At 67.4% G+C, this 56,243-nt stretch carries 51 protein-coding genes (1 of these 51 running past the window's edge); 20 read left to right on the forward strand and 31 right to left on the reverse strand.

What is annotated here, in order from left to right; all coding sequences use genetic code 11:
* A partial coding sequence (locus tag AB4Y72_RS05980) for a 3-hydroxyacyl-CoA dehydrogenase NAD-binding domain-containing protein (protein ID WP_441425504.1) occupies window positions 1–138 on the reverse strand: 138 nt, incomplete at its 3' end.
* Window positions 139–149: 11 nt separating this feature from the next.
* The gene (locus AB4Y72_RS05985) at window positions 150–1,361 is read right to left on the reverse strand and encodes an MFS transporter (protein WP_441425238.1); all 1,212 of its coding nucleotides are present in this window, start codon (window positions 1,359–1,361) and stop codon (window positions 150–152) included.
* Between the two features lie 96 nt (window positions 1,362–1,457).
* Here AB4Y72_RS05985 and AB4Y72_RS05990 point away from each other — a divergent pair, with 96 nt between their 5' ends.
* From AB4Y72_RS05990 to AB4Y72_RS06015, 6 genes are all read left to right on the forward strand, one after another.
* On the forward strand, window positions 1,458–2,036 hold the full coding sequence (locus AB4Y72_RS05990; RefSeq protein ID WP_441425239.1) for a TetR/AcrR family transcriptional regulator: 579 nt from the start codon (window positions 1,458–1,460) through the stop codon (window positions 2,034–2,036).
* A 40-nt stretch (window positions 2,037–2,076) separates the two neighbouring features.
* Entirely contained in the window at window positions 2,077–3,132 is a 1,056-nt protein-coding gene (locus tag AB4Y72_RS05995; RefSeq protein WP_441425240.1) for a zinc-dependent alcohol dehydrogenase family protein, read from the forward strand.
* 81 nt (window positions 3,133–3,213) lie between these two features.
* Window positions 3,214–3,570, forward strand: a complete 357-nt coding sequence (locus AB4Y72_RS06000; RefSeq protein ID WP_441425241.1) for a hypothetical protein — start codon at window positions 3,214–3,216, stop codon at window positions 3,568–3,570.
* 93 nt (window positions 3,571–3,663) lie between these two features.
* Window positions 3,664–6,453: a PEP/pyruvate-binding domain-containing protein gene (locus AB4Y72_RS06005; RefSeq protein ID WP_441425242.1), complete on the forward strand. Its 2,790-nt coding sequence runs from the start codon at window positions 3,664–3,666 to the stop codon at window positions 6,451–6,453.
* 21 nt (window positions 6,454–6,474) lie between these two features.
* Window positions 6,475–7,428: an alpha/beta fold hydrolase gene (locus AB4Y72_RS06010; RefSeq protein ID WP_441425243.1), complete on the forward strand. Its 954-nt coding sequence runs from the start codon at window positions 6,475–6,477 to the stop codon at window positions 7,426–7,428.
* Window positions 7,429–7,576: 148 nt separating this feature from the next.
* On the forward strand, window positions 7,577–7,780 hold the full coding sequence (locus tag AB4Y72_RS06015) for a cold-shock protein (RefSeq protein ID WP_009357211.1): 204 nt from the start codon (window positions 7,577–7,579) through the stop codon (window positions 7,778–7,780).
* 166 nt (window positions 7,781–7,946) lie between these two features.
* Here AB4Y72_RS06015 and AB4Y72_RS06020 read toward each other — a convergent pair whose 3' ends face one another.
* Window positions 7,947–9,923, reverse strand: coding sequence for an amino acid transporter (locus AB4Y72_RS06020; RefSeq protein ID WP_441425244.1), 1,977 nt, complete (start codon window positions 9,921–9,923; stop codon window positions 7,947–7,949).
* A 142-nt stretch (window positions 9,924–10,065) separates the two neighbouring features.
* Between AB4Y72_RS06020 and AB4Y72_RS06025 the strand changes: the two genes are divergently transcribed.
* The 3 genes from AB4Y72_RS06025 to AB4Y72_RS06035 all read left to right on the forward strand — a co-directional run bounded on the left by AB4Y72_RS06025 (window position 10,066) and on the right by AB4Y72_RS06035 (window position 15,339).
* Complete coding sequence (locus tag AB4Y72_RS06025) at window positions 10,066–12,780, forward strand: DUF4118 domain-containing protein (protein WP_441425245.1); 2,715 nt, start codon at window positions 10,066–10,068, stop codon at window positions 12,778–12,780.
* Entirely contained in the window at window positions 12,777–13,451 is a 675-nt protein-coding gene (locus AB4Y72_RS06030; RefSeq protein ID WP_441425246.1) for a response regulator, read from the forward strand. Before AB4Y72_RS06025 ends, AB4Y72_RS06030 begins: the two co-directional genes overlap by 4 nt.
* 82 nt (window positions 13,452–13,533) lie before the next feature.
* Window positions 13,534–15,339: a sensor domain-containing diguanylate cyclase gene (locus AB4Y72_RS06035; RefSeq protein ID WP_441425247.1), complete on the forward strand. Its 1,806-nt coding sequence runs from the start codon at window positions 13,534–13,536 to the stop codon at window positions 15,337–15,339.
* Here AB4Y72_RS06035 and AB4Y72_RS06040 read toward each other — a convergent pair.
* Window positions 15,336–16,469, reverse strand: a complete 1,134-nt coding sequence (locus AB4Y72_RS06040; RefSeq protein ID WP_441425505.1) for an acyl-CoA dehydrogenase family protein — start codon at window positions 16,467–16,469, stop codon at window positions 15,336–15,338. The two genes, AB4Y72_RS06035 and AB4Y72_RS06040, sit on opposite strands and share 4 nt — an antisense overlap.
* Window positions 16,470–16,806: 337 nt before the next feature.
* Between AB4Y72_RS06040 and AB4Y72_RS06045 the strand changes: the two genes are divergently transcribed.
* The 3 genes from AB4Y72_RS06045 (at window position 16,807) to AB4Y72_RS06055 (ending at window position 22,361) form a co-directional block, all read left to right on the forward strand.
* Window positions 16,807–18,546 (forward strand): AMP-binding protein, encoded by a 1,740-nt coding sequence (locus tag AB4Y72_RS06045; RefSeq protein ID WP_441425248.1) that lies wholly within the window; start codon window positions 16,807–16,809, stop codon window positions 18,544–18,546.
* A gap of 2 nt (window positions 18,547–18,548) precedes the next feature.
* On the forward strand, window positions 18,549–19,052 hold the full coding sequence (locus AB4Y72_RS06050; protein WP_441425506.1) for a MarR family winged helix-turn-helix transcriptional regulator: 504 nt from the start codon (window positions 18,549–18,551) through the stop codon (window positions 19,050–19,052).
* A gap of 135 nt (window positions 19,053–19,187) precedes the next feature.
* Window positions 19,188–22,361, forward strand: coding sequence for a bifunctional cytochrome P450/NADPH--P450 reductase (locus tag AB4Y72_RS06055; RefSeq protein WP_441425249.1), 3,174 nt, complete (start codon window positions 19,188–19,190; stop codon window positions 22,359–22,361).
* On the opposite strand, the gene AB4Y72_RS06060 is transcribed toward AB4Y72_RS06055, so the two are convergent.
* The 5 genes from AB4Y72_RS06060 to AB4Y72_RS06080 form a co-directional block, all read right to left on the reverse strand.
* On the reverse strand, window positions 22,362–22,925 hold the full coding sequence (locus AB4Y72_RS06060) for a hypothetical protein (RefSeq protein ID WP_441425250.1): 564 nt from the start codon (window positions 22,923–22,925) through the stop codon (window positions 22,362–22,364). It abuts the gene before it with no gap.
* 127 nt (window positions 22,926–23,052) lie between these two features.
* Entirely contained in the window at window positions 23,053–23,832 is a 780-nt protein-coding gene (locus AB4Y72_RS06065) for an enoyl-CoA hydratase (RefSeq protein ID WP_441425251.1), read from the reverse strand.
* Window positions 23,833–23,888: 56 nt separating this feature from the next.
* Window positions 23,889–24,863 (reverse strand): 3-hydroxyisobutyrate dehydrogenase, encoded by a 975-nt coding sequence (gene mmsB, locus AB4Y72_RS06070; RefSeq protein WP_441425252.1) that lies wholly within the window; start codon window positions 24,861–24,863, stop codon window positions 23,889–23,891.
* Window positions 24,856–25,983, reverse strand: a complete 1,128-nt coding sequence (locus AB4Y72_RS06075) for an enoyl-CoA hydratase/isomerase family protein (RefSeq protein ID WP_441425253.1) — start codon at window positions 25,981–25,983, stop codon at window positions 24,856–24,858. Before AB4Y72_RS06075 ends, mmsB begins: the two co-directional genes overlap by 8 nt.
* Window positions 25,983–27,482: a CoA-acylating methylmalonate-semialdehyde dehydrogenase gene (locus AB4Y72_RS06080; RefSeq protein ID WP_441425254.1), complete on the reverse strand. Its 1,500-nt coding sequence runs from the start codon at window positions 27,480–27,482 to the stop codon at window positions 25,983–25,985. Before AB4Y72_RS06080 ends, AB4Y72_RS06075 begins: the two co-directional genes overlap by 1 nt.
* A gap of 132 nt (window positions 27,483–27,614) precedes the next feature.
* Here AB4Y72_RS06080 and AB4Y72_RS06085 point away from each other — a divergent pair, with 132 nt between their 5' ends.
* Window positions 27,615–28,421, forward strand: a complete 807-nt coding sequence (locus AB4Y72_RS06085) for an exodeoxyribonuclease III (RefSeq protein ID WP_441425255.1) — start codon at window positions 27,615–27,617, stop codon at window positions 28,419–28,421.
* A 31-nt stretch (window positions 28,422–28,452) separates the two neighbouring features.
* Window positions 28,453–29,376: a hypothetical protein gene (locus tag AB4Y72_RS06090; RefSeq protein ID WP_441425256.1), complete on the forward strand. Its 924-nt coding sequence runs from the start codon at window positions 28,453–28,455 to the stop codon at window positions 29,374–29,376.
* Window positions 29,377–29,388: 12 nt separating this feature from the next.
* On the opposite strand, the gene AB4Y72_RS06095 is transcribed toward AB4Y72_RS06090, so the two are convergent.
* The 13 genes from AB4Y72_RS06095 to AB4Y72_RS06155 form a co-directional block, all read right to left on the reverse strand.
* Window positions 29,389–30,456, reverse strand: coding sequence for a LacI family DNA-binding transcriptional regulator (locus tag AB4Y72_RS06095; protein WP_441425257.1), 1,068 nt, complete (start codon window positions 30,454–30,456; stop codon window positions 29,389–29,391).
* 100 nt (window positions 30,457–30,556) lie between these two features.
* A complete protein-coding gene (locus AB4Y72_RS06100) occupies window positions 30,557–30,811 on the reverse strand; it encodes a hypothetical protein (protein ID WP_441425258.1) in 255 nt (84 codons plus the stop codon).
* A 23-nt stretch (window positions 30,812–30,834) separates the two neighbouring features.
* Window positions 30,835–31,734, reverse strand: coding sequence for a carbohydrate ABC transporter permease (locus AB4Y72_RS06105; protein WP_441425259.1), 900 nt, complete (start codon window positions 31,732–31,734; stop codon window positions 30,835–30,837).
* A complete protein-coding gene (locus AB4Y72_RS06110) occupies window positions 31,731–32,768 on the reverse strand; it encodes a carbohydrate ABC transporter permease (RefSeq protein ID WP_441425260.1) in 1,038 nt (345 codons plus the stop codon). Before AB4Y72_RS06110 ends, AB4Y72_RS06105 begins: the two co-directional genes overlap by 4 nt.
* A gap of 7 nt (window positions 32,769–32,775) precedes the next feature.
* The gene (locus AB4Y72_RS06115; protein ID WP_441425261.1) at window positions 32,776–34,059 is read right to left on the reverse strand and encodes an ABC transporter substrate-binding protein; all 1,284 of its coding nucleotides are present in this window, start codon (window positions 34,057–34,059) and stop codon (window positions 32,776–32,778) included.
* 127 nt (window positions 34,060–34,186) lie between these two features.
* Window positions 34,187–34,798, reverse strand: a complete 612-nt coding sequence (locus AB4Y72_RS06120) for a hypothetical protein (RefSeq protein ID WP_441425262.1) — start codon at window positions 34,796–34,798, stop codon at window positions 34,187–34,189.
* On the reverse strand, window positions 34,795–35,358 hold the full coding sequence (locus tag AB4Y72_RS06125) for a DUF6286 domain-containing protein (RefSeq protein WP_441425507.1): 564 nt from the start codon (window positions 35,356–35,358) through the stop codon (window positions 34,795–34,797). The genes AB4Y72_RS06120 and AB4Y72_RS06125 overlap by 4 nt, the downstream gene beginning before the upstream one ends.
* A gap of 92 nt (window positions 35,359–35,450) precedes the next feature.
* The gene (locus tag AB4Y72_RS06130; protein WP_441425263.1) at window positions 35,451–35,834 is read right to left on the reverse strand and encodes a hypothetical protein; all 384 of its coding nucleotides are present in this window, start codon (window positions 35,832–35,834) and stop codon (window positions 35,451–35,453) included.
* Window positions 35,831–36,022 carry a hypothetical protein gene (locus AB4Y72_RS06135; RefSeq protein WP_441425264.1) on the reverse strand — a complete coding sequence of 64 codons (192 nt, stop codon included), beginning with the start codon at window positions 36,020–36,022 and terminating at the stop codon, window positions 35,831–35,833. The genes AB4Y72_RS06130 and AB4Y72_RS06135 overlap by 4 nt, the downstream gene beginning before the upstream one ends.
* Window positions 36,019–36,486, reverse strand: coding sequence for an Asp23/Gls24 family envelope stress response protein (locus AB4Y72_RS06140; RefSeq protein ID WP_441425265.1), 468 nt, complete (start codon window positions 36,484–36,486; stop codon window positions 36,019–36,021). Before AB4Y72_RS06140 ends, AB4Y72_RS06135 begins: the two co-directional genes overlap by 4 nt.
* Window positions 36,487–36,742: 256 nt before the next feature.
* Window positions 36,743–37,186: a hypothetical protein gene (locus tag AB4Y72_RS06145; protein ID WP_441425508.1), complete on the reverse strand. Its 444-nt coding sequence runs from the start codon at window positions 37,184–37,186 to the stop codon at window positions 36,743–36,745.
* Window positions 37,187–37,408: 222 nt separating this feature from the next.
* Entirely contained in the window at window positions 37,409–37,561 is a 153-nt protein-coding gene (locus AB4Y72_RS06150) for a hypothetical protein (RefSeq protein WP_223983509.1), read from the reverse strand.
* 58 nt (window positions 37,562–37,619) lie between these two features.
* A complete protein-coding gene (locus AB4Y72_RS06155; RefSeq protein WP_441425266.1) occupies window positions 37,620–38,453 on the reverse strand; it encodes a sulfurtransferase in 834 nt (277 codons plus the stop codon).
* A 247-nt stretch (window positions 38,454–38,700) separates the two neighbouring features.
* On the opposite strand from AB4Y72_RS06155, the gene AB4Y72_RS06160 reads away from it, so the two are divergent.
* The 4 genes from AB4Y72_RS06160 (at window position 38,701) to AB4Y72_RS06175 (ending at window position 42,700) form a co-directional block, all read left to right on the forward strand.
* Window positions 38,701–39,477: an electron transfer flavoprotein subunit beta/FixA family protein gene (locus tag AB4Y72_RS06160; RefSeq protein WP_441425267.1), complete on the forward strand. Its 777-nt coding sequence runs from the start codon at window positions 38,701–38,703 to the stop codon at window positions 39,475–39,477.
* 11 nt (window positions 39,478–39,488) lie between these two features.
* Entirely contained in the window at window positions 39,489–40,475 is a 987-nt protein-coding gene (locus tag AB4Y72_RS06165) for an electron transfer flavoprotein subunit alpha/FixB family protein (RefSeq protein WP_441425268.1), read from the forward strand.
* 710 nt (window positions 40,476–41,185) lie between these two features.
* Entirely contained in the window at window positions 41,186–42,043 is an 858-nt protein-coding gene (locus AB4Y72_RS06170; RefSeq protein ID WP_441425509.1) for a cytochrome b/b6 domain-containing protein, read from the forward strand.
* 153 nt (window positions 42,044–42,196) lie between these two features.
* Window positions 42,197–42,700, forward strand: a complete 504-nt coding sequence (locus AB4Y72_RS06175; RefSeq protein WP_441425269.1) for a GNAT family N-acetyltransferase — start codon at window positions 42,197–42,199, stop codon at window positions 42,698–42,700.
* Between the two features lie 132 nt (window positions 42,701–42,832).
* Here AB4Y72_RS06175 and AB4Y72_RS06180 read toward each other — a convergent pair whose 3' ends face one another.
* From AB4Y72_RS06180 to AB4Y72_RS06190, 3 genes are all read right to left on the reverse strand, one after another.
* A complete protein-coding gene (locus AB4Y72_RS06180) occupies window positions 42,833–43,105 on the reverse strand; it encodes a hypothetical protein (protein WP_441425270.1) in 273 nt (90 codons plus the stop codon).
* Between the two features lie 244 nt (window positions 43,106–43,349).
* Complete coding sequence (locus AB4Y72_RS06185; protein WP_441425271.1) at window positions 43,350–45,848, reverse strand: alkaline phosphatase family protein; 2,499 nt, start codon at window positions 45,846–45,848, stop codon at window positions 43,350–43,352.
* A gap of 165 nt (window positions 45,849–46,013) precedes the next feature.
* Window positions 46,014–46,181: a hypothetical protein gene (locus AB4Y72_RS06190; RefSeq protein ID WP_441425272.1), complete on the reverse strand. Its 168-nt coding sequence runs from the start codon at window positions 46,179–46,181 to the stop codon at window positions 46,014–46,016.
* A 259-nt stretch (window positions 46,182–46,440) separates the two neighbouring features.
* On the opposite strand from AB4Y72_RS06190, the gene AB4Y72_RS06195 reads away from it, so the two are divergent.
* Window positions 46,441–48,666 carry a hypothetical protein gene (locus tag AB4Y72_RS06195; RefSeq protein WP_441425273.1) on the forward strand — a complete coding sequence of 742 codons (2,226 nt, stop codon included), beginning with the start codon at window positions 46,441–46,443 and terminating at the stop codon, window positions 48,664–48,666.
* Window positions 48,667–49,009: 343 nt separating this feature from the next.
* Here AB4Y72_RS06195 and AB4Y72_RS06200 read toward each other — a convergent pair whose 3' ends face one another.
* The 5 genes from AB4Y72_RS06200 to AB4Y72_RS06220 form a co-directional block, all read right to left on the reverse strand.
* A complete protein-coding gene (locus tag AB4Y72_RS06200; protein WP_441425274.1) occupies window positions 49,010–50,236 on the reverse strand; it encodes an MFS transporter in 1,227 nt (408 codons plus the stop codon).
* On the reverse strand, window positions 50,214–51,110 hold the full coding sequence (locus tag AB4Y72_RS06205) for a dihydrodipicolinate synthase family protein (RefSeq protein ID WP_441425275.1): 897 nt from the start codon (window positions 51,108–51,110) through the stop codon (window positions 50,214–50,216). The genes AB4Y72_RS06200 and AB4Y72_RS06205 overlap by 23 nt, the downstream gene beginning before the upstream one ends.
* Before the next feature lie 269 nt (window positions 51,111–51,379).
* Window positions 51,380–51,985: a helix-turn-helix domain-containing protein gene (locus AB4Y72_RS06210; RefSeq protein WP_441425276.1), complete on the reverse strand. Its 606-nt coding sequence runs from the start codon at window positions 51,983–51,985 to the stop codon at window positions 51,380–51,382.
* A gap of 106 nt (window positions 51,986–52,091) precedes the next feature.
* The gene (locus AB4Y72_RS06215) at window positions 52,092–53,198 is read right to left on the reverse strand and encodes an NAD(P)H-dependent flavin oxidoreductase (protein ID WP_441425277.1); all 1,107 of its coding nucleotides are present in this window, start codon (window positions 53,196–53,198) and stop codon (window positions 52,092–52,094) included.
* 169 nt (window positions 53,199–53,367) lie between these two features.
* Entirely contained in the window at window positions 53,368–54,537 is a 1,170-nt protein-coding gene (locus tag AB4Y72_RS06220) for a YbfB/YjiJ family MFS transporter (RefSeq protein ID WP_441425278.1), read from the reverse strand.
* 125 nt (window positions 54,538–54,662) lie between these two features.
* Here AB4Y72_RS06220 and AB4Y72_RS06225 point away from each other — a divergent pair, with 125 nt between their 5' ends.
* Window positions 54,663–55,514, forward strand: a complete 852-nt coding sequence (locus AB4Y72_RS06225; RefSeq protein ID WP_441425279.1) for a LysR family transcriptional regulator — start codon at window positions 54,663–54,665, stop codon at window positions 55,512–55,514.
* Between the two features lie 119 nt (window positions 55,515–55,633).
* Here AB4Y72_RS06225 and AB4Y72_RS06230 read toward each other — a convergent pair whose 3' ends face one another.
* On the reverse strand, window positions 55,634–56,243 hold the 3' portion of the coding sequence (locus AB4Y72_RS06230; RefSeq protein ID WP_441425280.1) for a GntR family transcriptional regulator. It continues 50 nt past the right edge of the window; the window shows 610 of its 660 coding nt (coding positions 51–660); its start codon lies beyond the right edge, outside the window; its stop codon occupies window positions 55,634–55,636.

Here is a 56,243-nt window from a genome sequence, read left to right on the forward strand (position 1 = left end):
CACCCCGAGGTTCGTGTCGTAGACGCGCACCTCGGCGCCTTGGAGCGAGAACATCAAGGCGATGCGCCGGCCCAGGGTGCCGCCGCCGATGACAGTGATGGGCCGGTCCGCGATGTTGGCGGGGAGCGTGTAGGTCATGTCGATTCCTTTCAGGAGGCTGCTGCCGGTGCAACGGCCAGGTTAGAGCGGTTTGTGCGGGTGCCCTTGGCGATCAATACAAGGGCAGGGACGGCAGCGAGCACAAGGGCCACCCCGTAGATCAGTGTGGTGTTCTTCATTCCGGCGACCGGGACCAGCAGGCCCGCCGCCACGGCCGGAACGCTGAAGCCGAGGTAGCAAATGACGTAGATGCTGGAGAGCATGCCGATGCGCTCGTGCGGATCGCACAGGGGAAGGGTCATGCGCATCGCGCCGAAGTAGCCGCTGCCGAATCCGACGCCGGCCACGGCCGTGCCGGCGAAGTACAGCGGCGCGGAGCCCAGCTGGACCGCCAGCACGGTGACCAGAATCCCCGAAATCAACGCAATGACGCCGGTGAGCAGCGTGTTCCGGTCCGACCAGCGCCGGACCACGAGGATGGCCAGCGCACCGGGCACGAAAAGAGCGACAAGCGCCAGGCCGCCCACCATGACCGAGCTGTTCCTGGTCATGGCATGCGCGAGGACCGGGCCTAGCGAGAGGTAGAAGCCCGCCAGCGCCCACGTCGCCGCCGCGACCGGCATGGTGGCGGCCATGGTCCTGCGGGCCGAGCGGGGAATCCTCGCCTCCGGGACCAGGGAGCGCACCGCCCCCGGCGCCTTGCGGCCCGCGCTGGGCAGCCACAGCAGGGAGGCCCCCAGGCCAAGGAGGAGCGCCGCCACCAGGAAGTACACGGCCTTGGTGGGCTCGGGCAGGAAACGCACCAGCGACGCTGAACCGAGCGCCCCCGCGGAAAGTCCCACCGGGGAGGCCGCGCTGTTCACCAGAGATCCCCGGCCGCCCCGGCTGGCCCCTTCGAAGGCCAGCAGCGCCGCCCCGGCGGCACCCATGGCAGCTCCCGTGGCAATCCCCTGCAGGGCCCTGGCCGCAATGAGGACCTCGGGCCCGGGAGCGAACGCGAACGTCATCATGGCCACGACCTGCAGCCCCACCGCCCCGAGGAGGACCGGACGGGTGCCCACGTGGTCCGCGAGGGAGCCAACAACCAGGAGCGTCAGCAGCACCGCCACCGCATAGACGGCAAAGACGACTGTCACGGCAGCCGAGCCGAGGCCCCATTCCCGGGCGTAAAACTCGTACAACGGCGACGGGGCCGAAGAGGCCCCGATGAAGACCGTCAGGAGGGCCGCGTGCAGCCAGAATGCGGTGCGGGTGTTCTTCAATGCTCTTCCCAACCTACCTAAAAGCACAATCTGTGCATTAAGAGGCTAGCACTCTAAGAAGCTACTAAAGCGAAGAATCTGCATTAACATGGTGTGATGATGGCTACAGCGACACCCCGGCCCGGCGGCCGCAGCGCCCGGGTCCAGCAGGCAGTACACCAGGCTGTCCGCTCCCTGCTGGAGGAGAACGGCGGGGACCGGACGGCCCTGTCGGTGCCTTTGGTGGCCGAACGCGCCGGCGTGAACTCGTCCACGATCTACCGGCGCTGGGGCGATCTGCAGCGCTTGCTCGCCGCCGTCGCCTCCAACCGGATGCTGCCCGAGCAGGTGGAGGACACCGGATCGCTGAGAGGGGACATGGAGGCCTGGTTCGAGCCCTACGTCGAGGAGTTTTCCTCGCCGCTCGGCCGCCAGGTGCTGCGGGACATGCTCGCCGACGGCGCGGTCACCCGGGATTACTTCGCCCTCATGCAGGGCCACGTCGAGGAGATCCGGGACCTCGCCCGGGCGCGCGGAGAAGCCGCTCCGACGGCGCAGGAGATCATCGACGTCGTGGTGGCGCCGGTCATCTACCGGATCCTGTTCAACCACGAATGCGCCCCGGAACTGCGCGTCCGGGACAGGATCGGCCGGCTGCTCGGCCCCGAGGGAGCCTCGGCGGCGCGGGACGACTAAACTCGATCCAAGCCCACCCACCACCATGCGAGGAGCCCCCATGCGCGCCACCATCATCCACGGTCCCGGCGACATCCGAGTCGAAGACCGCGACTATCCCACGGTCCAGCTGCCCACCGACGTCGTCGTGAAGGTCACCGCCTCCTGCGTCTGCGGCTCGGACCTGTGGCCCTACCGCGGGGTCAAGCCCACCCACAAGCCGTCCGCAATCGGACACGAGTTCATCGGGACGGTCGAAAGCGTCGGTGCGGACGTCACTGAGCTCGCCGTGGGCGACTTCGTGATCGCACCGTTCGTGGTCAGCTGCGGCGCGTGCCCCCAGTGCCTCGACGGCGTCACGGTCGCCTGCGACCACCTGGCCGGCTGGGGCGGCAAGGACGACGCCGGCTTGAGCATCGACGGCGGCCAGGGCCAGGCCGTCCGCGTTCCGCTCGCCGAGTCCACGCTGGTCAAGGTTCCGGGCGTCACGGATCCGGACGACGCCCTCCGCGCCAGCCTGCTCACGCTCTCCGACGTCATGGCCACCGGCCACCACGCCGCCCTCGCCGCCAAGGTCGGGCCCGGCAGGACAGTCGTCGTGGTCGGCGACGGCGCCGTCGGGCTTTGCGGCGTGCTCGCCGCCAAGCGCCTCGGCGCGGAGCGGATCATCGCCATGTCACGGCACGCCGACCGCCAGGCCATCGCCCGCGAATTCGGAGCCACGGACATCGTCGCCGAACGCGGGGACGACGGCGTCGCCAAGGTCCGCGAACTGCTCGGCGGTGTCCTGGCCGACTCCGTGCTGGAATGCGTGGGGACCAAGGAATCCATGGACCAGGCGCTGCACAGCGTCCGCCCGGGCGGCGCCCTCGGCTTTGTCGGCGTCCCCACCGGCGGCGCGGAGGCCCCCCTGCGCTTCCTGTTCGACACCAACATCACGATCGGCGGCGGCATGGCCCCGGCCCGGACATACATCCCGGAACTGCTGGCCGACGTGCTCGCCGGCACCATCAACCCTGGCCGCGTGTTCGACTCGGTCATGCCCCTCGAGGAGGCCCCGGAGGCCTACCGCGCCATGGACGAACGGCGCGCCATCAAGGTCCTGCTGACCCCGTAGCCGGACTCCCGACGGCGGCGGCGCCGGGTCCCGCCCGGCTGCTTGCGCCTGCCCTTGCACGTGTAACAGCGAGGGTCTAGCGTGAAGCGCATCAGCATCCGCCGCCGTCGAGGAGCCATCATGGCCAGGTTTGTGCAGATCATAGAATTCCAGTCCTCCCGCATCGAAGAGATCGAGCAACTCGGCCGCCCGTCGAGAACCGAGGGGACCACAGCGCCGACGTTCGGCCGGATCATGGCCACCGCCGACCGCGACCGTCCCGGAACGTATCTCACGATCGTGGAGTTCGATTCCTACGAGTCGGCCATGGAGAACTCCAACCGGCCCGAGACCTCCGAATTCGCCGCGAAGATGGCCGCCCTGTGCGACGGTCCGCCGGTCTTCCGCAACCTGGATGTGATGTGGGAGGACAGCGGCGAGGCCGACGCCGGCGAGTAGCTCTGCAGCCCGCGGGGCGGAGGGGCCACACCGGCGGCACCGGGCCGGCAACCGGCCATAGTTGAATACGCGGACGGACGTGGGAGCAGGGAAATGGGTTCTGCAGAAGGCAGGGCACCGGAAAGTCTCGTCGTGAATCTCAGTGAACTGGGTTCCGCTCCCCTGCCGCTCGTGGGCGGCAAAGCCGTGAACCTCGGCAGGCTTACGGCGGCCGGGTTTCCCGTGCCGCGGGGTTTCTGTCTCACCACGGGCGCCTACCGGAAAGCCGCCCCCGCCGAACTGGAGGCACTGGCGGCCGGACTGGACTCCCTCCAGTCCGGACCCGCCCCCGCTGCCGGAACGGCCCACCCCGCGCTGGGCCGCCCCGAACCTGAGCATCCCGAACCTGACCTACGCGAACTGGCGAGGCAGGCGCGGGAAATGATCGTGACGGCACCGATACCCGCCGATGTGGACGCCGCCGTCCGCGCCGCGTATGCCGCCCTCGGACCCGACGCCGCCGTGGCGGTCAGGTCCTCCGCCACGGCCGAGGACCTGCCGTTCGCCAGCTTCGCCGGACAGCAGGACTCCTTCCTCAACATCCACGGCGGCGATGCCGTGGTCGAGTCGGTCAGGCGCTGCTGGGCCTCGCTCTGGACCGAACGGGCGGTGGCCTACCGCTCCGCCAACGGGATCCGGCACCGCGACGTGGGACTCGCCGTCGTCGTCCAGGACGTCGTCGCCGCCGCCACCTCCGGTGTGCTGTTCACCGCGAATCCCGTCACCGGCACCCGGACCGAAACGGTCATCGATGCGAGCGCCGGGCCGGGCCAGGCGGTGGTCTCCGGCAGCGTGAACCCGGACCACGTCGTCGTGGACACGGCCACGGGACGCACCCTGCTCCGCTCGCCGGAACGGCCTGCGGCGGGCCGGCCGCCGGCTCTGGACGAGGGCCGGATCCGCGAACTCACGGCGCTGGGCGATTCGATCCAGCGGCTGTTCGGCGCCCCCCAGGACGTGGAGTGGGTCATCGACGGCCCCGGCAAGATCTGGGTGGTGCAGTCGCGGCCCGTCACCACGTTGTATCCGCTCCCAGAGCCTGCCGCCGCCGAACCCCTGGGTGCGGAGGCCGGCGCCGCCGCCGAAACCCGCGTCTACCTGTGCGGCACCCTGCTTCAGGGCCTGACCCGGCCGCTGACCCCGATGGGGCTCTACGTGCTGGGCTCGATGCGGAACCGCAAGGGAATGTGGCAGTACGTCAACCCGGGGCTGCGCATGTATGTCGACATGACCCCCATGGTGCGCAATAAGTACGGCCGCCGCTACCTGCTGCGGATACTCCCGCTGGCTGACGGCAGGTCCGGAGCGGTCTTCCCGGCGCTGCTGGAGGATCCGCGGTTTGGCCTGCGCGAACGCCGGCCGCGGCGACGCCATCCCGGCGCGGCCGAACCCACCGCCCCGGGCAACGCGGTGCCAGGCCGCACAGTAGCGCGCAGTCCGGACGGGATGGCCAACCTGGCCCTGATCGTCCGGCTGATTCCGCCCATGCTGCGCGCCGCGGTCCGGCCGAACGCAGAACTGCGCCGCGCCTTCGATTACGGAAAGCTCCTCGAAACTGACCTGGTGCTGCCCGAGCCTGCCACCGCTTTTGGCCGGCTCGACCACGCCGAGCGCATCCTGGCGAAGACCGTGGACGGGCTGATCCTTGCGACGATGCCCGGTCCGTCCGTTGGCTACCTCCTGCTGGCCGTCGCCCGCAGGCTGCTGCGCGGCATCGCGGAACCGCGGGAACTCGAGGCGGTGCTGCGGGGACTGCCCAACAACGTCACCACTGAGATGGACCTTGAACTCTGGCACTTGGCCGTCTCCATCGGAGCGAACGACGCGTCCCGCGAGGCGTTCCTGGCCCACACCCCGGGAGAACTGGCCGCCATGTACGCGGCCGGCACACTGCCCGCGGTGGCGCAGACCGGACTGCACGGGTTCCTGGACCGCTACGGCCACCGCGCCGTTGCGGAGATAGACCTCGGGATGCCGAGGTGGTCGGAGAAGCCGGACCACATCCTCGGCATGATCTCGAACTACCTCCACGTGGAGGACCCCGAGCAGGCCCCGGACCGGCAGTTCGCCCGCGCGGAGGAACACGCGGAGGCCCGGATCCGCGACCTCGCGGAACGGGCCCATGCCCGGAGCCGGCTCCGGGCGCGGGCGGTGGAGTTCTGCCTGCGCCGGACCCGGCAGCTATCCGGACTGCGCGAACTGCCGAAGTTCTACATCGTCCTCACTCTCGCGGAAATGCGCCGCCAACTCAACGAGATCGGCACCGAAATGGCCCGCTCCGGTTCGATCGCCGCCCCGGACGATGTGTATTTCCTGGAATTCGACGAGGTCCGCGTGGGATTGCGGGGCGCCGATCTCCAAGGCATCGTCGCAACCCGCCGCAGGCTCTACGACGTCGAACTGCGCCGGCGCCGGATTCCCCGGTTACTGCTCTCCGACGGCACGGATGTGGAGGCCGCGGTGATGGCGAAGTCCCCTGCCACCGGCGCCCTCGCGGGGACACCGGCGTCCGCCGGCAGCGCCACCGGCACGGTCCGGGTCATCCTGGATCCGGTGGGCGCCCATCTCGAGCCGGGAGAAATCCTCGTGGCCCCGTCCACCGACCCGGGCTGGACACCGTTGTTCATGACGGCCGGCGCCCTGGTGATGGAGATGGGCGGGGTGATCTCGCACGGGGCCGTGGTGGCCCGCGAATACGGTATCCCGGCCGTGGTGGGCGTCCCGAATGCGACTACCCGCCTGCGCACCGGCCAGCGAGTGACCGTGGACGGATCGGCCGGCACGGTGCGGCAGGCGGACGCCCCGGATTCGGCCGCAAAGGTCTCCGGCGGCCTGGCCGGCTGACCGGGGGGCTATGTTAGGTGCATGGTCTCTGCCGGCAGCGACGCACAGGGCACCCCGGTTCCCGAGCCCGAGGGTTTCGGTTCCGGGCTGGTGGATGTCGCTGCCCGCCGGGATGCCGGGTTGCCGGACTTCGACTGGTCCGTCCTGCCGGACGGTGTGGTGCGCGGGGAGTTCGAGGCGCCCAGCGGCACCCTGGCGACCATCGCCAGCGGGGATCCCGGGAACACGCGCGTTCTGCTCATTCCCGGCGCTACCGGTTCCAAGGAAGACTTCATCCTCATGCTGCCCGAGCTCGCCGCGGCCGGCTACTTCGTCCTCAGCTGCGACATTGCCGGGCAGTATGAATCCGCCCAGGCCGGCCCGGAAAACCTCTTTCCGCCGCGGGCCCGGTACGACTATGAGCTCTTTCGTGACGATCTCATCGCCATGCTCGACGCCGGGGACGGCGCGGCGCACGTGGTGGGCTACTCCTTCGCCGCAACCGTCGCCCAGTTGGCGTTCAAGCAACGGCCCGAGAAGTTCCGGAGCCTGACCCTGATCAGCTGTCCGCCGGAAGCCGGACAGTGTTTCCGTGGAGTGCGGTTCATCGGCTGGTTCAGCGGCTGCGTCACCAGCCGGGTGGGGACGGCCTTGATGATCTGGGGCATCCGCAGCAATGTCGCGCGGGTGGCGCCCAAGCGGCTGCGCTTCGTAAAAAGCCGCTTCGCGTATACGCGCCGCGCCTCGGTGGTCGACATCATCGGCCTCATGCAGCACACGCCCGATCTGCGGCAGCTGCTGGCGGCCGCGGGGCTGCCGAAGCTGGTCGCCGTCGGGGAACACGATCTCTGGCCGCTGGCGCTGCACCGCCGGTTCGCGCAGTCGATCGGGGCCAAAATTGCGGTCTACCGGGGCGGCCACAGCCCGAGCGAGACCTCGCCGTACCAGATCAGCCGGGACCTGATTGCCCTCTTCGAGAGCTCCGCCCCAGCATGACTGAAGTACCTTCCCAATGCGAAGACCCCCGTCAGACTCTTGCACAGGGGGCCGTGGCCCCGTACGTTGGGGGACAGCGGACGAATGTCTCCGCAGCCGTTGGCCTCATGGCCGCCGGAGATCAGCAGCATTTCAGAAGGATAAAGGCATGGCTACAGGCACAGTTAAATGGTTCAACGCCGAAAAGGGTTTTGGCTTCATTGCCCCGGATGACGGGTCGGCCGACGTTTTCGCCCACTACTCGGCAATCGCCACCAGCGGCTACCGCTCGCTGGACGAGAACCAGAAGGTTGAATTCGACGTCACGCAGGGCCCGAAGGGCCCGCAGGCTGAGAACATCCGCCCGCTCTAAGTACTCAGGATAAAGTCCCGGCCGCCCGGCCGGGACATGTTCCCCGAAAACCACAACGCCCCTTACGGAGGTTTCCTCCGTAAGGGGCGTTTGTGCTGCCTGCGTCCGGCCGGGACCGCCGGGCGGTGCCAGCCAGCGTGTCCGCCGGGCGGTGCCAGCCGGTGTGTCAGCCGACGTGGACCCAGGGCCGCCGCGTGACGTCGGCCTCGGCCTGGCGCAGCACTTCTCGGGTGACCGGGGCGATTTCGCCCTCGCCGAAGGCGAGGAACCGCAGGAGATTGCTGACCGGGTTGCCCTCGGTCCAGCGGAAGTAAATGTGCGGCATCAGCCCGGTCACGTCGCGGATGTGCAGCAGCACGGAGGCGATGGTGTTCGGCACCACGGGTCCGTGGACTTCCAGGATCTGGTAGCCGTGCCGGACCACGCCGCGGACCTCCAGTTCCGTCTCGAAGTCCGAGGAGTCGTCCACCACCACTTCCAGGAACAAGGCCTGGTAGTCCACCGGCAGGTGGCTGACTTCGATCGCCGACGTCAGTTTGTCCCGGTACGCCTCCGTGGTCAGCCGCAGCGGCTCGTGCGCGATGATGGCGATCGGTCCGGTTTCGTTGGCGGCAAGGAATTCCAGGGCCGGGGTGTCCATGCGCACATGCGTGGCGTGCAGTTCAAAGGACCGTCGGATGCGCGAGAGCAGGGAGATGACAATGATCCCGACGATGAAGAGCGCCGCAATCCGGAGGCCTTCGGGCCGCTCAAAGATGTTGGCCACCGTGGTGTAGATGAAGACGACGGCGATGATCCCGAACCCGATGCTGCGCTTGCGTTGCCCCTTGCTGTGCGCCGAAAATGTCACCGCAACCGCCGCGGACGTCATCAGGACGAGGACCCCGGTGGCGTACGCACCGCCCTGGGCGTCGACGTCGGCGTTGAAAAGCCAGGTGATCAGGAACCCCACCAGCGTGAACACCAGCACCAGCGGCCGGACCGCGCGGGCCCATTCCGGAGCCATCCCGTAGCGCGGCAGATACCGCGGCACGAGGTTCAGAAGCCCGGCCATCGCGGAGGCGCCGGCAAACCACAGGATGGCAATGGTGCTGAGGTCATACACGGTGCCGAAGCCCGCGCCCAGGTATTCGTGCGCCAAAAATGCCAGGGCACGCCCGTTCGCCTGGCCGCCCGGCTGGAATTCCTGTTCCGGGATCAGCACCACGGTGGTGAAGCTCGTGGTGACAAGGAACGCACTCATGATGACGGCGGCCGTAGTCAGCAGGCGGCGTGCGCCCTTGATCCGGCCCGCGGGGTTGTCCTCGGTGTCCGAGGCGTGACCGCGGATTTGCGGCATGACCGCGACGCCGGTTTCGAAGCCGGATAGACCCAGGGCCAGCTTCGGGAAGACCAGCAGCGCGATGCCGGCCACCATCAGCGGGTTGCCGTGGGCCGTGGTGAGCGCCAGCCACCAGTCGTCGACGGCGACCGGGTGGCGGAGGACCTCGACGATCGTGGTGACAACGACAATGACGTTCAGCGAGAGGTAGAGCCCCACAAGCACGACGGCGACGCCGATGGCCTCCTTGAACCCGCGCAGGAACACCGCGGAGAGCATGGCCAGCAGGACGAGCGTGATCACGACGTTCTGGCCGTGCATCCAGGCGGGCGCGAAGGGGTTCTCGATGGCGTGGGCGGTCGCGTCGGCGGCGGAGAGCGTCATGGTGATCATGAAGTCGGTGGCCGCGAATCCCAGCAGGACCAGAACGAGGAGTTTCCCGCCCCAGCGCGGCAAGAGCCGCTCCAGCATGGCGATGGACCCTTCACCACGCGGGCTTTCGCCGGCTACCCGGCGGTACACGGGCAGGGCGCCCAGCAGGGTCACGGCCACCAGGACAAGGGTGGCCAGCGGCGAAATCACCCCGGCCGCGAGCGCGGCAATAGCGGGCTGGTAGCCCAGCGTGGAGAAGTAATCGACGCCGGTCAGGCACATGACCTGCCACCAGGTGTGTTTTTTCAGGTGCGAATCGCCCACCGCCCCGGGACCCTGATGGGCTCCCTTGGCATCCTGGAGGCCGAACAGCAGCCAGTTCCTGAAATGATCGCCGGCGCCGGGCGCCGGCGCCGTGGGGTCTGCCGGGGGGCGGCTGAGCGTGGTCATAAGGTCCTTTCGACGCGACGCACGGCGCCGCTTCCGTCCGCGACAGTACCAGCCCCCGCGCCCGCGGCTATCCCCCGGCGAACAATCCTGATGTTTCCTTAACGCCGCTCGCTAACGAGGCGCAAAGTGACAGAATGACGGCATGGCACGTGGAACGTTGCGTATCTTCCTGGGGGCCGCGCCCGGAGTGGGCAAGACCTACGAAATGTTGGAGGAAGCCCACCGCCTCCGGGAACGCGGCCAGGACATCACGGTCGCCTTCGCGCTGGATCACGGCCGGGCCGACACGAGGGCCCTGATGGCGGGCCTCGAGATCATTCCGCCCCGGCGCCTGAGTTACCGGGGCGCGGAGTTCGAAGAGATGGACCTGGACGCCGTCCTGGCCCGCTCCCCCGAGACGGCGGTGGTGGATGAGTACGCCCACACCAATGTTCCGGGCAGCCGCAACCAGAAGCGCTGGCAGGACGTGGACGAGCTCCTCAACGCCGGAATCAATGTCCTCTCCACGGTCAACATCCAACATCTGGCGTCCCTCGGCGACGTCGTCAGCGCCATCACCGACGTCCGCCAGACGGAAACCGTGCCAGCTGATGTTGTGCCGGATGGCGTTGTGCGCCGCGCCGACCAGATCGACCTCGTCGATATCCCTCCGGAACTGCTCCGCCAGCGGCTCGGCGACGGGAAGATCTACGCCGCGGACAAGATCGATGCCGCCCTGTCCAACTACTTCCGGCTGGGCAACCTCAGTGCGCTGCGCGAGCTCGCCCTGCTGTGGCTGGCCGACCGGGTGGACGAGGGGCTGGCCAAGTACCGGGCCGAACAGGGCATTGAAGCCAGCTGGCCGGCTCGCGAGCGCATCGTCGTGGGCCTGACCGGGAGTCCCGAAGGGGAGGCGCTCATCCGGCGCGGGGCACGCATCCTGACCCGGGTCAGCGGCGGGGACCTCCTGGCCGTCCATGTGCGCGCCGCCGACGGTGTCGCGTCCGAGTCGCCGCAGGCGCTCGAACGGCAACGGCGGCTGGTCCAGGACCTGGGCGGCAGCTACCATATCGTGGCCGGGGAGGACCCAGCGGCCGCCCTGCTGGACTTCGCCCGCAGCGTCAACGCCACCCAGATCGTGGTCGGCATCTCCCGCCGCAAGACGCTCGCGGGCATGCTGGGCGGTCTCCTCGGCGGCGGCGTCGGCACCCGGGTGGTGCGCGGCTCGGGGGATATCGATGTCCACATGGTTTCGCATCCGCTCGGCGGCCAGGGGACGGGCGTCCCTCGCCACCGCGATCTCGGCCGGGTCCGGGTTGCCGGGGGCCTGCTCCTCGCGGTGCTCCTGCCTGCGCTGCTGCAACTGCTCCTCGTGTTCCTGAATCCGCAGCAGAACGTTGCCACGGCCATGCTCGTCCAGCTCAGTGGCTCCGTGGCGGTGGCGCTGGTGGGCGGCCTGTGGCCCGCGGTCCTGGCGGCCCTGTGGAGCAGCCTGCTGGTGAACTACTTCTCCACGCCCCCGACCGGCAACCTGACCATCCGCGATCCGGAGAACCTCCTGGCCCTCTTCGTCTTCCTGGGCGTGTCGGCTGCCGTTGCCGTGGCGGTGGACCTGTCCGCCCGCCGTTCGAAGGAGGCCGCCCGGGCCCGGGCCGAGGCCACCACGCTCAGTGACCTCTCCCGCGGAGCGGCGGGTTCGGAGGACACCGTCCAGTCGCTGCTCGAGCAGGCCAGGACCGTCTTCCAGGTCCGCGGGGCGGCTCTCCTCAGCGAGTCCAACGACGGCGGCGGCGGAGCCTGGCGGCTTCTGGCATCCGCCGGCGACGTCACCGCCGGCACGGGTGACGAGAACGTCGAGGAGATCGACGCCACCACCCGGCTGGTCCTCTACGGACGGATCCTGCCTGCCAGCGACCGGCGGCTCCTCGCAGCCTTCGGCGTGCACCTGGCCGCCCAGCTGGAGCGCCAGCAGCTCGTGGCCAGCCGGGGCGAAATGATGCGCCTGGCCGAGAGCAACACCATGCGCACGTCCATCCTCCGCGCGGTCTCCCACGATCTCCGGACGCCGCTGGCGGGAATCAAGCTGGCCGTCGGCGGCCTCCGACGGGACGGCGTCCGGTATACCCCGCAGGAAGAGCAGGAGCTGCTGGCCACGATCGAAGAATGCTCGGACCGGCTCGACCTTCTGGTCGGCAACCTCCTGGACATGTCCCGCATCACCTCCGACTCGGTCAGCCCGCAGTTGCGCCCGCTGCGCTGGTACGAGGTCATCCCCGGCGCGCTGCAGGGCGTTCCGCCGGGCCGGGTGCGGGTGGAGCTTCCAGCCAACATGCCCGAGATCGACGCCGATCAGGGCATGCTGGAGCGCGTGGTCGCAAACATCGTCGAAAACGCCGTCAAATACGCCCCGGATTCGGACATCGTGGTGGTGGGCGCCGCCGGCGGACTCAGCCCTGCGATCCTCCGCGGGCGTCCCGCTGGCGAGCTGCGCATCATCGACCACGGCCGGGGTGTTCCGGCCGAACGCGTCCTGGACATGTTCCGCCCGTTCCAGCGCCTCAACGACGCCGCCCAGGGCGCCGGCGTCGGGCTGGGCCTGGCAGTGGCGAAGGGATTCACCGAGGCGATGGGCGGACGGCTGACGGCGGAGGCGACGCCGGGCGGGGGCCTCACGATGGTGATCACCCTGCCGCTATCCACCGGCGCGTCCTTTGACTCCCCGGCGGACCGGGCCCCGCTGGAGCCGCAGTCGGCGCTGGAGCCGCAGTCGGCGCTGGCCGGGAGCCGCCCCCGGCCCCCGCTGGCGGGGATTGAGCAGGACACCGGGCAGGACACCGGGCACGGCACCGGGCACGCCTCGGGGCCGGAGGCGCTGTGACTGCGGTCCTGGTGGTCGACGACGATCCCCACCTGCTGCGGGCGCTGCGGATCACCCTGCAGGCCCACGGTTACGAGGTCTCGACAGCGGCGGACGGACGGACGGCGCTCCTCAAGGCCATGCAGGAGCCGCCGTCGGTGGTGATCCTGGACCTCGGCCTGCCGGACCTGGACGGCACGGCGGTGATCCGGGAGCTGCGCGGCTGGAGCAGCGTGCCGGTCCTGGTGCTCTCCGCCCGCCACGGCTCTGAGGACAAGGTCCAGGCCCTCGACGCCGGCGCGGACGACTACATCACCAAACCATTCGGGCTGGACGAGCTCCTGGCCCGGCTCCGCGCCGTGCTGCGCCGGAGCATCGAGCCCGCACGCGATTCGGTGGTCAGTGCGGAGAACTTCACCGTGGACCTGGGCAACCACAGGGTCAGCCATGAAGGGCAAGACATCCGGCTGACCCCGACGGAGTGGAAAATGCTTGAGGTGCTGGTCCGGAATCCGGAAAAACTCGTCACGCAGCAGCAGTTACTCTCCGAGGTCTGGGGTCCGGCGTACGCCAAGGAGACGAACTACCTGCGGGTCTACATGGCCCAGCTGCGCCGCAAGCTCGAGCCGGACACCGCCAACCCCCGCCATCTGCTCACCGAGGCCGGCATCGGCTACCGATTTATGCCCTGAGTGTTTCCCTGACGCCCGGCAGTATTTCCTGCCGTGTGCCCGGCGGTTTTCCATGCCTCGGCAGGCAATGGATACTTGGGCAATGACTAATCGCAGCCCGCTCGGCAGGGACGATGCCGGCCCGACGCCGCTGCTGGAGATCCCGGCGCAACTGCGGGCCGTGCTCAACGGAATCCCGGCCATGGTGGGTTATTGGGACTCGGAGCTCCGCAACCGCCTGGCCAACGATGCCTACTGCGAGTGGTTCGGGATCGAACCACAGCAGCTGAACGGCATGCATGTCCGGGACGTTCTCGGGGACGCGGCTTACGAGGCGACCCTGCCGCTCATCGAGCGGGTGCTCGCCGGAGAGGCCCAGCGGTTTGACCGGACCCTCGCGGATGCCGCGGGCGACTCGCGCTACACCGAGGTCACGTACACCCCCGATACCCGGGACGGCGCGGTGCAAGGCTACTTCGTCGTGGTCACAGATGTCACCGAGAGGGTGCTGGCCGACCGGCGCCGGCAGGGGGACATGGACCGGTACCGCGCCTTGGCGCGAAGCGTCCCCGGCGTCTTCGTGCTCCTTTTCGACGCCGAGCTGCGCTACCTGATCGCCGAAGGCCAGGAGCTGGAAACGTTCGGCTACCGCACGGAGGAGCTCGAGGGCCGGCACATCCAGGACGTGCTCAAGGGCAATCTCGCCAGCGAACTCGAACCCCGCTACCGCGCAGCCCTCGCCGGCCGCGAGGTCTCCTGGAGCCGGCAGATCGGCCACCGCACCTACCGGCTCAAGGCCGGCCCGGTGTACTCCGACGAGGGGGCCACCGCAGGCATGGTGGTGGCCGTTGACGTTACCGAGCGCCTGCAGCAGCAGCAGGTGTGGGAAGCCCTGCACGAGATTGCCACCGCCGTTGCCCGCAATGCCGCCCCCGCCGACATCTCCCAGCGGGTCGCCGCCATTGTCCGCGAGTTATTCAGCGTGGACTCCGCCGCCGTCGTCCGCTTCACGGGACCGTCGTCGGCGGAAATCGTCGCCATGGCCCCGGCGCTGCCGCCGACACTGAGCCGCCGGCATATTTTCGCCCCGACGGACGAATCCGCCACCGTGCGGGTGGCCTTGACCGGCAAGCCGGCGCTCGTTGTTTACGGACCGGAGGGCGGCCCGGCTGCGGAGCAAATGCGCGCCGGCGGGTTCCAGTCCGCGGCGGCCGCCCCGGTCCGGGTCCGGGGAAACTTGTGGGGTGTGGTGAGCCTGACGTCGAAGTCACGCACGGGGGTCACCGAATCCATGATGGAGCGGCTGGCCCAGTTCGCGGAGCTCGTCGAGATCGCGATCGGCAACACGGAGGCCAGGACCGACCTGGAGCTGCAGGCCACCACCGATGCCCTCAGCGGCCTGCCCAACCGGCGGGCGCTGGAACAGCACCTCGCCGAACAGATTGCGCTGGCCGAGGGCCGCGGGACGCACTTGAGTGCCGTTGTCCTGGACATCGACCACTTCAAGAGGGTCAACGACACCCACGGCCACTTGACCGGCGATGTGGTCCTGGCGGAAGTCGCGGCGAGGCTGCGGACCGTGGCCCGCGCCGGGGAGATCGTCGCCAGGTTCGGCGGCGAAGAATTCGTGTGGCTGCTGCCGGAGACCGACGGCGCCGCGGCCCTCCGGGCGGCGGAGCGGGCCCGGGAGGCCATCGCGTCGGAACCCTTCGGGGACGTCGGGTTCCTGACGATCTCCGCCGGCGTCTGCGAACAGCTCGACGCCGCGGCCGGCAGCCTCCTGGACTGTGCGGACCGGGCCCTGTATGAGGCCAAGAACGCCGGCCGCAACCGCACCTCCCGCTACGGCCACGCCACCCCGGCGGCCCGGGAGCAGGCGCGGCCCGGGGTGGACGGACACACGGCCTAGACGAAAGCCGACTTACCGGTCACGGCCCGGGCCACGATCAGGGAATTGATTTCGTAGCTTCCTTCGTAGGTATAGAGGATTTCAGCGTCGCCGAAGAGCTTGCCCATCTCGTAGTCGCTGCTGATCCCGTTACCGCCCATGAGCGACCGGCCCATGGCCACCGAGGCCCGCGCGAGCCGCGTTGTGGTGGACTTCGCCATCGCGGCCTGGACCATCTCGAGCTTGCCGTCTTCCTGGATCCTCGCCAGCTGCGCCATCAGGGCCAGCGAGGCGGTGGCGTTGCCCAGGATCTCGGCGAGCTGCTGCTGGATCAGCTGGAAGCGCGCCAGTTCCTTGCCGAACTGGCGGCGCTGCAGCGAGTAGGAACGCGCGACGTCGAACGCGGCCAGCTGGATGCCCGCACCTTGCCAGCCCACCCAGGCGCGCGAATCGCGCAGGAGCGCGTTGGCCTTGGAGAAATCCGTGGCACCGGGCAGCAGGTTGGCTTCCGGGATGCGGACCTCCTCCAGGACAATGTCCGCGTTCTGCATGATCCGCAGGCCGATCTTGTTGGCGATCTTTGTGGCGGCGTACCCGGGACGGTCCGTCTCCACGATGAAGCCCTTGATCTGCTGGTCCGCGACGTCCCGGGCCCAGACCAAGGCGAAGTCCGCGATGGTGCCGGCTCCGATCCAGCGCTTGGCGCCGTTGATGACCCACTCGCCGCCCTCCAGCCGCGCGGTGGTCGCCAGGCCGCCGGCGATGTCCGAGCCGTGGTCCGGTTCGGTCAGGGCGAAGGCTCCGAGCTGGGTGAAGGCCGTGAGGCCGGGCAGCCAGCGCGCCTTCTGTTCCTCGGAGCCGAGCTCATCGATCATGCCGACGATCAGCTCGTTGTGGATGCCCACGAGCGCGGAAAGGGAGACGTCCGCGCGGGCCACCTCGACGTACATGAGCCCCTTGAAAAGCTTGGAGGTGCCGTCCGTCTGCAAACCGCCCAGACCGTATTTGCCGAGTTCCGCGAGCAGGCCGAAGGGGAACTCCTCGCGGTTCCAGTAGTCGATCGACGCGGCCCGGATCCGGGACTGCAGGAAGTCCCGGACCTCCTGGTACCGGAGCCGTTCGTCCTGCGGCAGGAGGTCCACGATGTACATGAGGTCCGCGTCGGGAAACGGCGGCTCCGCCGGGGTGTCCGCGGCCGCGGCGGCCGCTGCATCTGCTGCCGTGGCAGGCTTTCCGCCTGCCGGTACCGGATCTGCTGCCGCACCCTGTCCGCTGGCACGTCCTTGTGGTTGCACGGGCACGTATCCCTTCGTCATGCGCCGCTTGCAGAGCAGCGCCGCTCTTCCAAACCCTTGGATGTCCTAGTATATTGCAGAGTGACGGGGATCACTAGGCAGGCATCGCGCCGGGCTGGGCGGACCCCAGGCAACGGCGTTGTGCCACCGACCGCCCGGAACGGCTGCGCCAGAGGACTTCGAAAGGTGCACCATGACCGTGACTGAGGAATTCCGCGCCGCGAGGGACCGTCTGCTGGCCCTTCGCGGTGACTACGAGGCCGCCCGGAGCGAATTCCAGTGGCCCCGGTTCGAGGAATTCAACTTCGCCTTGGACTGGTTCGACCAGCTCGCGGCAGACCCGGCGACGGCGGACAAGCCGGCGCTGGTGATTGTGGAGCAGGACGGGTCCGCAACGCGGCGCAGTTTCGCGGACCTCTCCCGGCGTTCCGCCCAGGTGGCCAACTGGCTGCGGGCGCAGGGCGTGCGGCGCGGGGACCGGATGATCATCATGCTCGGCAACCAGGTGGAACTCTGGGAACTCATGCTGGCCGGCATCAAGCTGGGCATCGTCATGATCCCCACCACCACCCTGATGGGGCCCGCCGACCTCCAGGACCGGGTGGAGCGCGGCGGCGCTTCCTGGGCCGCCGTCGGATATGCCAACATCGCCAAGTTCGCCGACGTCGCGGGTGACTACACGCTGATCGAAATCGGTGGGGGTCCGGCAAATCCCGCCGCAGCCCTGGAAAATGCCCGGCAGTACGCCGACGCGGCCACAGCCGGCACGGACTTCACCCCGGACGCACCCACCCTGGCGGACGAGACGCTCCTGCTGTACTTCACTTCGGGCACAACGTCCAAGGCCAAGCTGGTGGAGCACACGCACACCTCCTACCCCGTGGGGCATTTGTCCACGATGTTCTGGATCGGGATGGAACCGGGCGACGTGCACCTCAACGTCGCCTCACCGGGCTGGGCCAAGCACGCCTGGTCCAATGTGTTCACGCCCTGGATCGCCGAGGCCTGCGTGTTCATCTACAACTACGAACGCTTTGACGCCAAGGCGCTCATGGAACAGATGGACCGCGAGTCGGTGACGAGCTTCTGCGCCCCGCCCACCGTCTGGCGGATGCTGATCCAGGCAGACCTCACCCTGCTGAAAAACCCGCCCGCCAAGGTGGTGTCCGCCGGCGAGCCGCTTAATGCCGAGGTGATCGACCAGGTCCACCGCGCCTGGGGACAAACCATCCGGGACGGCTTCGGGCAGACCGAGTCGACCGTGCAGATCGCGAACACTCCGGGCCAGCCGATCAAGATCGGCGCCATGGGCAAGCCGCTGCCCGGCTACGACGTGGTGCTCGTGGATCCCGCCACGGGTGAGGAGTCCGACGACGGCGAGCTTTGCTTGCGCCTGGATCCGCGCCCCGTGGGGCTCATGAAGGCGTACTACGGTGACCCGGAGAAGACGGCGGAGGCCTTCCGCGACGGCTACTACCACACGGGGGACATGGCGAGCCGGGACGAGCGCGGCATCATCACGTACGTGGGCCGCGGTGACGATGTCTTCAAGTCCTCCGACTACCGGCTGTCCCCGTTCGAGCTTGAAAGCGTGCTGATCGAGCACCCGGCGGTGGCGGAGGCCGCCGTCGTCCCCTCCCCGGACCCGCTGAAACTGTCGGTGCCGAAGGCGTTCGTGGTCCTGGCCGCCGGGCACCAGCCCGGCCCGGAACTCGCCGAGGACATCCTGCGCTACTGCCGCGAGCACCTGGCCCCGTTCAAGCGGATCCGCCGGCTGGAGTTCGCTGAGCTCCCGAAGACCATCTCCGGCAAGATCCGCCGCGTGGAGCTGCGCCACAGCGAGGAACTGCGCCACGGCGGCGGCCCCGTTCCGGCCGGTTTCGGCATCGAGTATTCTGACGCCGATTTCCCCGGGCTCAAGGGGCAGGGGTGAGCGTGGGAACACCGCTGCCGCGAGATCCGATCGCCGACGCCCGGCTGAACTGGGAGCGCCACGGCTGGTCCGACGTCGCGGCCCCGATGGCCGCCATTACCGCCATCATGCGGACCCAGCAGATTCTGCTGGGCCGGATCGAAGCCGTCCTCAAGCCGTTCGGGCTGACCTTTGCCCGGTATGAGCTGCTGGCACTGCTCAGCTTCGCCCGCAGCGGCGCTCTGCCCATGAACAAGGCCAGCGCGCTCCTGCAGGTCCATCCCACGTCGGTCACCAACGCCGTGGACCGGCTCCAGGACGCCGGGCTGGTGATCCGTTCGCCGCACCCCACGGACGGCCGCACCACGCTGATCGAGCTCACGCCGGAGGGGCGCGCCCTGGCCAAACGGGCGACGGCGGTGCTGAACTCCGAGGTTTTCGGCCAGTCGGGCTTCGGGGACCAGGACGTGGACCAGCTGATCCGGATCCTGGGCACGTTCCGCCGGAACGCCGGGGATTTCAGCTGAGCCCAACTGGAGTGGATGGGAATCCTATTTTGCCCTGAATCGGACCGGAGTATCGTGGGTCCGGCAGGACGGTCTGGTCCGGTCCGGCAGCAAACACAGCTCACGAGCGTCATCGCCGACCGCTGAGGAGGGCCCATGCCGACAGCCAGCATCCCCATACCCCAGCCCCCGCCGCGGCCGGTGGTCGGCAATCTGCCCGATATCGACTCCAGCAAGGGAGCCCTCGGACTGGTCGAGATAGCCGAGCAGTACGGCCCGATCGTCCGGATTCAGTTTTTCAACCGCAGCATCGTCGCCGTCTCGTCCCAGCAGCTCGTCAACGAGGTGTGCGACGAAACCCGCTTTGGCAAGGTGCTCGGCGTCGCCCTTCGCGAGGTGCGGCAGTTCGCCGGCGACGGCCTGTTCACCGCGGAAACACGCGAACCGAACTGGCAAAAGGCCCACCGGATCCTGATGCCGGCGTTCGGGCCCGCGGCGCTCAAGCGCATGTTCGCCGGGATGGACGACATCGTCGAGCAGCTGATGCTCAAGTGGGAAAGACTCGGCCCCGCGGCCCGGATCGACGTGCCGGACAACACCACCCGCCTGACGCTGGACACCATCGCCCTGTGCTCGTTCAACTACAGGTTCAACAGCCTCTACCGGGAGGAACTGCACCCCTTCGTCGGGGCCATGGTCCGTGCCCTGGTCGAATCCGGGGACCGGGCGCGAAGGCTTCCGGTGCAGAACAAGATCATGCTGCGCAGGCGGCACCAGCTCGAGCAAGACAATGCCCTGATGTTCGAGGTCGCCGAGCAGATCATCAGTGACCGGCGGCGCAATCCCAGCCCGGCCGGCAGCGAGGACATCCTCGACACCATGCTCAGCGCGGCGGACCCGGTGACCGGCGAGCGCCTGTCTGATGAAAACATCCGCTACCAGATGGTCACCTTCCTGATCGCCGGCCATGAGACCACCAGCGGCCTGCTGTCCTTTACGCTCTATGAACTGCTGCGCCATCCGGGCGTCATGGCCAAGGCGCAAGCCGTGGTGGACGAGGTCCTTGGTGCCGAGAGCGCCACGTTCGAGCACTTGCCCCGGCTGGGGTATCTGGACCAAATCCTCAAGGAAACGCTTCGGCTGTGGCCCACCGCGCCGGCGTTTAACGTGGCTCCGTTCCAGGACACGACGCTCGGCGGCCGCTATGACGTTCCCGCGGGACAGCCCATCCTGGTCCTGATTCCGCAGTTGCACCGGGACAAGGCTGCGTGGGGGGAGGACGCCGACAACTTCGACCCGGAGCGGTTCTCCCCGGAACGGGCCGCAACTATTCCCGCCAATGCGTGGAAGCCCTTCGGCAACGGCCAGCGCTCCTGCATCGGCCGGGGCTTTGCCCTCCAGGAGGCCATGCTCTTCCTGGCCAAGCTCTTGCAGCGCTTCGAGGTCACGGCGGCGGACCCCGGCTACGTCCTGCAGATCAAGCACACGCTGACGATGAAGCCCGAGGGGCTGTTCATCCACGTGCGCCGGCGGGGCGTCCGGATCGAAGCGGCACCTCATGCCGCCGTCGACCGTGCCCGGCAGGCGGAAGCGCCGGTGGCGGCGCCGAACGGTGTCCCGATCCGGGTGCTCTACGGTTCAAATGCAGGCACGTCCAAGGACTTCGCCCAGCGCATTGCCAACGACGCCGGGCGGCGCGGCTACAGCCCCACGATCGGTCCGCTGGACGAAGCAGTCGGCGGACTGCCGACGGAGGGTCTCGTCGCGATCGTGTCCTCTTCCTACGAGGGTCAACCGCCGGATAACGCCAGGAAGTTCCTGGCCTGGACAGAAGGCCTCCAGCCGGGCAGCCTTGCCGGAGCCCGGTACTCGGTCTTCGGCAACGGAAACAAAGACTGGGCGCGGACATATCAGGAAGTGCCTAAGGCGATCGACGCCCGGCTGGAGGCCGCCGGCGCCGAACGGATCTACGCCCGGGGCGAGGCCAATGCCCGCGGCGACTTCTTCGGCGATTTCGACGAGTGGTACGCCGGGTTCTGGCCCGCGGTGGACGCCGCCCTCGGGCAGCGGACCAGTCCCCCTGCCGCGCAGCCCCAGCTTGAACTTCAGTTCGTGGGCAACGTCCGGGAACCGATGCTGCGCCAGAACGGGCTGGCCCTTGGCACGGTCGTCGCGAACCGGGAACTGGTGGACCTGACCAAACCAGGGGCCCGATCCAAGCGGCATGTCGAGATTGCCCTGCCCGAGGGGATGAGCTACCGGACCGGCGACTATCTGGCCGTGCTGCCGCTGAATCCCAGCGAACTCGTGCAGCGTGCGCTGGCCCGTTTCAACCTCGACTACGACTCGCACGTCCTGTTGAGCATGGAGCGCGGCGACACGTTCCTGCCCACCGGCGCCCCCGTGGCTGTGGGCGAACTGCTGAGCAGCTACGTCGAACTCGCTGTCCCCGCCACACGCACCCAGCTTGAAGACCTGGCAGACGTCGCCGCGGATCCTGCACACCGCGGGCAGCTTGAGACCCTGGCGGAGGACCGCGGGCGGTACGCGGCCGAGATTCTCGAGAAGCGCGTCTCCCTCCTCGACCTGCTGGAAACGTATCCCTCCTGCCAGCTGTCGTTCACCTCGTTCCTGCAACTGCTGACCCAGCTGACGCCCCGGCGGTACTCCATTTCCTCGTCCCCGCTCTGGAGCCCGGACCATGCGACCCTGACCTTCGCCGTCATCCGGGCTCCGGCGTGGTCGGGCCGCGGCATGTTCGAGGGTGCATCCTCCACCTTCCTCGGCCAGGCCAGGCCCGGGTCCCGGGTCGCGGTAACGGTCCGTCCCTCGAACGCGGCGTTCCACCCGCCCCCATCCCTGAAAACCCCGCTGATCATGGTCTGTGCCGGGACCGGGCTGGCGCCGTTCCGCGGATTCGTCCAGGACCGGGCGCTCCGGGCCCAGGCGGAGGGGCTGACGCCGGCACCTGCCCTGCTGTTCTTCGGCTGCCGCGACCGGGATACCGACTTCCTCTACGGCGCCGAACTTGCCGCTTGGGCCGAGGAAGCCAGCCTTGACCTTCGGCCGGTGTTTTCCGCCGCGCCGGAAGACGGCCTGAAGTACGTCCAGGACCGGCTGTGGGCGGACCGCGCCGACGTCGTGGAGCTCGTCAAACAGGGCGCCACGGTCTACGTCTGCGGCGACGGCGAGCACATGGCCCCTCAGGTCCGTGACACATGCGTGCGGATCTACCGGGAGGCGACCGGCGCCTCTGAGGCGGACGCTGCGGCGTGGATGGATGAAGTGGAGCGCACGCACGGCCGGTACGTGGCCGACATCTTCACGTGATCAGCCCAGCCGCTCCCGCAGCCCGGCCGCGAGCCCGGCGATGGTCAGAAGGTCGAACAGGCCGCCGCCGAGCTCCACGAGGCGACGGCGTTTGACCCCGGCGAGCCGGAGCCGGAGATGGACCCGGGTCCCGTTCCCGGCGCCCGGCCCGCCGCCCGGCGCCGCCGCCGGCCGCAACATGATCGCCCAACTGACAGTCAGGCTGCCGCGTTGCGAGCGGTGCACCAGGGCCCGCGGCGGGTCCACGGAGACGATCTCGAAGGTGGCCCCGGGGGCGCCCCAGTCGGCAATGACGTCTCCCGCGCTGAGGTCCTGGAGCGCCGGGTCAATGGTCCGGAGGGCCCGGCGCGCGGCCGGGATCGGCGCTTCCGCCCAGCGGGGCAGGTACCAGCCGGAGCGTTCCTTGCCCAGCTGGACGATCCATGGCCACACGGCGACGGGCGGCCCGGGCAGGTCGAAGCCGCGGTCCATCACCACGTCCGGGTCTGGCACCAGCGCATCGCCCGGGGCGATGGCACTGACCTCTTCCGGGTACGGGCCGACCCCCAGAAGTCCGGTATTCATGGCTGCCTCCCTGCAGGAAACGGCACCTTGCTCCAACGGTACTTCTCAACGGTGCTTCGCAGAAGGGCACTTCGCCGGAGGGCACTTTTCAGCGGCACTTTCTCAACGGCACTTCGCCGGAGGGCACCTAGCGGTGGTTGAACTCCGGCTGCCGCTTCTCGGTGAAGGCGGCCATGCCTTCCTTCTGGTCTTCGGTGGCAAACAGCGAGTGGAACACGCGCCGCTCGAACAGCACACCCTGGGCGAGCCCGGTCTCAAAGGCGGCATTGACTGCTTCCTTGGCCACCATCGCCACGGGCTTGGACTTGGAGGCGATCACCTCGGCGGCCTTCAGCGCCTCCTCGACGACGTCGGCGGCCGGGACCACGCGGGACACCAGGCCCGCGCGTTCGGCCTCCTCGGCGTCCATGAAACGGCCGGTCAGGATCATGTCCATGGCCTTGGCCTTGCCCACTGCGCGGGTCAGGCGCTGCGAGCCGCCCATGCCCGGGAGCACGCCGAGGTTGATCTCCGGCTGGCCGAACTTGGCGTTGTCCCCGGCAATGATGAAATCGCACATCATCGCCAGCTCGCAGCCGCCGCCCAGCGCGAAGCCGGACACGGCTGCCACAACGGGGATGCGGAGCCGGGTGAAGTCCTCCCAGCCGCGGAACCAGTCCGCCGCGTACATGTCCATGTACCCTTTGGACTGCATTTCCTTGATGTCCGCGCCGGCGGCGAAGGCCTTCGGCGACCCGGTCACCACCACCGCACCCACTCCGGGGTCCGCGTCCATCCCGGTGACGGCCTTCACGAGCTCGTCCATCGTGGCCTTGTTCAGGGCGTTCAGGGCTTCCGGCCGGTTGAGCGTCACGAGGCCCACCCGGCCGCGGCGCTCCACCAGGATGTTCGCGAACTGATCCGTCATGAGTGTTCCCCTTAGCTGGTTTCTGTGTCTGGTTACGGGTGGGCGTCGGTCCGGCCCTAGGACCCGGACGTGCCGGGTTCTGATTTGTCTGCGTCCGACTTTTCCCGGATGTCGGTGATGATGCCGGAGAAGTCTCGGCCGGCACCGCCTTCCGCGGCAAAGGTATCGTAAATTTCGGACGCCAGCGGGCCGAGCCGGGCCGCGACACCGGTGCTCTGCAGTGCGTTTAGCGCCAGCTTGAGGTCCTTGGCCATGAGCGCCCCGGCGAAGCCCGGCTGGTAGTCCCGGTTGGCGGGGCTCGTCGGGACCGGCCCCGGCACGGGGCAGTTCGTGGTCAGCGCCCAGCACTGACCCGACGCGGCGGAGGCAACGTCGAACAGCGCCTGGTGGGTCAGCCCAAGCTTCTCGCCCAGGACAAAGGCCTCGCTGACGGCGATCATCGAGACGCCCAGGATCATGTTGTTGCAGATCTTGGCCGCCTGGCCGGCGCCGTGCCCGCCGCAGTGGACCACCCGCTTGCCCATGACTTCCAGCAGCGGCCTGACGGCCTCGAAATCCTCCGGGAGGGCACCGACCATGAACGTCAGCGTGCCCGCCTCGGCCCCCACCACTCCCCCGGAAACCGGGGCATCGACGGCACGGTGGCCTGCGGCGACCGCGAGTTCCGCCGCCTCGCGGGCCTCGTCCACGTTGATGGTGGAACAGTCAAGGAACATGGTGCCCGGTGCCGCGGTCTCCAGGAGGCCGGGCGCGCCGCCGGTGCCCCGGTAGGCGTCGAGGAGGTGCCGGCCGCTGGGCAGCATCGTCAATACTACGCCGGCACCGGCGACGGCCTCGACGGCTGTTCCGGTGGTGGGGATGCCGTGCTCCCGGGCGGTGTCCAGCGCCGCCGGCACGACGTCGAAGCCGGTCACCGGGTAGCCGGCCTTGACCAGGTTGACGGCCATCGGCCCGCCCATGTGCCCGAGGCCCAAAAAGGCGATGGTGCCTGTTGCAGACGGTGCTGTTCCAGACGCTGCCGTGTCAGACATTGTTGTTCTCCATGTTCTTCTCCTTCGGAGAGAGCTGCAGTTCGCGGCCGCCCAGCGGAGCGAAGTAAGCCGCGACGTCGGCGGCGGTGACCTCGGCGAGGGTGGCGGGCTTCCAGCGGGGGTTGCGGTCCTTGTCCACCACCTGGGCGCGGATGCCTTCGCGGAAGTCGGGTCCCTCGAGGAAGCGCAGGCCCACGCGGTACTCCTGCCCGAGGGCCTGTGCCAGGCTCAGCCCGCGGGCGCGGCGCAGGGACGCGAGTGCCACCTTCACCGCGGTCGGCGACTTGGCCTCGATGGTGTCGGCGGCTCCGGCTGCCTCGCCGGCGGACCCTGCGTCAACGGCGCGAAGCCTGTTCAGGATTTCCTCGGCGTCGTCGCTGGAGTAGCAGGCGTCAATCCACTCCTGCTGCGCGGCGAGGACCGACGCCGGAGCCGGTTCGGCGAACCGTGCGACGGCGGCCTCCCCCGGTTCGGTTTCCAGCGCCGCCGCCAGTTCCGACAACCGGCCGGAAGGCACAAAATGGTCCGCGAGGCCCAGGAACAGCGCGTCCGCCCCGCTCAGGTGGGCGCCGGTCAGGGCCGCGTGCGTGCCGGTCTCCCCCGGCGAGCGGGAGAGCAGCAGGGTCCCGCCGACGTCGGGCACGAACCCGATCGTCGTTTCGGGCATGCCCATGCGGGTGCGTTCGGTGACGATCCGCACGGAGCCGTGCGCGGAGATCCCCACCCCGCCGCCCAGGACCAGCCCGTCCATGAATGCCACGTAGGGCTTGGGATAGTCGGCAATGAGCAGGTTCAGCCGGTACTCGACGGCCCAGAAGTCGGCGGTGGCGTCCCCGCCGTCGAGCATGTCCCGGTAGATGGCCACGATGTCACCGCCTGCGCAGAGGCCCCGGTCGCCGGCGCCGCGCACCAGGACCGCCGCGACGGCGTCGTCGTCCGCCCAGAGCGTGAGCTGTTCGAGCATGGCGGCGGCCATGCCGGCCGTCAGGGCGTTGACGGCCGCGGGCCGGTTCAGGGTCACGACGCCGAGGCGGCCGCGCCGCTCAAACAGGACGTCCCGGCTCAAAGGTTCGCCGGCCGCTGCTCCACTGTCCGCTACCCGCGCAGCCTCCGCCCCCATCAGCTGCCTTCCGGCATCACGAAGCTGGCGCCTTGGCGGATGCCGGAGGGCCACCGCGAGGTGACGGTCTTGGTCTTCGTGTAGAAGCGGAAGGCGTCGGCGCCGTGCTGGTTCAGGTCACCGAACCCGGAGGCCTTCCAGCCGCCGAATGTGTAGTACGCGATCGGCACGGGGATGGGGACGTTGATGCCCACCATGCCCACCTGGACCCGGCTGGCGAAGTCGCGCGCGGCGTCGCCGTCCCGGGTGAAGATGGCCACGCCGTTGCCGAATTCGTGTTCACTGCAGAGCCGGAGGGCTTCGTCGTAGTCCTCGGCGCGGAGCACGCTGAGCACCGGGCCGAAGATCTCCTCCTTGTAGATCTTCATGTCCTTTGTGACGTTGTCGAACAGCGTGGGCCCGACCCAGAACCCGCCGTCGTAGCCCTCCACCTTCAGGCCGCGGCCGTCGGTGAGGAGGCTGGCGCCTTCCTCGACGCCGGACGCGATGTAGCCTTCGATCCTCTCCTTCGCGGAGGCCGCCACAACCGGGCCGAAGTCGGAATCCTTGGCGAGGCTGTGCCCGACCTTGAGCCCGGCGATCCGGTCCTGGAGCTTCTCCACGAGGGCGTCGGCGGTCTTCTGGCCGACGGGGACGGCCACCGAGATCGCCATGCACCGCTCGCCCGCGGAGCCGAAGCCCGCGCCGATGAGGGCATCCGCGGCCATGTCGAGGTCCGCGTCCGGCATGATCACCATGTGGTTCTTGGCGCCGCCGAAGCACTGCGCCCGCTTACCGTTCGCGGCGGCGGTGGCGTAGATGTACTGCGCGATCGGGGTGGAACCGACGAAGCCGATGGCCTGGACCCTGGGGTCCTCAAGCAGCGCGTCCACTGCTTCCTTGTCCCCGTTGACCACGTTGAACACGCCGTCGGGCAGCCCTGCCTCGGTGAAGAGCTCGGCCAGGCGGAGCGGCACGGAAGGGTCCCGCTCGGAGGGCTTGAGGATGAAGGCGTTGCCTGCCGCGAGCGCCGGCCCGGACTTCCAGAGCGGAATCATGGCAGGGAAGTTGAACGGCGTGATCCCGGCGACGACGCCGAGCGGCTGGCGCATGGAGTGCACGTCCACGCCGGTGCCGGCGCTGTCCGAGAACTCTCCCTTGAGCAAATGCGGGGCGCCGGCGGCGAATTCGACGACTTCGATGCCGCGCTGAATGTCGCCCTTGGCATCGAGGAAGGTCTTGCCGTGCTCGGAGGACAACAGGGTGGCGAGCTCGTCCATGTTCTGGTTGACCAGGTCCACGAACTTCAGCAGGATCCGGCCGCGGCGTTGCGGGTTCATGGCGGCCCATTCAAGCTGGCCCTTTTCCGCGCTGGCAATCACATTGCGCACTTCCTCGGCGCTGGCCAGCGGCAACCTGGCCTGGACCTCGCCCGTGCAGGGATCGTACACGTCGCTGAACCGGCCGGACGTGCCGTCCACCCGCTGACCGTCGATGTAATGGGATAGCTCTCGAACCATGACCGAATGCTCCTTTGCATGTGACCTAGATCATCTCTGCATCCGAATATACTCGGACATCCTACTAATTTCCAGAGGGGCGGCACCGGCGGCCCGCTTCGCCCGGGGGCCAAGTTCGGTAAGTTAGGGACTGTGAAGATTGCTACCTGGAATGTGAATTCGCTCCGCGCCCGTGCCGACCGTGTGGAGGCATGGCTTCAGCGCACCGATTGTGACGTCCTGGCCATCCAGGAAACGAAGTGCAAGGACGAGAACTTCCCGTGGGAGCTGTTCGAGAATCTGGGCTACGAGGTGGCCCATTTCGGCCTGAGCCAGTGGAACGGCGTCGCGATCGCCTCCCGGGTGGGGCTCGACGACGTCGAACGCACCTTCTTGGACCAGCCGGTGTTCGGCAAGAACGGCAAGGATGCCGTGCAGGAGGCCCGGGCCATCGGCGCCACCTGCGGCGGCGTCCGCGTCTGGAGCCTCTACGTCCCCAACGGCCGGGCCCTGGACGACGAGCACATGCCGTACAAGCTCAACTGGCTGGACACGCTGAAGACCCACGCCGGCACCTGGGTCACGGAGGACCCCCAGGCGCAGATTGCGCTGATGGGGGATTTCAACATCGCGCCCCTCGATGAGGACGTCTGGGACATCGACTATTTCCGCTCCGAGGGCCTCACGCACGTCAGTGAGCCCGAACGCGCCGCCTTCCACGCCTTTGAAGAGGCCGGCTTCCAGGATGTCGTCCGCCCGCACACCCCGGGTCCCGGCGTCTACACCTACTGGGATTACACGCAGCTCCGCTTCCCGAAGAAGGAAGGAATGCGGATTGACTTCATCCTGGCCTCCCCGGCGCTGGCGGCGCGGGTGACCGGGGCGATGATCGACCGCGAGGAGCGCAAGGGCAAGGGCGCCTCGGACCATGCCCCGGTGATTGCGGAACTGACGGACTGATGGCTGCCGCCCAGGGAAGCGTCGTGGTCCAATGACCGGGAACATCTACCGCGGACAGGCCGGACTGCCGTTCTCCTCCGCGCTCCGGATCTATGAGCCCCTGGAGGCGTTTCCCGCACCGCAACAGGAATCCCTGCGGGCCGCGGGCGCCGGGCAGAAGTCCCGCGCGGCCGTGGAAAACGCCGAACTCCTCGCGTCCCTGGGCCGCATCACCCGCCATGACGGGGATCCGTTTCCCACCGGCCGGACCGATCTGGTGCGCGTTATTCCCGCTCCGGCCAAGCAGTCATCGGCCGGTGCGAAGCCCTACCCTGCCGAATCCGCCGAGTCCGCGCCGGGGGCTGCCGCCGCGCCGGCTGACCGGCTGCTGTACTGCCCCAGCCAGCTGGTCCTGCGCGCGGGGCTGGCCGCCAACGCCCTGATGGAAGGCATCCACGGCCCCCTGGCGCAGCTCCTGATCCCCGAGGAACAGCGGGACAAGCACCAAGAGCGCATTGATGAGGTGCGGGCCCACGAGGGCGTGAGCCGGGTCCACACCCGGGCCTCCACGTGGGGGATCCCTTTCAGCTGGTTCTGCCTCTTCAAGGAATCGGACCCCACCGACGTCGTGGAATCCGAGGGCCGGATCGTCACGGTCCGCATCCGCGCGAGCATCGCCCAGGCGCTGGAGCGTGTGAGCTATGCGGTGGCGCATCTGGCCATGGCCGCACCCGATCTCGACATGCTCGAGGACCTGACCCAGCTCACGGAGTGGCTGGAGCTCTTCCACCCGGATTCGGCGGTGGAGCTCGATTACGGCGCGGTGGCGGACAAGGTCTATCCGGACGATTCGCCCCTGGACGTGCGCCTCGGCATCGAGTGCCTGGCGGAGGGCGATATGACCGGGGCAGCCGCGGCCTACCGGCGGCTGGCCTCGCGCTGGGTGCCGATCCGGCAGATGGCCCGCGCTTCCTGAGCCCGCCCCGCCCTAGGCGGAAAGTTCGGACGGGCGCCGCGGCGGCGCCGTCGTCCTGCGCACGATCAAGCGGTGCGGTGCCACCGCGGACTGCACGGAGCCGGCGATTCCGTCGAGCTCATCCAGCAGCATCTTGGTGCCAAGTTCGGCTTGTTCGTCCGGGCGTTGCCCCACCGTGGTGAGCCCCACGGCCTCGGCGAAGTCGTGATCGTCGATGCCGATGACTGACAAGTCCTCCGGCACCCGCACCCCGGCCTTGTTCGCCTCGAAGATGACGCCCATGGCCATCTCATCGGAGGCGCAGAAGATTGCCGTGGGCTTGGGTCCGCTTGCAGCCCAGAGGCGCCGGAACGCCTCCTGGCCGCTACGGACGGTAAAGTCGCCCCACTGGTCCCATTCGGGCCGGATGGGCAGCCGCGCTTCGTGCATGATGTCGCGGAAGGCCTGGATCCGGACCCTGGGGACGTCGAAGTTGAGATCCGTTTCGTCGTCGCCGTGCAGGAGGGCGATGTCCGTGTGGCCCAGCCCGATCAGGTGGCGGACCGCGGTGGCAGCCGCCGCATAGTCGTCGATCCCGATGTAGGGGCACTCCTCGACGTGGCCCCCCACAACCACCAGCGGGATGTCGATCTTCTGGAGGTGCTCGATTTCCTCGTGGCTGAGGGCCATACAGAGGACCAGAAGGGCGTCAATCTGCTTGTAAACCATGGTCTTGCTGAAGAGCCGCTCGCGGTTGCTGCCGTGGCCGCCAAGGTTGAAGAGCGAGAGGTTGTACTGGCGCGCGTGCAGCTCCCGGTCTGCGCCCTCGATGGCCTTGGAGAAGAACCAACGGCTGACGAACGGGGCCAGCACGCCGATTGTCCTGGTCCGGCCCGTCGCCAGGCCGGACGCGGAGGACGACGCGACATAGCCCAACGATTCGGCAATGCCGAGGATCTTCTCCCGCGTCGCCGGGGAAACACGGGGCAGGCCGCGGACGGCACGGGATACGGTGGCCGTGGAAACCCCGGCAGCGGCGGCGACATCCTCGATGCTGACGCCGGAGTGGCCGCCGCGCTGCGCCCGTTCTGTCCGTGCCACATTGTCCCCTTGTTCACAGTCCGTAGGTGCCTGACGGCGTCCGCAGACGTTCCGCACTCTGCCTCCCCCGCGGCAGTTGAATAGTCTTGGCCGCTGCCGCTTAGGCGTGCCGCCTGGCCGTCCGGCCGGGCAGGCGCCGGCGCAGCCGGATCATCCCATAGATCGCCAGGAGCATGGCCAGCAGGCCCAGGGCCCAGCCGAGGGCCGGCTGGGCCGTCACCTCCATCCAGACGGTGACCACCAGCAGCACCACAGCCCAAAAACCGAGGAACCCGATGATGATGTCGAAGTCCTCCCCGGAACGCATCTTTCGGCGCGTTGCCGGCACGTGGCCCTGGTTCTGGTCCTCGGTCATGACGCCGGCCTCACTTGACGGCGTCACTTAACCGCACCGGCGGTGAGGCCGGCCACGATCTTGCGCTGGAACACCAGCACCAGGATGACCAACGGAATGGTCACGATGGTGCCCGCAGCCATGATCGCTGTGTACGGGATCTGGTTGGGCTGCGCACCGGCGAAGCTGGCAATGGCCACCGTCACCGGCTGGGTTGCGTCGGACGAGAGCTGGCTGGCGATCAGGAATTCATTCCACGAGGAGATGAATGCCAAGATGGCCGTGGTGAAGATGGCCGGAGCGGCCAGCGGCATGATGACCTTCCGGAAGGCCTGTCCTTGGGTGCAGCCGTCCACGCGGGCGGATTCCTCCAGCTCCCAAGGCATCTCCCGGAAGAAGGATGTCATGGTGTAGACCGTCAGGGGCAGCACGAACGAGATGTTCGGGATGATCAGGGCCTGGTAGGTACCCATCCAGCCGATGTTCGTGAACAGCTGGAACAGCGGCGTAATGAGGGCGACGCCGGGGAACATGGAGGCCCCCAGGATGAAGCCGAGCACCAGGTACTTGAACTTGAAGTTCAAGCGGGCCAGCGCATAGGCGGCAAATACGCCGATGACCAGCGACACCACGGTGACGACGGTGCCGATGAACAAGCTGTTGAGCAGGGCCTGGCCGAAGTGGTTGCCGAAGGACGTGTCGAATGCGGTCTTGAAGTTGTCCAGCGTCACGTGGGTCGGCAGGATCGAGGTGTCGTAGGTGTAGCCGACGTCGCGGAACGCCGTCACCACCATCCAGTAGGCCGGGGCCAGGCACCAGAGGAGGATCACGGCGGCACTGATGTAGGTGCGTCCCTGGGACCACTTCTCGCGGTTCTGGGCAACCTTCCGCCCCCGGTCCTGCTCTGCGCGCAGCTCGGTTGCAGCGCTCGTCGCGGCGGTCATTTCTTCCCCTTACCCGTGCCGGTCTGCTGCTCCACGACGTTCGCCCCGAGGAATCGCACGAAGATGAAGGCCACAATGAAGATGATGAAGAACGTGATGGTGGACAACGCCGCCGCCGCGTTGAAGCCCTGCCTGATCTGGTTGATCACCAGGATGGAGAGCGTGGTGGTGTTGTTCGCACCGCCCGTCAGGATGTAGGGGAGGTCGAACATGCGCAGCGCGTCCAGGGTACGGAACAAGATGGCCACCATGAGCGCCGGCTTCACCAGCGGGAGGGTGATCATCCGGAACCGCTGCCAGGCTGAAGCGCCGTCGACCTTGGCCGCCTCATAGACTTCCGCGGGAATCATCTGCAAGCCGGCCAGAATCAGCAGTGCCATAAACGGCGTGGTCTTCCAGACATCGGCGATGATCACGGCCCACCTGGCCGGCCATTCACTGCCGGTCCACAGGATGGACGTGTTGAAGAGCTTGTTGCCGATGCCTTCGAAGGCGAAGATGAACAGCCACAATTTGGCCGTCACGGCCGTGGGGATGGCCCACGGCACCAGGACAGCTGCGCGGACCAGGCTGCGCCCCCTGAAGGCCCGGGCCATGATGACGGCCATCCAGAAGCCGAGCACCGTTTCCAGTGCCACCGTGACGATGGCAAAGAAGAAGGTGGTGCCGGTGGCGGACCAGAACTGCGCGCCGAGTGATCCCGGCGAGCAGTCCACGGTTCCGCCGCCCGGAGCCGGGCACTGCTGGAGAAGCCAGTTGGTGTAGTTCGAGAAGCCGGCCGGGCCGCCCTCAACGAAGAGACCCGTGGCGGGGTCCAGACCGGCATCTTTTTGGAATGACATCACAATGGCAGTGATGATCGGGTACACGATCACGACTGACAATGCGAGGATGGTCGGCGCCAGGAGCCAGGCTGCCCAGCGCCCCTGCGTCGCGATGCGGTTGTCCTCTCCAACACCCTTGGGTGTGTGGTGGACCGGTGCCCCGCCCGACGCCGGTGCCTTGACCGACGTCGGGCCTACTTCAGTTGCCATGATGGACCTACTGTCCCGCGCTAGCGGACTCGATGGACTTCTGCATGTCAGACAGGGCCGCGTCTACGGTCTTCTCGCCCTTGATGGCCGAGTACGCGTTTTCCTGGATGGCCTTGGTGACGGCCGGGTAGAACGGGGTGACCGGGCGGGGCACGGCGTTCTCGATGGAGGTCTTCAGGACCGGCAGGTACGGCAGCTTGGCGACGAGTTCCTTGTCGTCATAGAGCGAGCCGATCACCGGGGCGAGTGACCCCTGCGTGGCGAAGAACTTCTGGGTCTCTGCCGTGGTGAGGAACTTCAGGAAGTCCAGTGCCGTGGCCTTGTTCTTCGAGTAAACGCTGATGCCGGCGCTGTGGCCGCCCAGCGAGGAGGCACCCGGACCGGTCTTGCCGGGGAGTGCGGTCATGCCCAGGACGCTCTTGACCTTCGAGGAACCTTCAGTGGTGGCCAGGTTGTAGACGTAGGGCCAGTTGCGCAGGAACAGCAGCTTGCCGTCCTGGAACGCCTGGCGGCTCTCTTCTTCCTGGAAGGTGATGGCTTCCTTCGGGATTGAACCGTCTGCGTACGCCTTGGTCAGGTTCGCGAGGCCAGCCTTTGCCTCCGGGGTCAGCAGGCTGGGCTTGCCATTGGCGTCCAGCACGGCGCCGCCGGCGGAGTTGATCGCCTCGGAGGCGTTGACGGTCAGTCCCTCGTATTTCTTGAACTGGCCGGAGTAGCAGCCGATGTTGTGCGACTTGGCGATGGAGCACATGCCCATCATCTCGTCCCAGGTCTTCGGGGGCGTGGGGACCAGGTCCTTGCGGTAGTACAGGATGCCGCCGTCGGACGATTCCGGTGCAGCGTACAGCGTGCCCTTGTAGGACGCGGCCTCCACGGTCGGCTTCAGCAGGGCGGAGGTGTCCAGCGCCATCTTGTCCTTGAGCGGCTGCAGCCAGCCCTTGGCGGCGAACTCGGCGGTCCAGACGACGTCGACGCTCGCAACGTCGTAGCCGGGATCCTTGGCCTGGAAGTGCTGGACCAGGTCGTCGTGCTGCTGGTCGGCCTGGTCGGTCTGCTCCTTGAAGGTGACCTTTTCATTCGGGTGGGCGGCGTTCCACTTATCGATCAGCGGACGGACCACGTTGCTGTTGTCCTTGCCCTGGACGTAAGTGATGGGGCCGCGGCCGTCCAGGCCCTGCGAAGCGGCGTCGCTGCCGCCTGCGCTGGAGCTGCCTCCACCGCCACAGGCCGAGAGGGTCATGGCCAAAACGCCTGCTGTCGCGATAGGAAGTAGCAGATTGCGGGTTTTCATACTTGAAGTGCTCCTCGCTGAGTACCGGTGGAAAACGGCCGTGCTTTTCATGTGCCGACCATCACAGTAATCAACACCCGACGAGGAATGCAAGCGTTTACATCAACCTTTATCCAAAGGAGACTCCTCAGCGGACGCGCTCGGCCCGGCCGAACCGCGACCGGGTCCCGGATCCGAGGTGGATCAGGACCGGGGTGCGCTTGCCAATCACGGCGTCGAGCGCCTCCACGAGCGAGGAGACCTCGGCGGCCAGCAAATGCGGGGCGACGCCCTGACGGGGCTCCAGCCGGATTTTCAGGGCCGGTTCGCCCCGGACCCGGTAGGTGGCGACGGTGACCCCGGCCAGGTCGGGCCGGTCCGCGAGGGCCGCGCGGAGCGCCTGCTCCGCTACGCCGCCGCCGATCCCGACGTTGCCCGGCACGCCGCCCGGGTCCTCCTCGGCCGCGATCAGGCTGGTCCGGCCCTTGCCCTGCTGGGCGACCCAGGCGACCATTGCGCCGAGCACCACCACCAGCACCGCGCAGATGACCAGCCACAGCCAGCTGCCCGGGCGGCCGGGGAACTGCGTTCTGTCGAACAGGTCGAGCCAGGCGCTCAACACACCACCGGCCCACTCGTGCCACCAGGATGCGACGGCGGGGACAGTCGCCAGCAGCACCAGCAGGACACCGATGACGAGAAGGGTGATGCCGAGGATGCCGATCAGTATGCGGTTGAGGACCCGGGGAGTGCTGTTCATGCCCCCACCACCCCCGCCGTGGCCACGTGGATCTGCACGTCCGGCATGGGCGAGGGGCCCATCTCCTGCAGCTCCCGGCGCACAGCGTCCAGGACGGCGTCGGAGCGCAGCGGCACGCCGGAGGTGGGCCGGACGTTGACCACCACCCGGTTCCGGGACACGATCACCATCACCTGTTCCTTGGCCACGTTGGCGGCCAACCGTGCCCGGCGCGCCAAGGCTGCCGCGATCACTTCATCGTCCACGACGACGGCGGCCCGGCGGTCCGGGAGCAGGTGGCGCGCCCGCCGCCCCGGCAGCACGGCGTTGAGGAAGAAGAACAGTCCCGCCATGGCCACCACGGCGCCGGCGGCGGTGAGCAGCAGCGGCCGGACTCCGGCCGGGAGCGCAACCACCCGCTCGGCCGCAGTCAGCGGATCCACCAGCCAGGGCGGCTGTCCGATCGCCCGGACCCCTGTCTCCAGCAGCGCATAACCGCACACCAGAACCACCAGGGCGGCCGCGATCACCGAGACAACGCCCCGCGATGAGTGCGTCTCGCGTTTGAGGATCCGTTCCATGCCGGCGGCACCTGCGCCCAGGCGTGCATCCGCCGTCACCTCGCCGGCGTCGGACGGACCGGGGCCGATACGGGCGTTCTCGGTGTCCTGGCTCAATGCACCCGCCCTCCCTGGCGCACGGTAGCCCCGCTGATGCGGATGTCCACCCGACTGAGCTGGGCCCCGGTAAGGTCAGTCACGCGGTGCAGGATTTCGGCCTTGGCGGCGACGGCGCGTTCCCAGACGGAACCGCCGAAAACCGCCACACGCGCGGGATTCCGGCGAACCTCCGTCAGGGGCGGGATCCCGAGCGGCATGACGAGCGAGAGCGCCAGAAGCCCCTCGTCATCCGACCATTCGGCCCGTACTTCCTGTGCCGGCACATCGAGCGCCTCCGCCGCGGCTGCCCGCGCCACGCTCGTGAGGGCCTGGGTGCTGATGCGGTTGTGCCCCGCCACTGCGACGCCGCTCGGGGTCGCCCCCGCCGTGATGCTCATGAGGACGAACGCCGGCCCGTGAGGGCGTCCAGCACTCCGCGCAGGTCCAGCTTCCCCTCCGCGGCTCGGCCCAGGAGGGCACCGATACCCATGAAGAACAAGGCGCCGAGGAATCCCCAGGCACCGAACTGGAAGGACATGAAAGCCACGAAGGCCCCTGCGGCGATTCCCACTACTGTCAGATTCATTGGATTGCGTCCCTTACCGGCCGGGCCTCGGCGGCCGCGGCGGGTTTGGCCGGGCCGGGCACATAAACATCATTGATCTCAATATTTACCTCGATCACTTCGAGCCCCACCAGCTCTTCGACGGCTGCGTAGACGGCGGCCCGGATCTGGTTGGCAAGAGCATGCAGGGGGGTGCCATACATCGCCACGAGGTCGAGGTCCACGGCGACCTGTGTTTCGCCGACCTCCACGCGGACGCCAGCGGCGTGATCGGCGCTGCCGACGGCGTCGCGGAGGGCCCCCAGGGCTCGCGACGGGCCCGATCCCAGCGAATAGACACCCGGTACCGACCGGGCCGCGATGCCGGCGACCTTGGCGACGGCGGCTTCCGAAATGACCGTGCGGCCGACGCCCGCCGACGCGGGCAGCGCGCCTGCAGGGCTGACCACTGCGTCCGCAACGGGTTGAGAATTCTGATATTCCATGAGCCACTCCCCCTTCTCTTTGACACAACCCTAGTCCCTGCCTTGTGCCGCGCGGGGGAATCTTGCCCGGCCCGTTCACCCCGGCCCATTCAGGCGGTCGCCGAGCGGCTGAACACCTCACGGCTGCGTGATGGGCCGCCTGCCCTGAGCGGCGGGACCGGCCGATGACGGTCCTGCCGCAGGATCGCGGGTGTTCCGGCGGCCCAACGGCAGCGCCGGAACACCCGCGCGGATCAGTCCCGGCGGCCCGGTGGACCTACTTGCTGCAGTTGGTGGTGATCCATTTCGTGACCGGGGCCATCGCGGCCTGGAGCTTGCCGCTGGAGAACACCGTCTGGTCGGTGACGCCGGCCACTGCCACCTCCTTGAGCTTGGCGAAATCGGCCTTGAGGCTATCCGGGACTCGCTCAGCCGTCGCGGCCAGTTCCGCCTTGCGCTCTTCCAGTTGCGCCGACTTGCCCTGGGCGGCCGCAAGCGGAAGGAGCGTGGCGCCGGTGGCCTGCTCCGAGATTTTGGCGCAGGCCTCAGCGGCGCTGGCAAACCCGCCGAACGGTCCTGACTTCGCGCTGGGGCTGGGTGTGCTGGACGGCGACGCGGGGGCCGCGGAGGAGGCCATGCTGGCGGCCTGAGGTGCCGAGCAGCCGCTGAGTGCCAGGGCGGCGAGGAGTGCAGTTGCGGCGAGAGGACGGGCAATATTCATCGAAGTCACGTTGCAGAATCACTTTTCGGTTGAGATTGTGCCGCCTGCCCGGTCCGGGCTGCCGGCGGCCTTGGTGTTCTTTCCCCAGCCTGCGAGTCTAGCCCGGCCAGCGGGCCGGCCCCCACCGGGCCGCAGCCCTCACCCCTCCGCGCAGCCGGCAAACAGAAAGCGGCGGCCTGTACCTCTGGTACAGACCGCCGCCGTCAACTACGAAGCGAAGAATCAGGCCCTGGCCTTCCGCTTCACCCAGCCCCAAACGCCCGTGGCGACAAAGAGGACCAGTGCAATAAGTGCCAGCCAGAGCAGACCCTTCACGGCAAAGCCGACGATAGAAAGAACGAGCCAAATGACAAGAAGCGCAATTATCAATCCCATCCCCGCATCCTACGGCACCGGGACTTGGCACGCGGCGAACGCCATTCCCGTGCCCGGATCAGGAGGTTTCCACCGGCGACTCGGGCATCCGCCCCCATTCGGCCCAAGAGCCTTCGTAGACGCGGACGTCATCACGGCGGAGCAGATAGGTGAGCGCGAACCACGTTGTACAGGCCCGGATTCCGATGGTGCAGTACGGGATCACCTCTCCCGCGCCGGCCCGGTCTAGCGGCGCAAAAATCTCCCGCACTGCTTCGACGTTTCGGAACGCCCCGCCGTCGTCGCGCAAGCCGTCGATCGGTAGGTGAACGGCCGAGGGGATGTGGCCGGCGCGACCCCCGGGTTCCAGGCCACCCGATGGCCAGAACCGTTCGCCCCGGAATTCAAGTTCACTGCGCACATCCAGAATCATGACCGACGGATCATCAATCGCTGTCCGCACCCGCGTCTGGTCGGCGCGGAGCCGTTCATCTGGATCGGGCAGACGGTATTCGGTCGTGGCCGGCGCGGGCACCTCCGTGGTCCACGGAAGTCCGGCCTCTTTCCATGTGTCTCGCGAGCAGTCGAGCATGCGGACGTCGGCGTGGCCGTAGAGCTTCATGAGCCAGAAGCCCATGGCCGGTCCATACCCGTAGAAGACCACCGTTGAGTCCGGAGCGATCCCGGAACCGGCGATGAGCTTTTGGATGGCGGTCTTGTCAACGAGCTGGTAGTTGCCGTCCTTTAGATCCCGGTAGACGTTCCACAACACAGCACCCTCGATGTGTCCGCTGCCATAGGCCGCCGCGTTCACATCGATCTCGATCAGGCGAAGCCCGGGATCGTGCAGGTGTTCCGCGAGCCAAGGCGCATCTACGAGGACGCCGCCCTTGGCATCGCCTGTATCGGGCATTTCCGGTCCTCCTAAAGCGCGACGGGAATCGGGATGGACCCGCTCTCCCCTGAGAATCCGCACATTACTCCGCCTCCGGGCGATCCGGTACGGGTAGCGGCAAAGAAGGGCGCGCCGGGATGAAAAGCTAGGCGCTTCACTGCACGACACGGGCCCTGTCAGGCAGGAAGGGCCGCACTTTCGTAGACTCGATGGAGATCCGACATGTCTCCCTCTAGAGACGAGTCCGCCACAGGAAGAGCCATCGATGAAGATTATCGTCCTAGTAAAGGAGGTCCCCGACACGTACGGGGACCGAAAACTGAACCTTGAAACGGGCCTCGCGGATCGAGAGGCCAGCGAGGCAGTCATTGATGAGATCGGTGAGCGGGCCCTGGAGCTGGCCCTAACCTACGCCGACGCTAACGAGGGCACTGAGGTCGCCATTCTCACCCTCGCTCCCGAGGCGGCGACAGCAACGATCCGCAAGGGGCTTGCGATGGGCGCGGGGAGCGCCATCCACATCTCTGACGAGGGGCTCCGGGGTGCGGATCTTGGACTTACCGCGGAAACCCTCGCAGCAGCGCTCCGTCGCGTCGAGTTTGACCTTGTGATCACTGGCAACGTCTCCACCGATGGATCCGGCGGCATGATTCCCGCGATGCTTGCAGAATTGCTGGACGTGCCGCATGTCACCGGCCTCAGCTCCGTGGAACTCAGCGACGGCGCGGTGTCCGGCGCCAGGGGCGTTGACTCCGGCGTACAGCAGGTATCAGCGAACCTGCCCGCCGTGATTTCGATTACCGAGGCGCTTCCCGGGCCGCGCTTCCCGAACTTCAAAGGAATCATGGCCGCGAAGAAGAAGCCCGTCGAGATACTTACCCTCGCAGACCTGGGGATCACGGCCGACAACCCGGATGCGGCCCGTTCGATCATGCTGGCCGTGGCAGAGAAACCCCCGCGCGCGGCGGGCATAAAGATCATTGACGAGGGTGATGCCGGCCAGAAGCTCGCTGATTTCCTTATCGAAAACCGACTGGCGTAAGGAATAACGACATGACTGAATTCCCTCGTGACGCAATCCTCGTCGTCGTGGAAACGCAGGCTTCCGGCGCACTCGAACAGGCTGCGGCCGGACTTTTTGGTGCCGCTGCCGCCGCTGGCACGCCCGTTGCCTTGGTGCTCGCCTCACCCGGCGCCGGGAGCGCCGCCGCCGCGGAGGCCTCGGAGCTGGGCGCCGCGCGCGTGCTGATCGCGGAGACTCCGGATCCTTCAGCGCTCGGAGTGCCGAGCGTTGACGCGCTTGCCGCCGCTGCGGAACAGGTGCAGCCAGACGCGATCCTGATATCGCATTCCCTGAACGGGAGAGACCTGGCCGGCCGGTACGCTGCCCGGACGCGTGCAGCGATTTCTGCCGATGCGATCGGTGTTTCGCGTGATGACGAGGGCGTCGTGGCACACCACTCCGTCTACGGCGGCGCCTACACCGTGACGTCAACGTCCACGTTTGGGGCGCCGGTAATTACGGTTCGCCAGGGCTCCATCGAAGCGCGCGCTACGGCACAGCCGCAAGCGTCGGAGAGCTTGGCAGTGACGCGCTCCGAGAAGCCTGCTGCGCGGATCGATTCGTTCGAGGAGGCCGTTGCCGCAACCTCGCGGCCGGAGCTGCGTGGTGCCGCGAAGGTTGTCGCGGGTGGTCGCGGACTCGGGTCGGAGGAACAGTTCGCCCTCGTTGGACAGCTCGCCGATACACTCGGCGCTGCCGTTGGTGCTTCGCGTGCCGCGGTGGATGCAGGCTTCGTGCCGTCGGCGCACCAGGTCGGCCAGACCGGGGTTTCCGTGTCATCACAGTTGTACATCGCCCTCGGCATTTCCGGCGCGATTCAGCACCGGGCCGGCATGCAGACCGCGAAGACGATCGTCGCCATTAACAAAGATTCAGACGCGCCGATCTTCGAGATCGCCGACTTCGGAGTGGTCGGAGACCTCTTCGAGGTGGTGCCGCAGCTGATTAGCGCCCTTGAGGCTCGGAAGAAGTCGTGATGGCGCCTCTGTCTGCGTCTATTCGGCGGGGCCTGCCGCGCGTCGAAGGTGGTGAACCCTGGCCTCCAGCGGGCGAGGCGCCCGCTCGCGTTGTCCCGGCAGGAGCGGCAGCCCCGCCGGCGTCGGATTCCGTGAGCGCAGCGGCCGCGGGAGCGCGGCAGTTTCGCCGCGGCCTGCCGCGCGTACCCGGGGGCGAGCCCTGGCCGCCGGCGGGCGAGGTTTCGGCATCGGCGGCGCCCCTGCCCGGGGCTCCGGCCACAGGCGCCATGCCCGCGCCGGCCGCACATGCCGCCGCAGCTACTGCTGGGCAAGCTGTGCCGGCAGCGGTGTCGCCTGCAGCTGCTCCGGCCACCGCACCCGCCAAACTGACGACGGGAACCACGTCGCTTCGCCGCGGGCTTCCCCGTGTCCCCGGTGGCGAACCCTGGCCGCCGGCCGGACTAGCTCCGTCGGTCACTGCCACCCCTGCGGCGCAGGCAGCTCCCGAACCCGTTGCCCCAGCCCCGGCACCCAGCGTGGCGGCGTCGGTTTCCGAGGCGGAGCCGCAGGGGACCGCGGGTGCACCCGCGGTTCCGGCGACCCCGGCCCCCACATCGGGAGCACAGCCCGTCGCCGCCGAAAAGCCCGTCGCCGCCGAAAGGCCCGTGACGCCCAAGCCCGAGGCGAGGCTCTTCGGATCACGCAGCCTGGGCCAGTGGATCAAGCGCTTGGTGCTCCTCGCCGTCGGCGCCGTGGCCGTGGCCGCCATTCTTGTGCTCGCCGCGCGGGGAGTGACCACGCTGCCGGGCGTGCCGGAGTTCCTCGAGAAGTACCCCGGTGCGTATGACCTGCCCGAGGCGGCCGAGCCTGGCTTCCCCTGGTGGGCGCAGTGGGCGCACTTCCTGAACTTCTTCCTGATGGCGCTCATCATCCGTTCCGGGTACCAGGTGCGCACCCAGCAGAAGCCGCCGGCGTTCTGGACGCCCAAGAGCGGTGGCAAGAAGATCAGCATCAACCTGTGGCTGCATCAGTCGCTCGACATTTTGTGGCTGGCCAACGGCCTCATCTTTGTGGTGCTGCTGTTTGCCTCGGGCCACTGGATGCGGATCGTGCCGACCAGCTGGGAGGTGTTCCCGAACGCGCTCTCCGCGCTCCTGCAGTACATGACACTCGACTGGCCCGTGGAGAACGGCTGGGTGAACTACAACAGCCTGCAGCAGCTCATGTACTTCCTCGTGGTGTTCATCGCGGCCCCGCTCGCGGCGATCACGGGCGTGCGCATGAGCGAGTTCTGGCCGAAGAACGCGAAAACGCTGAACAGGATCTACCCGGTGGAGGCTGCGCGCGCGATTCACTTTCCGACGATGCTGTTTTTCGTGCTGTTCATTCTCATTCACGTGTTCCTGGTCTTCGCGACCGGTGCGCTGCGCAACCTGAACCACATGTTCGGCGGTACCGACGCGGTGAACTGGGTCGGCTTCTGGCTCTTCGCGGCCGCCATCGCCATCACGGCGGCCGGGTGGTACGCCGCCCGGCCGCTCGTGCTGGCACCGATCGCGAAGCTGTTCGGTCAGGTGAGCAGCCGCTAGGCATCACCGTCTGCGCGGTCGGCGAAGGACGCCCCGAGGGGCCGGCGCGTGCAATGGTCGATGTGATGGAAATGCGTCTTCCGCGCACAGGCACAATGCCGCACACTGTGTTTCACACGGTGCCGTCCGCGCACCGGGGAAGGCAGCGCCGTCATGAACGCCTCGATCACCTTGGTCGCCGTAACCGGACCGCAGAAGGCCACGCCGGCACGCGTCCCTGTCCGGCCCCTCGGACCCGACGATCTTCCCGAACTCGCCAGTCTGTGGCGGCAGGTCTACGCCAGTGGCGCCGGACTACAGCGGGGTGGCGATTCCGGCTGGATCGGAACCTCCATGGCTGAGGGCGGCGGCCGCACCGCCGCGGCCGACGCAGCATCCCTCGTGACTTCCGGACCTGACGGTCAGATCACGGCCGCGATCATCGTCACCGAACTCGACGGTGAAGCAGTCATCGATGAACTTTTTACACACCCGGACCACCGCCGCCAAGGCCTTGCCGAAGAGCTCCTCCTACACTGCATGGGGGTTCTGCACACCTCGGGCCGCACCACGGTGAAGGTCACCGTTGACGCCAACAACTCAGCGGCAATGGCACTTTACCTGTCCAGGGACTTCCGCCGCGTCGCGGACGATATGACCGACGCCGACTACGACTGACTCGCAGGAGAGCGCCGTCCCCTCCGCCGGAGGGGACGGCGTCGACACGATTCGCGGAGTGTTTGGTAAGTTCCGACGCTACTATTGGGCAATTGCGTTCAACGTCTGGCCCCTCCGGCACTGCGTCCCGGGTCAGGTGCTGGGCTCGGGTTCGACCAGCATCAGGATCGTGTCCGGGCGCACGCCGTCGAACTTCATGGCCTCTGCGGCGGCCTCGGACTCCATCATTTGCTGGAACGTGGCCAGGTCCGGGACCTCGACGATCAGGCCGACGCGGTTGGTTTTCCCCGGGTCGACAAAGGTTCGAACAGTCATGCCAAGCGGTCCGAAGAGTTCCTGGCGCCGCGGCGAACTGAGCCAGTGGTCGACGTCGTCGACCTCATGGAAGATCACTAGGGTTGCCATCTTTTCCTCGCTTTCGAAAGCGGGATCAGGAGCCGGATTGGAAAGGCAATCGCATGAGGAACTCCTCATCCAAGCAGAAAGTACCACGGCCACCTCATCTTCGATAGGCGGCCGGAAAAGGCGCCCCGGATCCCTCCTTGCGGCCTTTGAGTATTCAGCGTTGGTAGCTGACTCACTGGCTCCGAGCGCGGCAGAGGCTGGCCGCTGGATACGGCCGGCCTCTGCACTTTCGGGGCGGGTGTGGCTACTTACCGTCCCCGTCGGGATCGCTTCCGGTCGAGGCGCTGCCGATCACGTTGTGCTGGGCAGCGGGCACGGCCGAATCGTTTCCCCTGACGGATTTCCAGACCGATTCGTTGAATTCCCGCTCGTTGATCTGGTCTTCCTTGGTGGTGTCCTGTTCGGCGGACTGCCGGGCCATCGGAGCAGTCGCACCATTGATGGCTTTCATGTCATAGCCGGGCCTGATCGCCGTGTAGGCGGCGTTGTTGGGTTTGGCCGTGAATGAAGCGCTCATCGGTGTCGCGTACGCGTCGAACTGTGTCAGCGGCTGGATGCCGGCAATCAGGCCGATGGTGCGCACCATGGACGCGGTGCTGTAGAACGTCGAGTCCACTTTGCCGGTCTGCGTGTAGGGGCTGATGACCAGGCCGAGGGTGCGGTGCGCGTCGACGTGGTCAGCGCCGTTCTGGGCATCATCTTCGGTGACAAAGATGGCGGTGTCCTTCCAGGCCGGCGAGTGCGAGACGGTGTCCACAAGCTTCCCGAGGGCGTAGTCATTGTCTGCGACATAGGCCTGGGGCGTCGGGGCGCCCGGCTTGGTGGCTTGAGTGTGGTCGTTGGGCAGGCGGAGAAACTGGACCGCGGGAACCTTGCCGGCCGCAACGTTCTTCTGGAAGTCCTTGGCCCACTCGTCGACACGGGGGGCCCCGCAGTTGCTCGCCTGTGGGGTGAAGGTGTCAGGAGCGTCGGGGCAGTTCAGGTCCCACCCAAGGAAGTTGTGGTCGGTCTGGGCGTCAAGGACCGGGTCCGCAGCCATGGATCCTGCCGCGGTGTTGGTCGTGAAGAAGCCGTAGTTGCGGTAACTGACTCCTGCCTTGGCCAGACGCTGCCAGACGTAGCTGTTGTCCGGTTTCTGCGCGGCATTTTCCGGATCGTTGCTTTCGCTGGGGTACGGTGCCTTGCGGCCGGAGTAGTTCGCGGGCCACATCTGCTCGGCGTACGGGTTCGAGTTGACCTGCGTGACCCAGTTCCAGCCGTTTGCGCTCACTTCGGCGTCGGCGTAGAAGTTGTCGATCGTGGTGAAGCGGCGGGCCAGTTCCCGAGTGTTCGGAGCGGTATCGTCACCGAAGAGGTTCAGCGACGGGTCGCCGTTGCCTTTGCCGAGGCTGCCCAGTACCTGGTCGTAGGTGCGGTTTTCCTTGACCACGTAGATCACGTGCTTGATCGGGGTCGCTCCCCCGGGCTGCCGCGGCAGGACCGCACCCTGGGCGTTCTCGGGCCGATTGTTGTTCTTGACTTCCTCGGTGGCCTTCTGCAGCTGACCGCCCGTGACGGCGTCGAAGCTGCTCAGCGTGCCCTTGATCATGGAACCGGAATACTGGTCCTCGGCGGTCTTTGCGGTGGATTCCGGGTCCGGGTGGCCCGGTCCATCGTTCGGGCCCGCCCCCAAGCCCTTGGCGTTGGTCACATTCAGCTTGCCGTTCGAGTACGTGACAGACGAGGGATACCAGGCGGTGGGGATCAGGCCCTTGACGGCGCCGGTCGCCGTGTCGATAACCGCGACGTCGTTGTTGCCGGAGTTGGCGACAAACAGCCGGTTCCCCTTCTCGTCCAGGGCCACGCCGGCGGGATTCGAGCCTACCGGCGCGCCCCGATAGGGGGCGACGCTGATCGTCTTCGTGCTTCCCGTGCGGACGTTGACGGCTGAGACCGTGTCAGCATCCCCGTTGGCCACGTACAACGTGCTGCTGTCGCCGGAGAGAACGGACTTGTTCGGGTGCAGTCCGACCGGAAGGGTTTTGATCACCGTAGGTGCCGTTCCGGCTACATCGACGACGGAGACGTCGGAAGCGCCCTGGTTGGTGACATAGGCGGTCCTCCCGTCCGTGGAGAGCGTGACCGAGAGCGGGCGGTGGCCTGCCGGGGTGGTGGTGACGGCCCCGGTGGCGGTGTCGATGACGGACACCGCATCGCCGAGCTGGTCGGCGACCACGAGCTTGCGTCCGTCGGGCGTGATTGCCAGCCCTGCGGGGTAGAGGTTGAGCGCTTTCCCCTCCGGCGTCTTGGTCGGAAGCTGGAAGGACTTGCCCTCGGTGAGTTTTCCGCCCTCCAGAGAATAGGTGCGGATCTTGGCATTGGCTGCCGCGCTGGCGTACGCCTTGGTGCCGTCGGGGCTCCAGGCCAGACCCATGTAGAGGGACTCGGGGGACTTATAGGCGATGGTTTGGCCCACCTCGTGATCAGCCGGATCAACCAGCTGCAGCGACTGCGTTCCTTGGCCATTATTGGTGACGAGCAGGCGCTTGCCGTCCGGAGACAGCGCGGAGTTCAGTGGCAGGTCCCCCAACGTGGTCTGTTCCCCGGCAGGGGTCACTCTCTGGCCGATCGGAGTGATGGCGGTGCCGTCCGCTTTCGGGCCGGCCACGATCCCGACGGCGGCAGCGGCCCCGCCGCCAACGAGGGCAAGAGCCGCGGTCGCAACCACGGCTCGGCGCACAGTTACTTTATCTTTGGTTTTCACGCCCCTGACGCTAAACCCGCTCCGTGAACCTGGATGCTAAGTAAGGTGACTAAAGGGTGAATGGGTAACGCCGCCGACAGGGCAGACCGGGCGTCAGGTTCCGGCCGCGAATTTAGCGCTCTGCTGGTCCGTTCACGCGGTGAAGTCGCCTTCCACCTTGGCGTGCTACTTGTTCTTGCCTCTGAGGATCAACATGAGATTGCGGCCTACCTGGACTTCTTCGGGAGTTCCGGAAGCCTCCAGATCGATGGCGTAGTAGTGGATGTCAGCGAGCTTGTCGCCAGTTCCCTGGCGTAGCGCCACCTGTGCGCTGCGCACGAATCTGCGACCCAATGTCGCCTCCATCTTCGAAGAAGTGCCAGCCATAGCGGCACCTCTCCGAATAAGCGGCGGCTGCACCCCCGCCAGCCGCTACGCGGTTCTCAAATGAGGCAATGTAAACGGCTGGGCGGAGGTTGCCCACGAGGCAACGCGGCCGCCTCGCGAAGACGGTTGCTCCCGAGTACCCTGTTGCCGAGGCCATCACCGGGAACGGGGTCTCGGCCTGTTCCGTGCTGGGCGGAACGATGACGGTTCCCGGGGGGATCATCGCGTGAAGTCACCTGCACTAAGCCTGCTCAAGAAGCTGCAGGCCGCGACTGCCGTACTTGGTGTCCTCGCCTTCGGCCTGGTGTCGGCACCGGCCTCGTCCGCCGCCGGCCCGGCCGTGACCGGGGGCACGCTCCACGACGTCTGTTCCGCCAGCCACCCGCGACAGATGGCCTGCACCGCGATCCTGAACCGGAACATCCGTGCCCAGAAATTGACCACGGAATCGCTGCCCTTCGGTTACGGCCCGGCCGATCTTCGCGCCGCCTACAACGTGCCGGCTCTGTCCATGACCGCGCCGCGCACGGTGGCTGTCGTCGTCGCGTACGACGCCCCGACGCTTGAAGCTGACCTGGGCACCTACCGGGCCAAATTCGGACTGCCTGCATGCACGACTGCAAACGGCTGCTTCAAGAAGGTCAACCAGACCGGTGCGGCATCCCAGCTGCCGGCGGTCAACGCCGGATGGGCCCAGGAAGCGTCCCTGGACGTCGACATGGTGTCGGCGGCCTGCCCGGGCTGCCACATCCTGGTGGTCGAAGCGAACTCCGACTACTCCGATGACCTTGGTCCGTCCGTGAACACCGCTGTCACTTTGGGAGCCGTGGCTGTCAACAACAGCTACGGCGGTGACGAAGTGTCCGGACTGGATAGTTTCGACTCCTACTACACCCACCCCGGAGTGACCATCACCGTCGCCGCCGGCGACAGCGGCTACCGCGTGCAGTACCCGGCGTCTGTGCCTGCGGTCACTGCCGTCGGCGGAACGAGCCTCACCTACACTGGCCCGGGCACCGGCACAGGTGCGGGCCGCGCCTGGACCGAGTCAGCGTGGGGCGCCCCCGGCAGCACGTCCGGAACCGGCAGCGGCTGTTCCGCGTACGCCGCGAAACCGGCCTGGCAGACCGACACTGGTTGCACGAACCGGGCTGTGGCCGACGTGTCCACGGTCGCCGACCCGCAAACGGGCCTGGCCGTGTATGACAGCACGCCAGACAGCGGCGGCTACAAGGGCTGGCTCGTGATGGGCGGCACGAGCGCGGCCGCCCCGTTCATAGCCGGCCTCTCCGCCCTCGCCGGTAAAGCGACCGCAGGGACAGACCCTGCCAGCTACGCCTACGCCGTGCCGTCGGCGCTCAATGACGTGACCAGCGGCTCCACCGGCGGCTGCGCACCTGTATACCTGTGCTCCGGTGCAGGCGGCTACGACGGGCCGACCGGGCTTGGAACCCCGAACGGCCTCGGCGCACTCACCGACCTAAACACCGCGTTTGCAGTCATGCAGAACGCGCCGGCGAACGCCTCGATAGGGACACCTTCCGGACCGGTGACGTGCGCGGCCGACGGCGGCTGCTCACGGCTGTATTCCGACGGCGCAGGGTACTGGTCCCCGGCAACCGGAGCCCACGCGGTGCGAACCTTCATCCGTACCCGGTGGAACCAGCTCGGAGGCACGGGCGGCCGCGCCGGTTACCCGCTGGCCGAACAGGTTGACGGCCTCGTCAACGGCGGCAGCTCCCAGCAGTTCCAGGGGGCCACCATCTACTGGTCACCTGCCACGGACGCGCACCTCTCCACCCCCGGCGCCATCCGCGACCTGTGGATCAGCACCCGCTCGGAGAGGGGCCGCCTCGGTTACCCCACCTCCGATGAGATCAGCGGCCTCCGCAACGGCGGCGTCTACCAGACGTACCAGGGCGGGACCGCCTACTGGTCACCTTCCACCGGGGCGCACATCTCCACCGGAGGTATCCGCAGCGTGTGGCTGAAGTTCGGCGCCCAGAACGGCGCGATGGGCTACCCGACCTCCGAAGAAATCACCGGCCTCGTCAACGGCGGCGTCTACCAGAGCTATCAGGGCGGCGCGATCTACTGGTCCCCCACGACCGGCGCCCACATCTCCACTGGCGGCATCCGCGCAGCGTGGGGACGGTTCGGCTACGAACACGGCAAAATGGGCTACCCGACCTCCGATGAGAATTACAACCTCCGGGACGGCGGCGTCTACCAGACGTACCAGGGCGGGGCCATCTACTGGTCCCCGGCCACCGGCGCCCACATCTCCACCGGCGGCATCCGTACAGCCTGGCGCCGGTTCGGCTACGAGAACGGGCGCCTGGGCTACCCGACGTCGGACGAATATGCGATCAGCGGCGGCGTCCGGCAGACATACCAGGGCGGGTACATCGACTACAGCTACAGGTCCGGCGTCCAGGTCCACCTCCGATAGAGACATGGGATCCGGCCGGCAGCAAGGGAGCTCACCGCCTCCCATCACCCCGACGAACCACGCCCCCTGCGGATCTCGGCCGCCAGCGGCGGCGGAAGGACCACGATCAGGAACGTCGCGATCGGCCCGAAGAACATCGAAATCAGAAATCAGGCGATCCTGCTCCGGCTTTTCTGCTCGGCCAGTCCGGCATTAATCAGTGCAATGGCGAACCATATGCCGCCCCCGTTGACATAGTGCCACAGCGGAATCTTCATGGGATCGCCAAGCATTTGGCATGGTTTTGGCAGCGCCCCGATCCGCGGTGGGGTTTGCCGGGTGAGGCGTTGTTGACCCGGGCGGGCTAGTGTTTGGTCCAATGTGGACGGGATCGGTCGATGATGCTGGACGTTGCAGCGGCTGCTGTGAGGGTTGTCGCTAGCAGGAGCGGTGCCCAGACCGTTTGTGCGATGGTTGCGCCCGCGACAGCTGTCCCGGCTGATCCCGCTGCGATTTTGAGAGCGCCTACCCAGATGAAGATTTGGCCGCGAGCCTCGATGGGTGCGTATTCGCTGCGCGCGGCGAGCGTTGCCGCGAAGAAGAGTGCGTTGGCAATCCCTGCCAGGCTGAAGGCAATAAGGGAGGTGGGAAGTGTCGGGGCGAGCATCACCAGAATCAGTGTCGCCGCGACGAGTACGCCGAGGGAGCTCATGAGAAGGTCTGCGTCGCGGCGAAGCGGCCGAAGCATGAGCCCTGCTGATCCGAGGAGATTCCCTATCCCGTAAGCCGCGACCAGTGTTCCGGCGGCTGCGGCGCCGCCGAACGCAGGAGCTGTGGCGACGGCGTAGATCGGCAAAGCGGCGACAGAGAATGCGACGGCCACGGTCAGCCCGAGCGTGCGGCGAAGCGGACCACTTTTCCATATGAGGCGCAGTGTTCGTCCGGGCGAGGGCACATCAACGGCCGTGTCGAGTGGCTCTTGCCTGGGCAGTGCGAGGACGGCTCCGGCACCAATGACGGCGGCGCCGGCCAGAACCAGTGTTGCGGTGAGCGCGTCGGATGCTGCCGCGATCCATGCCACTGCTGCGGGGCCGAGGGTGCCGCTCAGCCCGTAGCTTGCGACGTCCCAGCCTTGGGCTCTGCGTTGGCTGCGCTGCCCGGGGCCCGCGATAGAGGGCAGGCGGCTGCTGATCCCGCCGGTGAGCATCGGCCCGAAGATTCCCGAGGCAAAGAGCAGCATGGCGGGCCAGATCGCCCAAGCGACGGGCAGGAGCAGTGCAGCAGCACCGAGCAGCACGCCGTGGAGGAGTGCGGAGCAGGCGATGATCCTTCGTCCGTCACGGGCTGTATCGAGGCGTCGTGCGATGAACGGTCCAAGCAGGTGAGGTGCGGTGATTGATGCTCCCAGGAGCCCGGCCAGCCAGCCCGGCATCCCGCTGGCGTGGGCGAGCAGCACGATAGCGACCACCGCGCCGCCGTCGGCGCTGCGGACGAGGGTCGCGGCGAAGACATAGCGGGCCAGCGCCCCGGCCCGGCGCTCCGTCCGTTGTGGAACGCCGAGGTCGGCGCTACGGGTTGAGCCCGAGCTCATCGACAATCCTGCCAACGTGGGAACGCTGCTTCTCGGTCAATCCTTGGATGGGAAGAGGCAGGCATGATCTTGATGCCAGTCCCAGCTGTTCTGCTAATGCCGCAACAACACGGATACTTCCGCCAAACTCGGCAAACAACTGCCACAACGGGGCAAGCCGTTCGGACTCGGCGAACGCCTCGGAGGTCCGCCCTTCCAGGGCGGCCCGGGTGATCCGCATCGCGAGGGCGGGTAAAGTCCCGCCGATGACGGAGTACCAGGCATCGCATCCGGCGGCCAGTCCGGCGGTCGCCTTGGCGTCGCCGGAAACACCGATGGTGACATGAGCCGGGATCACCTCCCGGATTTCCTGGATCCGGGCTTGTGCCTGATCAGGATCGGCCGGAACGCCGGGGATTTTGATGGAAGCGACACCGGGCAGTTCCGCGATGCGTCCGTAGAGTTCGGTCGTGAAGGTGAAGTGGGTGGTGCCCGGGTTGTCATAGACGATGACGGGTAGCGAGGAGTTCGCTGTGACCGTCCGGAAGAGTTCGAATACGTCATCTTCGGTGAGGGCCTGGTAGGTCATCGGCGCCAGCAGGAGCGCGGAAGCTCCGGCCCGTTCGGCGTTCTCGGCGTTCGCGAGGACCCGTGACGTCCGGAGCGCCCCAATGCCGATAAATACCGGAGTTTCGCCGGCGTGCTCTACGGCAAGGTGCGCAACACGGCTATGTTCATCACTGCTCAGGTAGGCGTAGGAACCAGTGGAGCCGAGCGCCGTAATGGAGTCGACCTTGGCCTCGCTGAGCCTTTGAACCAGGCGGATAAACGAAGCCTCGTCTACCGCATCGTGTGCCAGCGGGGTGAGGGGAAAAGCGCTCAAGCCAGTGAACATGGTTCTAACTCCCTTATTAGATTTCGGATGGAAGCAGTGTGTAAGCCTGGCGCCACGCAGGCACTTGCGGCAGATCCTCCACAGGACAAGCGCTCAGTGCTTCGCGGGTTGAGGCCTCCGCCGCCCGGAGCAGCGCGTCACTGGCCTGATCGCTTGGCCCCGGGACAAGCCCGTCGACGGCCAGAAGGACGGCGCGGTAGTCCGGCCGCAGTGAGAACACTGCGGCATCGGCCCCGGCCCCGTTCAGAAACACCTGAAGCGTTTCCAGATTACTCATCGTTCGCCTCCGGCCGGTGTCCTGATCCCACGCCCGGTTCAAAGACCGCGAGGGAGAAACGGGCCGGTTCCGTGCCCTCGGAGCTATACGAGTGCGCCACGTCGCCGGGGAAAGACACGGCGTCGCCGGCCTCGAGGATGAACGCCTCACCGGCAACCACAACGGAGATGGATCCTTCCTGGACCTGTAGCAGCTCTTTGGTCCCAGGTGAATGCGCTTCGCTCCCGTGAGTGTCCCCGGGGACCATCGTCCAGTCCCAGAGTTCAACCACGTTGGGCGTCCCTGTCCCGGCCACGAGCACGCCGCGGCCACCGGCATCCGAACTCCACAGGGCGGCGCCTTCACCGCGGCGGGTGACCGTCACTGGCTTGGGGCGCGGGAGTTCAACCAACGCGGGCAGTCCGATCCCTAGAGCGTCACTGATTCTCAAGAGCGTCCCCACACTGGGATTCGTGGCGCCCTGCTCGACGTTGACCAGCATGCGGCGGCTCACACCCGTGGCCTCCGCTAATTGATCAAGCGTCCACCCCCGCGCCTGCCGCTCCCGCCGTACCCGACCACCAATTGCTACCGCGAGGGCAGATGTACCCCTATCCATAAGTGCATCATACTGCACTTTGAGTGCACTGCACTTGGCGAGGGTCGAACTGAGGAGGATTATCGGCGCCCGAGTGCTAGCCGTCGAGCGACGCGCTGCCTTCTGGTTAGTTGGCTCCGGCAAGCCGGCGCAGAATATCGGCAACTGGTTCCTCCGCGGCGTCGCGGTAGCCTGTGCCGGCCCAGATATTGATGCTCTCTGGATCGTTGGCGGCTGCAGCGGCTTTGCGGATGGGGCTGGTCAAGTGGTGGACGGCGGGGTAGCCACTTGGGGCGACACCGTGGAACCGATCCACGAAGGCATTGCGCAAGGCCCTCGCGGGACGGCCGGAGAACGCCGTGGTCACAACGGTTTCGGTGCGATGGGTGTCAGCCAGCGCTGCCTTGTAGGGTTTAGAGGCGCCACTTTCGGGGCTGCGCAGCAGCACGCTTCCGACGACGGCAGCCTCGGCGCGGTGGGCAAGCGCGTCCCGGACACCGGCTGGCGTTGAGATGCCACCTGCTGCCCATATCGGCACGTGGACCCGTGATCGGACTCGGTCGAGCAAGTCTGCCAGGGGTATCTGCTCGACAGGGGTGCCCGGGGCCAGGGTGCCGGAGTGCCCACCGGCCTTGTACGACTGGACCACCAGTCCATCGACACCCATCGCCGAAGCTTGTTCCCCCTCGTCGGGGTTGGTCACTGTTTGGAACACCAGTGAGCCTGCCTTCTGCAGCCTGCGGACGGTTTTGGCTGGGGGGAGCCCGAAGGTGAAGCTGACAACGGGTACGGGATCGTTGACTAGCATGTCTACCTTGGCCTCCCACTCGTCGTCGTCTTCCAGGGCATCCACTTCGTCCAGGGACAGGTTGTAGGTGGCCGCCAGTTCGCGGAGCGCTTCGGTGTATTCAACGAAGGCGTCCTTGTCGATCGGCACCGGGTTGGGCGCGAAGAGGTTCACCCCGAAGAGGTTGAGCCCGAAAGCGGCTACCCCGGCCCGTACCTCGGCTATCTGCGCGGCGAGCTGTTCGGGAGTCTTGTATCCGCCCGCGAGCAGACCCAACCCTCCTGCCTGGGCGGCTGCCAGGACAAGAGCCGGGGTGCTGGGGCCTCCTGCCATCGGCGCGGCAACCAGCGGAATAGTAGCCCCGAGGCCTGCCAGAAGGCCTGACGCTTTTAGGGTATCCGTGCTGGTGGCGGGTGAGTCTTCAGCGGATTGGTTGTTGTCGGTCATGTGCGCCTTGCCCTTTGCCTTGGCTATTTACGCTGATGGAAATTCCGGATGGGTGCCGTGGGCCCTAGTACATCGTGCCCGGCGTAGCAATGACATTGATGCTAGGCAACGGCGGGGGTTTACAAAAATGCTCCTTGAGCATCAACTATGCGTGCCGCACATAGCTGACTCATGTATGTGGCAGGGGGCTGGTTTTCCTGACACGAAGAAGGACGGCCGTTACCGCGGCGCAGGTGACGATGACCGCGCCGAGGAGCAAGGCGGCGGAGTGCCCGCTGGTGAGCAGGGGCGCGGCAAGGAGGGGTCCTGCGACCTGGCCGATGCTGAACATGATCGTGAGGATCGATACGGCGTGAGGTACTCCACTGGTGGCCCCGATGGTCATCGACAGCGTGGTGATCCCCTGGAACGTGGCCCCGAAGCAGGCGCCGGCGACCAGGGCCGGGAGGGCGCCGGGAAGCACGGCGGGTAAGGCCATGCCTACTGCCTGCAGTGCCATTGCCGAAGCAAGCAGTGTGGGGGCTGAGATCCGGTGGGACAGCGCCGCATACAGTGCCGAGGACGGGACGGCCGCGATTCCGACCAGGATCCAGGTGCCGTTCCCCACCCAGCCAGGTGAACTGGCCGCAACTGCAGTGACGAGGAACGTGCCGGCGATGATGTAGCCGACACCTTCCAGGAAGTAGCTGACCACCAGCGGAGTGAAGCCCGGGACGATACGGTCCCGCAACCGCACGCCGGTTTGCTTCCCGGGCCGGGTCGCCGGCGAGCTTTTGATGGCGGGATGAAGGGGCAGGAACCATGCCGGCACGGCCAGCGCCAGGGATGCCAGTGCCACGACCCACCATGCGTGCCGCCAGCTGCCACCGGGACCGAGGGCAAGGATCAGGATTCCGGACAGGGCGATGCCGGCCCCAATTCCCCCGTATACCCACCCGATGACGTGCCGGGCCGCCGAGCGGCAGTGATACGCGGCGCTACTGGCAATCATCACGAACAGCAGGGCGCTGGCAGCGCCCGCGAGGAACCGCAGGCCCAGCCAGGTGGGCTCGTTCGTGGTGAGACCCATCCCGAGCAGGGAAGCCACTATAAGCACCAGGCTGCAGCGGTAGAGGATCCGGGACGAAACCAGCCGGGGAAAAATCAGGGTCAGGACGGGACCAGCCAAGTAGCCGAGGTAGTTTGCGGTCGCCAGATGCGCCCCGGCAGCGGCGGAGAGGCCGGCCTGGCCCGTCATGAGGGGCAGGGTCGGAGTGAACGCGAACCGTCCGAGTCCCATTGCCACTGCGAAGCCGGCAGCAGCCATCCCTCCGATCCGGCGCACACCAACAGCACTCACTTCCTCGCACACTTCCTTCCCTTTGCCCGGCAGGGGCGCCCGTCTGTGGCGCCTGCTTCAGCCACCGTAGGTGCTGCTGTCGGTGCGGAAAAATGCCGGACAGAGAGTGTCTATGCTTGGGAAGCATGGATGTTGAAGTGCGGCACCTCAGGGCCTTCGTGGCTGTGGCAGAGGAAGAGTCCTTTACATACGCGGCGCTGAGACTGCGGATTACCCAGCCGGCCCTGTCACGGACAGTGAAGCAACTCGAGTCCATCCTGAGGGTCCAGCTGATCCGCCGAACATCAAAGAGCTTCGAGCTCACCGAAGCTGGATCCCTGTTCCTTGACCACGCGAGATCAACGCTGGGCAGCCTCGACCGGGGCGTCGCCGCGGCGCGGGGGAATACCACCATCACCCTTGGCTTCAGCTGGCTGCTGCCCACCCCGTGGGCACAGGACATGGCCCGCTATCTGCAGGAGAACTCCGGCATCGAGGTCTCCTTCACCCGGGTCGACGCACCGGCGCAGCCCCTCGTCCGCGGCGACGTCGACGCCGCCGTGCTGAGATCCCCGGTGCCGCAGGAACTCCTGCACAAGCCCCGCACAATCGAGCTCTTTGAAGAACCCCGTGTCCTGGTGTGCTCGCACCGGTCGGCTTTGGCCGCTGGCACTCCCATACGGTGGGAGGACGTGCCGCAACGACCCTTGGTGATCAACATCCTCAACGGGACGACGACGCCTGACCTCTGGCCCGGCACCACCCCCGAGGTCGTAGAGACGCAGAGCTACGACGAATGGCTCGAAACCGTAGCCGCAGATCGGGGTGTTGGAGTGGTTCCGGACATCGCACGCACCCGAGGGACTCACCCAGGCATCGTCTTCGTCCCTCTAATCGGGGCACCACCAATCAAGGTTTGGCTCAGTGTCGCGGACCACGTACCTGGCAACCTCGCGCGATCCATCCTCGACGCCTCACGCCTCACCCTCATCCCGTAGCCCGGCGAGCTTGGCCAGAGCCCCGAGGCGGTCTCGCAGAACACCGACGCGGGGCACTACCGGGGCTCTCAACGGGGACCAAAACCGACTGATGGTTCGGAGGATGTGGAGCCGACGGCCTAGGTGACGAGGTTGTCTGCGGCGCCGTCCATATGCTCGCGGATCGTTTTGCGGGCCAGGGTGGCGTCGCCGGTTTCGATGGCCGCGACGATCTCGCGGTGCCGGTCTACGCCCATGTTCCTGACCCCTTTCTCCTGCCCAGCGAACATGATGGACATCCGGATGGATCCCTCCAGTGATTCCCAGGAGTGGAGCAGTGTTTCATTCCCGGTCAGCCGGCACAGGGTGCGGTGGAATTCCATGTCGGATTCGATCCGCTCTTCCAAGGACGCGTTCTGCGCCGCTTCCATGACGTCAATGGTCTGATGCAGGGACGCGATGGCAGCTTCGCGGTCCGGGAGCTCGCACAGGGTGCGTGCGGCCAATGATTCGAGGGCCGCCCGCACAGCGAAAATGTCGCGGATCTCTTTTTCGTCCAGGTGCCGGACGGAGAGCCGACCGCGCGGCCCCGCAGACAGCAGACCTTCCTGTTCCAACTGGCGGAGAGCCTCACGCAGCGTTCCCCGGCTGATCTGCAGCATTTCGGAAAGCTCAGTTTCCACCAAATGCCGGCCGGGCTCCAGTTCTCCACTGGTGATGGCGGTGCGCAGTGCTGAAACCGCCTGCTCG

Origin of the sequence: Arthrobacter sp. YAF34 (assembly GCF_052113245.1) — a bacterium.
In the GTDB taxonomy this organism is placed as follows: domain Bacteria; phylum Actinomycetota; class Actinomycetes; order Actinomycetales; family Micrococcaceae; genus Arthrobacter.

Excerpts from the sequence above, each read along its gene's own strand:
- AB4Y72_RS05990 (WP_441425239.1), top strand. The coding sequence starts at position 1,458 with ATGATGGCTACAGCGACACCCCGGCCCGGCGGCCGCAGCGCCCGGGTC.
- AB4Y72_RS05995 (WP_441425240.1), top strand. The coding sequence starts at position 2,077 with ATGCGCGCCACCATCATCCACGGTCCCGGCGACATCCGAGTCGAAGAC.
- AB4Y72_RS06005 (WP_441425242.1), top strand. The coding sequence starts at position 3,664 with ATGGGTTCTGCAGAAGGCAGGGCACCGGAAAGTCTCGTCGTGAATCTC.
- AB4Y72_RS06010 (WP_441425243.1), top strand. The coding sequence starts at position 6,475 with ATGGTCTCTGCCGGCAGCGACGCACAGGGCACCCCGGTTCCCGAGCCC.
- AB4Y72_RS06015 (WP_009357211.1), top strand. The coding sequence starts at position 7,577 with ATGGCTACAGGCACAGTTAAATGGTTCAACGCCGAAAAGGGTTTTGGC.
- AB4Y72_RS06020 (WP_441425244.1), bottom strand. The coding sequence starts at position 9,923 with ATGACCACGCTCAGCCGCCCCCCGGCAGACCCCACGGCGCCGGCGCCC.
- AB4Y72_RS06025 (WP_441425245.1), top strand. The coding sequence starts at position 10,066 with ATGGCACGTGGAACGTTGCGTATCTTCCTGGGGGCCGCGCCCGGAGTG.
- AB4Y72_RS06035 (WP_441425247.1), top strand. The coding sequence starts at position 13,534 with ATGACTAATCGCAGCCCGCTCGGCAGGGACGATGCCGGCCCGACGCCG.
- AB4Y72_RS06040 (WP_441425505.1), bottom strand. The coding sequence starts at position 16,469 with ATGTACATCGTGGACCTCCTGCCGCAGGACGAACGGCTCCGGTACCAG.
- AB4Y72_RS06045 (WP_441425248.1), top strand. The coding sequence starts at position 16,807 with ATGACCGTGACTGAGGAATTCCGCGCCGCGAGGGACCGTCTGCTGGCC.
- AB4Y72_RS06055 (WP_441425249.1), top strand. The coding sequence starts at position 19,188 with ATGCCGACAGCCAGCATCCCCATACCCCAGCCCCCGCCGCGGCCGGTG.
- AB4Y72_RS06060 (WP_441425250.1), bottom strand. The coding sequence starts at position 22,925 with ATGAATACCGGACTTCTGGGGGTCGGCCCGTACCCGGAAGAGGTCAGT.
- AB4Y72_RS06065 (WP_441425251.1), bottom strand. The coding sequence starts at position 23,832 with ATGACGGATCAGTTCGCGAACATCCTGGTGGAGCGCCGCGGCCGGGTG.
- mmsB (WP_441425252.1), bottom strand. The coding sequence starts at position 24,863 with ATGTCTGACACGGCAGCGTCTGGAACAGCACCGTCTGCAACAGGCACC.
- AB4Y72_RS06075 (WP_441425253.1), bottom strand. The coding sequence starts at position 25,983 with ATGGGGGCGGAGGCTGCGCGGGTAGCGGACAGTGGAGCAGCGGCCGGC.
- AB4Y72_RS06080 (WP_441425254.1), bottom strand. The coding sequence starts at position 27,482 with ATGGTTCGAGAGCTATCCCATTACATCGACGGTCAGCGGGTGGACGGC.
- AB4Y72_RS06090 (WP_441425256.1), top strand. The coding sequence starts at position 28,453 with ATGACCGGGAACATCTACCGCGGACAGGCCGGACTGCCGTTCTCCTCC.
- AB4Y72_RS06100 (WP_441425258.1), bottom strand. The coding sequence starts at position 30,811 with ATGACCGAGGACCAGAACCAGGGCCACGTGCCGGCAACGCGCCGAAAG.
- AB4Y72_RS06105 (WP_441425259.1), bottom strand. The coding sequence starts at position 31,734 with ATGACCGCCGCGACGAGCGCTGCAACCGAGCTGCGCGCAGAGCAGGAC.
- AB4Y72_RS06110 (WP_441425260.1), bottom strand. The coding sequence starts at position 32,768 with ATGGCAACTGAAGTAGGCCCGACGTCGGTCAAGGCACCGGCGTCGGGC.
- AB4Y72_RS06115 (WP_441425261.1), bottom strand. The coding sequence starts at position 34,059 with ATGAAAACCCGCAATCTGCTACTTCCTATCGCGACAGCAGGCGTTTTG.
- AB4Y72_RS06120 (WP_441425262.1), bottom strand. The coding sequence starts at position 34,798 with ATGAACAGCACTCCCCGGGTCCTCAACCGCATACTGATCGGCATCCTC.
- AB4Y72_RS06125 (WP_441425507.1), bottom strand. The coding sequence starts at position 35,358 with ATGGAACGGATCCTCAAACGCGAGACGCACTCATCGCGGGGCGTTGTC.
- AB4Y72_RS06130 (WP_441425263.1), bottom strand. The coding sequence starts at position 35,834 with ATGAGCATCACGGCGGGGGCGACCCCGAGCGGCGTCGCAGTGGCGGGG.
- AB4Y72_RS06135 (WP_441425264.1), bottom strand. The coding sequence starts at position 36,022 with ATGAATCTGACAGTAGTGGGAATCGCCGCAGGGGCCTTCGTGGCTTTC.
- AB4Y72_RS06140 (WP_441425265.1), bottom strand. The coding sequence starts at position 36,486 with ATGGAATATCAGAATTCTCAACCCGTTGCGGACGCAGTGGTCAGCCCT.
- AB4Y72_RS06145 (WP_441425508.1), bottom strand. The coding sequence starts at position 37,186 with ATGAATATTGCCCGTCCTCTCGCCGCAACTGCACTCCTCGCCGCCCTG.
- AB4Y72_RS06150 (WP_223983509.1), bottom strand. The coding sequence starts at position 37,561 with ATGGGATTGATAATTGCGCTTCTTGTCATTTGGCTCGTTCTTTCTATC.
- AB4Y72_RS06155 (WP_441425266.1), bottom strand. The coding sequence starts at position 38,453 with ATGCCCGATACAGGCGATGCCAAGGGCGGCGTCCTCGTAGATGCGCCT.
- AB4Y72_RS06160 (WP_441425267.1), top strand. The coding sequence starts at position 38,701 with ATGAAGATTATCGTCCTAGTAAAGGAGGTCCCCGACACGTACGGGGAC.
- AB4Y72_RS06165 (WP_441425268.1), top strand. The coding sequence starts at position 39,489 with ATGACTGAATTCCCTCGTGACGCAATCCTCGTCGTCGTGGAAACGCAG.
- AB4Y72_RS06175 (WP_441425269.1), top strand. The coding sequence starts at position 42,197 with ATGAACGCCTCGATCACCTTGGTCGCCGTAACCGGACCGCAGAAGGCC.
- AB4Y72_RS06180 (WP_441425270.1), bottom strand. The coding sequence starts at position 43,105 with ATGGCAACCCTAGTGATCTTCCATGAGGTCGACGACGTCGACCACTGG.
- AB4Y72_RS06200 (WP_441425274.1), bottom strand. The coding sequence starts at position 50,236 with ATGAGCTCGGGCTCAACCCGTAGCGCCGACCTCGGCGTTCCACAACGG.
- AB4Y72_RS06205 (WP_441425275.1), bottom strand. The coding sequence starts at position 51,110 with ATGTTCACTGGCTTGAGCGCTTTTCCCCTCACCCCGCTGGCACACGAT.
- AB4Y72_RS06210 (WP_441425276.1), bottom strand. The coding sequence starts at position 51,985 with ATGGATAGGGGTACATCTGCCCTCGCGGTAGCAATTGGTGGTCGGGTA.
- AB4Y72_RS06215 (WP_441425277.1), bottom strand. The coding sequence starts at position 53,198 with ATGACCGACAACAACCAATCCGCTGAAGACTCACCCGCCACCAGCACG.
- AB4Y72_RS06225 (WP_441425279.1), top strand. The coding sequence starts at position 54,663 with ATGGATGTTGAAGTGCGGCACCTCAGGGCCTTCGTGGCTGTGGCAGAG.